The sequence below is a fragment of the Streptomyces huiliensis genome, assembly GCF_020037025.1.
Lineage (GTDB): Bacteria > Actinomycetota > Actinomycetes > Streptomycetales > Streptomycetaceae > Streptomyces > Streptomyces huiliensis.
The window spans coordinates 1-57,671 of sequence record NZ_JAIQLH010000051.1; the positions used below are offsets into that span (position 1 = coordinate 1).

A 57,671-nucleotide genomic window follows, 5' to 3' on the forward strand; every position below is an offset into this window, starting at 1 on the left:
CCGCCTGCCGTCGCCCGAACCGCCGCCCGCCGCCATGCCGCCCGCGCCGCGGCTGCCTTCGGTACTGCCCCCGGTACCGGCCTCGGCGCCAGGCCCGGTACCGGCCGCGTCGCCGACCTCAGCGCCGGCCGCGTTCCCGACCTCAGCACCGACCACGCCACAGACCTCGCTGCCGGCCCCGGCACCCGCCGCGTCACCGGAGGCACCGCCGACCGCCGCCCCACCGCCGTACCCCGGCCCGGCACCCGTCGGCGCCGACGACCCGCGGACCGCGGCCGCCGCCCGACACCGCTCCCGCGTCGGCGCGGCGCACCAGGCGCATCTCGCGGCCTGCTCGGCGGCGCACCTGCGCTTCCTGGAGAGCCGGTACCGCGTCAACTCCCTCCTGACCGCACACGCGTCGGGACCCGCCGCCACGGCCGCCGCGCCACCCCCGCCCCTCCCGCTCCCGGCCCCGCCCCCCACCGGCCCCGGCAGCACGCCACCGCCCGCCGGCCGTCCCGGTCCCGTCCTGGACCGCCGGCAGCTCGAACGGCTGGCGCTCGGCACGGTCTCCGAGGTCTTCGGCCCCCGCTTCCGCGCCCTCGACGGCCACACACGCCGCAACCGGCTCCCCGCCCCGCCCCTGCTCCTGATCGACCGGGTGCTCGGCATCGACGCCCCGCCCGCGGCGCTCGGCCCGGGCGCCATCCGGAGCGAGACGGACCTGCGGCCCGGCGCCTGGTACCTCGACGCCGGCGGCCGGCTGCCCGCCGCGCTGCTCGCCGAGTCATGCCAGGCCAACCAGGTCCTCCTCACCTGGCTCGGTGTCGACTTCCTCCACCGCGGCGACCACGTCTACCGGGCGCTCGGCCAAGAGATCACCTTCCACGGCAGCCCGCCCGCGGCGGGACGGACGCTGCGTCAGGAGGTCCGCGTCCTCCGGCACGCCGACCACGACGGCGTCCACCTCGCCTTCTTCGAGGCGGACTGCTTCGCGGGCGACACGCTCCTGATGAGCCTCCGGGAGGGGCGGGCGGGGCTCTTCACCGGGGAGCGGCTCGCCGCCGCGGACGGCCTCCGTTGGGACCCCGCTCCCACCCCGTCCCCCGATCTCCCGTACGACCCGCCGCCCGCGGACGGGCCGGCCCCGCGCGGCTTCACGCCCGAGGCCGTCCGCGCGTTCGCCGACGGCCGCCCGTACGACTGCTTCGGCCCCGGCTGGGAGCCCGCCCGCGCCCACGCCCGTACGCCGCGCGTCGACGGCGGGCGGCTGCTGCTGCTCGACCGGGTCACGGAGTGCGACCCGGCGGGCGGCGCCTGGGGGCGCGGCCTGCTGCGGGCGGAGACGGACATCCGGCCCGACGCCTGGTACTTCGCCGCCCACTTCCCGAACGACCCGTGCGTGCCCGGCAGCCTCATGGCGCACGCGGCCTTCCAGGCGATGGCCTTCCACCTGGCGGCCCTGGGGCTGACGCTCGGGCACGACGGCGCCCGCTTCGAGCCCGTGCCCGGCCGCACGATGACGCTCCTCTGCCGCCGCCAGGCCACCCCCGCCGACCGGCGGATCGCCTACGAGGTCCACGTCGGCGGCCTGCGGCGCGGCCCGGAGCCGGCCCTCTACGCCGACGTCCTGATCTCCGTGGACGACGTCCCCGCCGTCCTCTGCCGGAACATGTCCCTGCGCCTGGTCGCCGACGCCCCGCCCGCCGCCGGTGCCCCGCCCGCCGCCGACGCGCGGGCGGACGCGCCGGTACGGCGGCTGTGCCGGGAGACCGTCGACCCGGCCGCCGACGCCTGGGTGCACGACCACTGCCCGACGCTGACCCTCCCCACCCTCCCCATGATGTCCGTCGCCGACCGGCTCGCGGCGGCCGCCCACGAGGCCACCGGCACCCCGGCCGGCCGGCTGTCCCTGCGGCGCGTCCACATCCGCCGCTGGCTCACCGTCGACCGGCCGCTGCACCTGGCCGCCGAGGTGCGCCCCACCGCCGACGGAGGCGCGGAACTCACCCTGCTGCGCCACGAGGCCGACGCCGACGGCCCCGCCTGGGAGACCGCCGCCACCGGCACCCTCCTCCCGCCCGCCGCCCGGCCCGCGCGCCCCCGTCCGTTCCCGCCGCTCGCCGACGCCGTGCCCGAGCCGCTGCCGTACGAGACGGGCGCCATGTTCCACGGCCCGGCCTTCCACTTCGTCACCTCCCTGCGCGTCGGCGGCGGCGGTTCCACGGCCGTCCTCGACGCGGGCCACCCCGGTGTCCCGCGCGGCCTGCTGCACCAGGGGCTGCTCGACGGGGCCTGCCACACCGTCCCGTTCGGCCAGCTGTGGCGCTGGTCGCCCGACGTCCCCCGGGACTGCCTCGCCTACCCGTGGCGGCTGGAGGCGCTCGACGTGTACGAGCCGCTGCCCGACGCGGGCCCGGTCCGCTGCGAGGCCCGGTTCCGCGGATTCCACACGGACGGCCCGGGCTTCCCCGTCGTCGACTTCCAGCTCGGCGCGGGCGGCCGGGTGGCGGTCGCCTGCACCCTCGTCTCCGTCCTGCTGCCCGCCGGGGGCTGGGCGGACGTGCCGTTCGCGCTGCGCCACGCCTTCCACCGCGACCGCCGCTACGTCCCGGGCGCCGGCGTCTCCCGCACCGAGGGCGGCGTCACCACCCTCACCCTGGCCGCCGCCCGGGCACACGACTGGCTGCCCGGAACCGTCCTCTCCCTCTACGGCCTGCCCCCGCGCGACGCCCTCGCCGACCACCTGGCCGTCCTCGCCGTCAAGGACCACGTCGCCCGCCTCGCCCACGTCCACCCCTGCGCGGTGACCGTGGCACCGGACCTGCGCGGCGCCCACGCGGAGGGGGATCCGGGAACGCGGTACGGGGTCGAGGTCACGCGGACCGACGGCGGCGTCCGCGTCACCTCGACCGCCCCGGCCGCCTCCACCACCGGCTGACGGCCTCCGCGGACGCCGCCTCCGCGTGGCTCCGGGCCTTGCCGGGCCCGCCCGGCCCGGAGCCACGCCGGCCCGCCCGCCGGCACGCCCCGCAGCGGTGTCACCACTGGCACCAAGCGGCCGAACGGCCACCCCGCCCGTACTGGCAGGGCGCCAGGGGTGCGGGCCACCGGCCCACCCTCCGGAAGGGACCGGTCCCATCCCCTCAGAGATCCGCTCGGCGCCCGCCGACCGCACCGCCCCGGCCGGCCCGCGGCCACCCCGGCGTCCACCAGTTCGCCCGCCCCGCGAGCCGCATCACCGCCGGCACCAGCAGCCCCCGTACCGCCGTCGCGTCCAGGAGGGCGGCCAGTGCCAGGCCGACGCCCACCGCCTTGAGGAAGACCAGGCCCGAGGCGGCGAGCGCGGCCATCACCACCGCCAGGATGGCCGCCGACCAGGTGAAGAGGCTCGCCGTCCGGTCCACGCCGCGGGCCACCGCGAGTGTGGTGCCGGCGCCCCGGCGGCGTTCCTCCACGATGCGGGCGAGCAGGATGCACTCGTAGTCCATGGAGAGGCCGAAGGCGATGCAGAAGACGACGATGGGGAGCACCACGTCCGTCGTGCCGGTGACCGTGAAGTCGCCTACCAGCCACCGCAGATGGCCTTCCTGGAAGACGAAGACCAGCGCGCCGAAGGTCGCGCACAGGCTCAGCGTGTTGAGGACCAGCGCCTTGGCGGCCAGGACCGGGCGCCGGGTCAGTGCCAGGACCAGGACGAACATCGCCGAGGCGGTCAGCACCAGGGCAACCGGCAGGCGGTCGGCGATCGGCCGCCGGGCGTCGAGGGACTTCGCGCCCATGCCGCCGACGAGCGCCGGGGCGGGCGCCGACAGGGCCCGGATCCGGCGGGTCCGTTCCGCGTTCCTCGGTCCGCCCGGTTCGCCCCGGGCGACGGCCCGCAGGAACACCCCGTGCGGGGACCGGAAGAGGGCGGACGCCGCCGTCGGCCCCGCGATCCGCCGCCCGTCGCGGTACCGGCCGGTGGCCGTCTCCACCAGCATCGTCCCCCGCTCCAGGGAGATCCGGCGGGCGTAGGCGTCCAGTTCCCCGCTCCTGCCGCGCGCGTCGAAGCGCGGCAGGACGACGGTGGTCGCCCCGAGCCCGCTGTACGGGAAGTCCTCGCGCAGCGCCGCGCCGACCCGTCCGGCGGCCGAACCGGCCGGCAGCACCCGGTCGTCGAACAGGCCGAACCGCACCTGGGTGAAGGGCGCCGCCAGCAGCACCAGCAGGCAGACCACGGGCAGGCCGCAGAGCAACGGCTGCCGGGTCACCGCCTTCGCGATCCTCCCCCACCGCCCCAGCCCGCCCGCCGCCGCGTCCGGCCGCACGCGCCGCCGGCGGGCGAAGACGTCGAACCGGTCGAGCCGGTCGCCGAGCAGCGCCAGCACCGCCGGCAGCACCACCAGGCTGCCGATCGCCGCCATCACGGTCACCGCCATGCCGGCGCAGGCGATGGACCGCAGGACGGGGTGCGGGAAGACCAGCAGCGCCGCCATCCCGCAGGCCACCGTCCCGGCGGAGAACGCCACCGCCCGGCCGGCCGTCCGCAGCGCGGTGCGCAGCGCCGGCGCGGTCGCCGCGCCCGCCCGCCGCTCCTCCCGGTAGCGGCTCACCAGGAACAGGCAGTAGTCGATGGCCAGGCCGAACGCCAGGGCCGTGCTGATGTTCAGCGCGTACGCCGACACCTCGCCGAAGGCGGCGAGCACCCGCAGCACCGCCGTCGTGCCCAGCGCGGCGAACACCCCGACGGCCACCGGCAGCAGGGCGGCCACCAGCGACCCGAAGACGAGCAGCAGCAGGGTGAAGGCCACCGGCAGGGCGATCAGCTCGCTCAGCCCCGCGTCCCGCGACGCCTGCCGCGCCACCTCCGCCCGTACCGCCGCGTCCCCGCCCGCCGCCACGTCCAGCGGCCCGGTCCGCCCGGTGACGCGGGGGACGACGCGGGCCGCCGCCCGGCCCGTCTCGTGGTCGTCGCCGCGCAGCCAGCCGAGGATGAGGGCGTCGTGCCGGCCGGCGGAGCGCAGTTCCGGCGTGCGCGCGTCCCAGTAGGACCGGACTCTGGTCACCGCCGGGTCGGCGCGCAGGCGTGTGGCCACGCTACGGGCGGCGGTGCGGGCCGCCGCGGAGTCCACCGTCGTGCGCGCGCCCGTCACGTGGGCCAGCAGGACGACGTCCGGGGCGTCGGCCCCGAAGTCGCGGCCCAGGATCTCGTCGGCCCGTACGGACTCGGCCCCCGGCGGGACCATGCCGCCGGACGAGACGCGCTGGGCGACGTCGTGCCCGGCGAGCCCCGCCAGCACCGCCACGACGACGGCCGTGAGCACCACCGCGTACCGGTGCCGCACGGCGAACGGCGTCCGCCCCGGCGGGGCTCCCGGGGGGCCGGGGGCGGGGGTGACCGGGGGTTTCTCCGTCGTCTCGGCGGACATGTGGTCCCGGTCCTCCCGGCGTCGGCGTGCGGTGGGCGCGTGCGGTGGGGCCCGCGCGGTGGGCGTCCCTCCTCCGTCTTCGGCCCGGACGCAGCCCCGCCTGAGCCCGCGAACGAGTGGAAACCGCCCCCGGGCCGGGTGTCAGGGAAGGTCGCGCGCGGGCAGTTCGACGACGCCGGTGCCGGTGAGGACCGGCCCGCCGCCCGCGCCGGCCACACTGATCCCGCAGCCGAACGCGGACCGCCCGGCGGGGAGCCCGGCCCCCGCTCCCGCCGCCTCGGCCAGCCGGACCGTGGCGGTGACCGCGTCCCCCGCGTGGACCGGGGCGAGGAAGGCGAGGGCGAGCTCCCGCACGTGCGCGCCGGGGTCGGCGAGGAGGGGGACGGCGGTGAGGGTGAGGACGCCCTGTGTCATCCGGCGGTCCCCGGTCATGTGGTGCGCGCCTAGGTCGCCGGTGAGGCGGGCGCAGGTGTCGATGTCCTCGGTGGTGAAGACGGCCGTGGCGGTGCGGGTGAGGAGCGCGGCGGCGCCTTCCTCCTCGGCGCTCGCCGACGGCGGTACGACCGGCGCCGGTCTGCCCACGGAAAGTGCGCCCACGGAAGGTGCGCCCGCGGACGGTCCGCCCAGCGCCGTCCGGTCGACGACGAGGCCCGTGCTGCCGCCGCTGATCACCGGCTCGTCCTCGTCCCCGCACCGGACCCGGGCGTCGAAGGCGATCCGGGTCAGGGGCGCACCCGCGCCGGCCGGTTCCAGCCGGGTGACGCGCAGTTCGGCGGTGAGCGTCTCGTCCCGCCCGATCGGGCGCCGGGACGTCCAGGCCATCCGCCGGGACAGGTAGTCGAGGTCGCCGCCGAGCTTGGTCAGCGGGGCGACGGCCATGAGGTACGGCAGGTGGGCGGGCGGCGGGGCGTCCTGAGCGGCGCCGCTCAGGGCGCGGAACGCGCGGACTTCCTCGTCGGTGTACCGCTTGGTCCACGTCAGCACGGTGCCGACGGAGATCTCGCCATGGGCGGCGTTCCTGATGGTGGACGACGACAACTTCCCCTCCGGCGCTGACGGAACGGCGTGCTGAGAGGCGGCCGGCCCGGCGCGGGGGCGGCCGCCCGGGCGTCATCATGCCGGTACGGCGGGGTGGAGCGGAGGGGCGGTCGGCGATGTGGCCCGCGCCACCCGGCGGACCCGCCCGACGGTCCGTCAGGGACTCGTCGTCGAGACCACGAACACCCGCGGGTACCGCGGGTCGTCGAGGTTCGCCGTGACCTCGATGTTGGGCTTGGGCTTGTCCTCCTCGCGGACCGTGCCCGTCCAGTGGTGCTTGCCCTCGAACTTCCAGCCGACGGTGGCGGCCTCCTCCTCGTCGATGGTGACGTCGCCGTCCTCCAGGTCGGAGGGCTTCATGCCGTGCTCGTTCAGCCACTGGTCGAACTTCGCGCCGGTGGTGGTGAACTGGAGGAAGAGGGAGCTGGACTTCCAGGAGTTGGTCTCGAAGTGGGCGACGTTCTCCGCGTCCGCCGGCACGGTCACCTCGTAGATCCGCCGCTGGAGCCGGGAGGGCCAGCCCTCCTCCAGGCCGGTGATGGTGTGCTCCTCCTGCTTGTCGCCGTTGCCGTCGCGGCTCTGGAGCGCGGAGATGTAGAGGTAGCCGGCCGGGATGGCGACGAGCAGGAAGACGGCCAGGGCCTTGAGCCAGCGGCGCGGGCGCGGGGTGCCGGGAGCGCCGCCGGGCGTCTCCGCGGTGTCCTCGCGGTCCGTGTGCTCCATGGTGATCACCCGCGGCCCGCCCGCGCGTACCGCTCGTACCGTTCGACGCGGCGCCGGTTGGCGCGCCGGAAGCGGCGGGCCACCAGCCGGGCGAGGTCGGCGGCGCCGACCATGCCGGCCTCGGGGCCGAGCTGGGCGCGGACGATGCGGGCCTCGGGGCGGTAGCCGCGGCCGGTCAGGTGGCGGCGGAAGGCGTCCCGGGCGGGGCCGATCAGCAGGTCGTCGGCGGCGCTGACGCCGCCGCCGATGACGAAGCAGGACGGGTCGAGGGCGGCGGCGAGGTTGGCGATGCCGACGCCCAGCCACTGGCCGATGTCCTGGAGCAGCTCGACGCACATGGCGTCGCCGTTGCGGGCGAGCTCGGTGATGAGCGGGCCGGTGATCTCGGGGATGTTCCCGCCGACCCGGTCGATGATCCCGTACGCCACCGGGGACTCGGCGGCGGCCAGCTCGCGGGCCTCGCGGACCAGCGCGTTGCCGGAGCTGTACTGCTCCCAGCAGCCGCGGTTGCCGCACGGGCAGCGGTGGCCGCCGGGCACGACCTGCATGTGCCCGAACTCGCCGGCGACGCCGTACTTGCCGCGCTTGACCTGCCCGTCCTCCAGGATCGCGCCGCCGATGCCGGTACCCAGCGTGATCATGACGAGGTGGTCCTCGCCCCGGCCGGCGCCGAAGCGCCACTCGGCCCAGGCGGCGGTGTTGGCGTCGTTGTCGACCATGACGGGGACGGCCAGCCGGCCGGCCAGCCGGTCGCGCAGCGGCTCGTTGCGCCAGGACAGGTGGGGGGCGAACAGGACCCGGTTGCGGTCGGCGTCCACCCAGCCCGCCGCGCCGATGCCGACGGCGTGCACGTCGTGCCGGTCGGAGAGGTCGAGGACCAGCTCGACGATGGTGTCCTCGACGACCTTGGGGCTCTTGGACTTGTCCGGCGTCTCGGTGCGCAGCTTCTCCAGGATCGTGCCGTCGGCGTCCACGACGCCCGCCATGACCTTGGTGCCGCCGATGTCGATGCCGACCGTGGGCACCCGGGGCGCGGTGAGGTGCGAGCGGCGCTCGCGCGATCCGGTGGTACGCAGGACGGTGGCTCGTGCGGAGCCCCGGTAGACCCGCTCGCGGTAGATGCTCATCGCGGCACCTCCGTGGCGCGGGGGGCTCCGGCGGCTGATCGGGGGCGTGCTCGCACGAGGTCGTCGTCCCTGCGGTGGTCTCGGGAGGCGGTGCGCCTCGCGGATACGGTCGGTGCGGGTGCTGCCCGCGTCGCCGATTCTGCCTCACCGGCGGCGTCCGTCGCACAACGGGCGGACGACGGGCGGCGGGGCCCGTACCGCTTCCGGTCCGGGCCCCGCGTCGTGGTCAGGCGTCCTTTTCGGAGCCGTCGTCCGGCTTCCCCGGCTTGTCGTCCGGCCCTCCCCGCGGCTCGCGCGCGGCGAGGTCGGGGGCGGGGGCGCGCTCCAGCTCGTGGCTGAGCTGCTCCAGTTCGCTGCCGCCCGCCATCTGGCGGGTGAGCTCGTCCAGGCCGATGTCGGCCTTGGCGTGGCTGCCGGCCATCGCACCCCGCTTGAGCAGCACGAACCGGTCGCCGACGAGGTACGCGTGGTGCGGGTTGTGGGTGATCAGCACCACACCGAGACCCGCGTCGCGCGCGGCGGCCACGTACTTCAGGACGACGCCCGACTGCTTGACGCCGAGCGCGGCCGTCGGCTCGTCCAGGACCAGGATCTTCGCCCCGAAGTGGACGGCGCGGGCGATGGCCACGCACTGCCGCTGGCCGCCGGAGAGGGTGCCGATGGGCTGGTCGACGTCGTGCAGCTCGATGCCCATGCGGGCCAGCTCGGTGCGGGTGGTCTCGCGCATGGCGGCCACGTCGAGGCGCCGGAACGGGCCGCGGCCCTTGGTCGGCTCCGAGCCGAGGAAGAAGTTCCGCCACACCGGCATCAGGGGGACCACGGCGAGGTCCTGGTAGACCGTGGCGATGCCGCGGTCCAGGGCCTCGCGGGGCGAGCCGAGCCGGGCCTCCTCGCCCTCGATCTCGAAGGTGCCGGCGTCATGCCGGTGCAGCCCCGCGATGATCTTGATGAGGGTGGACTTGCCGGCGCCGTTGTCACCCAGCACACAGGTGATCTCGCCCGGGTGGACCTCCAGCGAGACGTCCTCCAGGGCGCGGATGTTCCCGTAGTCCTTGGAGACGCCGTCCAGCCTGATCAGAGCCGTCATTTGCTGGCCTCCGCGCGCTTCCGGACCCAGGCGTTCAGCAGGGTCGCCAGCAGCAGCATCGCGCCGAGGAAGAACTTGAACCAGTCCGGGTTCCACTGCGCGTACACGATGCCCTTGCTCGTCATGCCGAAGATGAAGGCGCCCACCGCCGAGCCGATGGCCGAGCCGTAGCCGCCGGTCATCAGGCAGCCGCCGATGACGGCCGCGATGATGTAGAGCAGCTCGTTGCCCACGCCCTCGCCGGACTGCACGACGTCGTACGACATCAGCAGGTGCTGGCCGGAGATCCAGGCGCTGAACGCGACCGCCATGTACAGGCCGATCTTGGTGCGCCGGACCGGGACGCCGACCGCGCGGGCCGCGTCCACGCCGCCGCCGACCGCGAAGACCCAGTTGCCGGCGCGGGTGCGCAGCAGCACCCAGGTGGCGACGGCGACCAGGCCGAGCCACCACAGGACGGTGACCTGGAGGTCCACGTCACCGAGGGTGAAGTGGGACGCGAAGAGGGCGCGGGCGGACTCGAAGCCCTCCATGTCCCCGATGGTCTTGGTGGAGACGGTGCCGCTGATGAGCTTGGTGAAGCCGAGGTTGAGGCCCGTGAGCATCAGGAACGTACCGAGCGTGATGATGAAGCTCGGCAGCCTGGTCCGGGTGAGCACGAAGCCGTTGAAGAAGCCGATGGCCAGGGTGACCAGCAGCGAGACGCCGACGCCGACCCAGACGTTGGCCGTCATCTGGTAGCTGAACATCGAGGAGACCAGCGCCGAGCTGGTCACCATCACACCGGCCGACAGGTCGAACTCGCCGCCGATCATCAGCAGCGCCACCGGCACGGCCATGATGCCGATCGTCGACGACGCGTACAGGACGGTGGAGAGGCCGCCCGCCGTCAGGAAGGAGTCGGCGACGATCGCGAAGAAGAGGAAGACCGCGGCGGCGCCGACGACCGAGCCCAGCTCGGGGCGGCCGAGCAGGCGGCGCGGCAGGGTCCGGCCCCGCGGGGCGGCCTCGGGGGCGGTGGCGGTGGAGGCACTCATCGCGTCCCCCGCTTGGTGTACTCGGCCAGGACCTTGGCGTCGTCCTTGGTGACGATCTGCGGGCCGGTGAGGACCGGGCGGCCGCCGCCGAGCATGTCGCGGTTGTAGCGGTAGAGCCAGAGCAGGTCGACGGCCTCGTAGCCCTGGAGGTACGGGTCCTGGTCGACGGCGAAGCCGAGGGAGCCGTCCTTGAGGGCGTCGGCGACCTTGGCGTTGAGGTCGAAGGTGTCGACCTCGGCCTTGCTGCCGGCCTGCTCGGCCGCCTTCACGGCGGTCGGCGCGAAGGGGGCGCCGAGCGTGACGACGGCGTCCACGTCCTTGTCGGACTGGAGCTTGGCCTCGATGGACGACTGGACGTTGGGCATGTTGGTGCCCTCGACGTAGAGGTTCACCACCTCGCCCTTGAACGCCTTCTTCACGCCCTCGCAGCGCTGCTCGTGGCCGACGTTGCCCTGCTCGTGCAGAACGCAGACGGCCTTCTTCTTCCCGCGCTCGTTGAGCTGCTCGCCGACGGCCTCGCCCGCGATCACCTCGTCCTGGCCGATGTGGGTGAGGGCACCGAACTCCTTGGACTTGTCCGAGCCCGAGTTCACCGTGATCACCGGGATGCCGGCCTTCCGCGCCTTGGCCACGACGTCCTTCATGGCGTCCGGCTTGGCAAGGGAGACGATCAGTCCGTCGACCTTCTGGTCGATCATCGCCTGGACGCTCTGGGCCTGCTTGTTCCCCTCCACGTCATGCGCGTAGAGGAACTTGATGTTGTCCTTCGCCGCGGCCTGCTTGGCACCGCTCTGCACGATGTCCCAGAAGGTGTCGCCATCGCCCGAGTGGGTGACCATCGCGAAGGTCCACCGGGGCGTGTCGACCGCGGCGCGCCCCTGGGCGGCCTTGGCGGCCCGCTCCTCGGCGCGCTTGCCGCCCGTACTGCTGCACCCCGCCAGTGTGGCGCCGAGCACCGCTGCCAGCACGGCGCTCACCGCACGTACGCCTGTCCGAACCCTTGCCACGAGGACTTGCCCTTCCACTGTCTGTCACGGTGCGGCCGGGCCCCGGTCCCGCGGGCCCGACCGCCCAAGTATCCGTCACGATCCGTCACGGCCGACCGCGGGGGCTTTCACCCGGCGCGCTGTTCAGGTGTTCTAGTGGCGCACGCCACACCGCGTCAATACTTTGTCAGAACATTCTGACGTCGCGTGGGTCCGGCCTACGGGCGGGCCAGCAACTGGAAATCGAAGGAGTACCGGGAGGCCCGGTAGAGATGCGAGCCGAACTCCACGGCCCGTCCCGTGTCGTCGAACGTCGTCCGCTCCATGGTCAGCAGCGGCGCACCGGCGGCCGGCTCCGCGAGCCGCTCCGCCTCCTCGGCCGTGGCGGCGCGCGCCCCGATGGTCTGCCGCGCGCTGTGCAGCGTGATGCCGGCGGAACGCATCAGCCGGTACAGCCCGGTCTCGGCCAGGACGTCGCCTTCGAGATCGAGCAGCCCGACGGGGAGGTGGTTGCGGAGGTGCGCCACCGGCTCCCCGTGGGCCAGCCGCAGCCGCTCGACCCGGACGACGTCCGCTCCCTCGGTCACCCCGAGCGCGGCGGCGACGCGGGCCGTGGCGGGCTCGGTCGCGCGGCCCAGCAGCAGGGTGGCCGGCTGCTGCCCGGCCGCCTCCAGGTCGTCGTACAGACTGCTGAGCTCCAGCGGCCGCTTCACCTGACTGTGCACGACCTGCGTCCCCACCCCGCGCCGCCGCACCAGCAGCCCCTTGTCGACCAGCGACTGGATCGCCTGCCGCACGGTCGGCCGCGACAGCCCCAGCCGCGCGGCCAGCTCGATCTCGTTCCCCAGCAGACTGCCCGGGGCGAGCCCGCCCCGCTCGATGGCGGCTTCGAGCTGCTGGGCCAGCTGGTAGTAGAGCGGGACGGGGCTGGTGCGGTCCAGGGTGAACTGGAGGGGTCGGTGCTTTGCCACTCCGTGGAGGGTAGCGGGGGGACCTGATGACGGGAAGTCCGGAGGTCCGGTTGTCCGGACATGGGGGGTGCCCCGGTCCCGCCCCTTCGCCGATTCCCGGGGCTGCGCCCCGGACCCCGCTGATCGCGGCTTCGCCGCTCGTCCTCAAACGCCGGACGGGCTGATAGGGCCCGGCCGGGGGTGCGGGGGCGCAGCCCCTGCAAGAAACGGGAAGGGGCGGGACCGGGGCTCACCCCCCGCCCCGCGGACCCACCTCCGCCAGCCGACCGACCAGCTCCTCCACCCGCTTGGCCACAGTGTCCCGATCCCCCTCGGCAAGCGCCCCGCCGATACCGCAGGCAACCGCCCCCGCAGCGATCCACTCAGGAGCCGACTCGACATCCACGCCCCCGGCGACCAAAGCCGCCTGCGGCAACTCGGAGCGCAGCTCACGGACGCACTCAGGACGACGGCCGGCGGCAGGGAAAAGCTTCAGGGCGTCAGCCCCGAGCTCCAGGGCCCGGACGATCTCGGCAGGCGTCGAGACGCCGACGAAGACGGGAACCCCGTACCGGTGGCCCGTCCGCAGCACCTCGGGGTCAAGGGCGGGCGAGGCCAGAAACCGCGCCCCGGCCTCGACGGCCATCCGGGCCGAGGGAGCGTCCAGAACCGCGCCGGCCCCGACGACCGCCTCGTCGCCGACCTCCCGGACCAGCGTGGCGACGGCGTCGAGGGCGAACGGCGTGGCGAGGGATATCTCCAGGCTGGTGAGCCCGGCCGACAGCAACGTGCCCGACGTCAGCGTCGCCTCGTCGTAGCTGTCACCGCGCACCATGGCGAGCACGCGTTGCCCCAGCGCTGCCCGGGTGATCTCCCAGCGATACACGGCAGTTCGCCGCCCTTCTCGTCGCGTCTCGTCGCGTCTCGTCACGCGCGGATCGTTCGCGGAAGAAGAACGGTAACGGCAGGGACTGACATCCGACCCCGTCTCGCGCCTCCCCGGACGCGCGAGACGGCACCCGGGAGCGCGCGGCGACCCGGCCGGGCGCGACCGCACCTGGCCTGTTGCGCGGCCGACTTGACGCTCCATCAGGTCCACCCGGTCCCGGCGGGTGCCGGAACCGGGCGGGGGAAGGGGTGGGTCAGCAGGAGAAGTCGACCCGGGCGAAGGACCGGTAGTGGTCCCCGGTGTAGTAGTCCTCGTGGTCCGCCTGGCCGGCGACGATCCGGCGCGCGCCGCGGTCGGGCGAGCCCGGCGTGATCACGGTGTACTCGTGGTAGTAGCCGCCGCCCTGCTTCGGCAGCACGCCCTCGCGGTTGGAGAAGACCGTGCCGTCCTTCGGGTACGGGAAGGGGCCGCCCTTCTCGATCAGGTCCAGCGTGTCGTGCGCCTGCGCCGGCAGCGCGGACTCGCAGACGTGACCGACGCCCTTGGCCGCGACCGAGACGGTCGAGACGGTCGTGGTGGAAGTGACCGTGGAGGTGGAGGAGGTGGGAGATGCCACGGCGGCAGCGGAGGCGCCGAGGAGGAGAACAGAGGCCAGCGCGGCCGGCGCACCGAAGCGCGCGAAACGGTGGGGGATGTTCATAAGCACAGGATGACGCGCGTAGCGCATGACATGTCAACGACAAACACGCGATGTTCCCTCATCGTTCACCGGCTCCCCGCAGACGGCGCCTTTTCGCCACTTTGCCTCAGAGGCAAGAACTTTTGCCTTTGAGGTACGGCGGGGCTATACCGGGACCATGAGCCCACACACCGGCACGGACGACCCCGCGACCGAGGATCTGCCCGCCGTGGCCCCGCAGTTGCGCGCGCTGCGCACCCGCAGCGCGCTGACGCTGGAGGTGGCGGCGGCCCGGGCCGGCCTGTCCCCCGCCCACCTGTCTCGGCTGGAGACCGGACGCCGTACGCCGTCCCTCCCCATGCTGCTGGCGCTCGCGCGCACCTATGGAACGACGGTATCCGACCTCCTGGGCGAAGTACCCCAGACGGCGGATCCGATCGTGCGCGCGGACCGGATGGAGGCCCAGCGGGCGGGCGGCTGGACCTACTGGCGCGCGGGCGGCTCCGGCCGCGCCATGCAGGCCCTGCGGCTGCACGTGCCGCACGGCCACGACGCGGCAGGCCAGGAGGAGCTCGTACGGGTGCACCCGGGCGAGGAGTGGCTGTACGTCACCGGGGGCCGGCTCCGGCTGTCCCTCGGCGGGACGACGCACCTGCTCGGCCCCGGCGACGCGGCCCACTTCGACTCCCTCACCCCGCACCGCATCGCGTCCGCCACGCCCGGCGGGGTGGACCTGCTGTTCATGCACACGCTGATGCAGAGCGGCGCGGCCGGGCTGTGCCTCGGCGACGCCGGACCCAACCGGAGGGGACACCATGAGTGACACCGCGCCGAAGGCCACCGCCCCGGCTCCCGCGCCCACCAAGCAGGAGGCCCAGGTCGAGGACCGCGCCCCCATGGGCATGGCGGTACGGGTCTTCATCTACCTGGTCGCCGTCCACTTCATCTCCGCCTTCTTCTTCCTCCTCTTCTACCTGGGCAAGTGACCGTTCTCGCCATGTCCCGGCGGCTATCCTCCCCACCAGGACAGGACACCCCAGGAAGGCGGTCGCCGATGGCCCGCACGGCCCAGGACGTCCTGGCGGACGCGGTACGGGAGCCGGCTCCGCACCCGGGCGCCAACCGGCTCGTGCCCCTGATCGCCGACGGTTCGGCACCGCGCTCGGTGATCGCCGCGTTCGCCCTGGAGCAGCACCACGTCATCGCCTCCGACCGGACCGCCTACCACCACCTGGCGGAACGGTCGGCGGGCCGCCCCGCCGTCGAGGCGTTCTTCGCGCCGCTCGCCCGCGACGAGACCACCGCCCTGGAACTGCTGGGCCCGCTGGCCGCGGCCTGCGGGCTGGACGAGCGGGCGGTACGGGCGTACGAGCCGACGCCGGGCTGCCAGGCGTACCCCGCCTACACGTCCTGGCTGGCGCTGCAGGCGGAGCCGGTGGACGTGGTCGTGGCCCTGACCGTCAACTTCGCGACGTGGAGCGGCTACTGCGCCACCCTGGGCCGGGCGCTGCGCGCGCACTACGGGTTCGACGACACGGCGTGCGGCTTCTTCGACCACTTCGCCCGCCCCGCGCCGGACGCCGCCGAGCGGGCGCTGGCCGCCGTGGCGGCCGGGCTGGCCGACGGGCTCCTCACGGAACGGCTGGCGCACCGGTACGGACGGCTGCTCCAGAGCTACGAGACGCTGTTCTGGAACGCACTCGCGGAACCGTGACGGCGGAACCGAGAGGGCGAAACCGAGAAGGCCGGGGCGGCACCGAGGCTCACGCCCCTCCCCCGTCCCACCGCTTCTCCAGCGCCCGCACCCCCTCCTCCGTCAGCGTGCCGTGCACCCGCAGCCGGGCGATCCCGCCGTCGGGGTGGATGTCGAGCCGCAGGTGGGTGGCGACCGGGTGGGCGGGCAGCGGGAAGCGGTGGACGGAGTCGGGCCGGAGGCGGGTGAGGGGGAGGAGCTCCGTCCACTCGCCGCCCGCCGCCGCGTCGCGCGCGGAGAGCGCCGCCCAACCCGCCGCGTTCCCCTTGAGGCAGCCGGTGTCGATCTCGACGGCGCGCAGCAGCGACTGCCCGGCCAGCCGGTAACGCACCCAGTCGTGGCCCCGGTCGCGCCGGCGGCGGGTCTCCCACCCGTCGTCCATGCGGCGGGAGCGGCCCGGCAGGACGGTGCCGAGCGGTGACGAGTAGAAGCGGTCGGAGGCGTCCTCGACCAGGCCGCCGTTCTCCAGCGCGGCCACGTCCACCGTCCCCAGCGCGGTGAGCCAGGCGGGGTCGGGGACGGGTTCGCCGTGGACGCGGAAGCGGGCGATGCCGCCGTCGGGGTACTGCTTGAGGCGCAGGTGCGTGCAGTGGTGGGGGTGGTCGACGGCGAAGGCGTTGGCCGCGTGGCCGCCGACGGGGGTGCGCGGGACGAGGACGGTCCACCGGACGCCGTCCGCCGACAGTTCCTCGGGGGACGGCGTGCCGGGCAGCGCGGCCGCCTCGACGCTCACGGCCTGCGGGTGGTTGCCGCGGAAGTGGGCGGTGTCGACGACGAGACCGCGGACGACGCCGGGCACGCCGAGCCGGACGAGGGCCCAGTCGTGGTCGTCGTCGGCGGGGTACGGGTGGGCGGCGGACGGGCCGCGGCGGCGGCGGGTCTCCCAGCCGTCCATGACCTTGCCCTTGTGGCCGAAGCGCTCCGGGTCGAAGCAGGCGGGCCCGGGGACGAGGAGGTTCTCGCGCTCGGCGAAGAACTCGTCGTTGGCGGCGGTGACGGCACCGCCGAGCCGGCGGTCGGCGAGGTCGGGGAGGTGGCCGAACGGGAGCTCGGCGGCGGCCCGGTAGTCGGCGTACGGGTCGCCGCCCTGGTAGGGCCGCGCGGGGCCGGCGAACGAGGTGAGGGCGGCGGATATCCCGCCGGCGGTGCCGCTGGTGGTCATACGCGCTCCAGGAGTCGGCCGGTGGGTGCGGCGAGGGTGCCGTGGTGGTGGATCCGGCGGCCGCGCAGCCAGGTGGAGCGGACGACGCCGCTCAGGGTGCGGCCCGCGTAGGCGGTCACCGGGTTGCGGTGGTGCAGGGCGGCCGGGTCGACGGTGAACGTCTCGTCCGGGGCGAGGACGGCGAAGTCGGCGTCGCGGCCGGCTTCGATGGCGCCCTTGGCGGTGAGCCCGGCGAGGGCGGCGGGCGCGGCGGCCATCCAGCGGGCCACGTCGTCCAGGGTGTGGCCGCGCCGGCGCGCCTCGGTCCAGACGGCGGGCAGGCCGAGCTGGAGGGAGGCGATGCCGCCCCAGGCGCGGCCGAAGTCGGGGACCTTGAGGTCGGCGGTGCACGGGGAGTGGTCGGAGACGACGCACTGGACGGTGCCGGCGGCCAGCCCGGCCCACAGCGCGTCCCGGTTGGCGGCCTCGCGGATGGGCGGGCAGCACTTGAACTCGGTGGCGCCGTCCGGGACTTCCTCGGCCGTGAGGGTCAGGAAGTGCGGGCAGGTCTCGGCGCTGATCCGGACGCCGGCCGCGCGGGCGGCGGCGAGCGTGCCGAGCGCGTCGGCGGAGGACAGGTGCAGGACGTGGACGCGGGTGCCGTGCCGGCGGGCGACGGCGACGAGCCGTTCGACCGCCGCGTTCTCGGCGTCGCGCGGCCGGGAGGCGAGGAAACCGGCGTAGCGGGGGCCGTCGGGACCGGGCGCGCCGTCCAGCCGCTCCGGGTCCTCGGCGTGCACGATCAGCAGCCCGTCGAAGGCGGCGAGCGCGGCGGCGACCGCGTCGAGGGCGGCCGCGTCCAGCGGCGGGAACTCGTCCACACCGGACGGCGAGAGGAACGCCTTGAAGCCGAGCACGCCGGCGTCGTGCAGCGGGCGCAGGTCGGCCCGGTTGTCCGGCACGGCCCCGCCCCAGAAGCCGACGTCGACGTGGACGGCGGGGCGGGCCGTGTCCCGTTTGATCCGGAGGTGTTCGACGGTGGTGGTGGGCGGGACGCTGTTGAGCGGCATGTCGACGAGGGTGGTGATGCCACCGGCCGCGGCGGCGCGGGTGGCGGTGCCGAAGCCTTCCCACTCCGTGCGCCCCGGATCATTGACGTGCACATGAGTATCGACAAGCCCGGGAAGGAGCACGTCGTCCCCGAGATCCTCGACCGGGACGCCACGCACGGGGGTCACGGCATGATCGACGACGGCGGCGATCCGGCCGTCCTCGACGACGACGGAGGCGGGGCGGGTGCCGCCGGGTGTCACCACGCGCCGGGATCGCAGGACCAGCTGCCGGTCGGACACGGCGCCCTCCGAGGGTCAACAGGCGGATTTCAACGTTCTGTTGAACAGCACTGGCCCGCAGTTTTCATCTCTGACGGGGCCTCGTCAACCCCTCCATCCCCACCAGCGGGTTTCCGCACACCGGTAGGGCGCTTCCACGCCCCAGAACCGAGGGTGAGCCACCGGCCACGGCCCGGTAGGCTGCTGCCACCCCACCCCGGAAGGACCGCGACCAGTGCCCTCGTCCGAGCCCAGAACCCCGTCAGCCACCGGGGGCGTGCAGTCCCTCGAGCGCGCCTTCGTCCTGCTGGAGCGCATGGCCGACGCCGGCGGTGAGGTCGGGCTGAGCGAACTGGCCACGGCCAGCGGCCTGCCGCTGCCCACCATCCACCGGCTGATGCGCACCCTCGTCGCCACCGGCTACGTCCGCCAGCAGCCCAACCGCCGCTACGCCCTCGGCCCGCGCCTCATCCGCCTCGGCGAGTCCTCCGCCCGCCTCCTGGGCACCTGGGCCCGGCCGCACCTGACCCGCCTGGTGGACGAGACGGGCGAGACGGCCAACATGGCCCTGCTCGACGGCGACGAGGTCGTCTACGTCGCCCAGGTGCCCTCGCGCCACTCGGTGCGGATGTTCACCGAGGTCGGCCGGCGCGTCCTGCCGCACACCACCGGCGTCGGCAAGGCCCTCCTGGCCCAGTCCCCGGACGACGAGGTCCGCGCCATCCTCGGCCGCACCGGCATGCCCGCCGCCACCGAGAAGACCATCACCTCCCCGGACGTCTTCGTCGACGCCCTCTCCCGGGTCCGCGACGCGGGCTACGCGGTCGACGACAACGAACAGGAGATCGGCGTCCGCTGCCTGGCCGTCCCGGTCCCCGACTCCCCCACCGCCGCGGCCATCTCCATCTCGGGCCCGGCCGGCCGCGTCACGGAGGAGGCCACGGAACGCATCGTCCCGCTGCTGAAGCAGGCCGCCGCCGAACTCGCGGCGACGCTGGCGAACACGACACCGCCTGACGGACGGGCGCAACCGATCAGCCCGTCCGGCGTTTGAGGACAGCACCCGCAGGGTGCTTCGGGGGCGCGGGGGCTCGCCCCCGTAAGAAACGGTGAAAGGGCGGGGCTGGGGCACCCCTACGGCGCGAAGCGCTCGACCGCCTCGCGGACCTCGCCGAGGGCCGGGGCCAGGGCACTGACCGAGCCGACGGCGCCCGCGACGAGGAGGAGAGAGCTGCGCAAGCGGGAAAGCTCCGGATCACCCGTGCGCGCCATCGCGTCGAGCGCGGCGAGTTCGTCGTCGGCGGTGTCCCGGTCGGGTAACCGGGCGGGGTGCGCGGCCAGCGCCCGGCGGAGCCGGGCGACCGCGGCGCCCAGTGCGTCCGCTTTCGGGTCCCGCTCGTCGGGACGGCCCGTCGGCCCCTGTTCCACCACCACGGCGCCTTCCGCCACGAAACTCCCCCTGCCCACGCCACGCGCGATCAGTTAACGCCACTTCGCGAGGGCCGCGCCACACGGAAAGCGAAATTCAGGCTGCGTCTTCCCGAGCGAGTGACGAACTCCCGTACGCCGCACAGGCGGCCGCGGATGCGCTATGCAGGGGGTCATGACGCTGACATGGGAAGACGGGATCCCGCCCGTGGCCGGGCTGCTGCTCGCGGCGGGCGGCGGGCGGCGGCTCGGCGGGCGGCCCAAGGCGCTCCTGGAGCACCGGGGCCGCACTCTGGCCGAGCGCGCGGTCGCGGAGCTCGCGGCGGGCGGCTGCGGACCGGTGCACGTGGTCGTGGGGGCCGCGGCTGCGGACGTGCGGCGGCGGCTCGCGCGGGCCGCGCGCACGACGGTCACGGTGGTCGAGAACCCGGACTGGGCGGACGGCATGGGTTCCTCGCTCTGCGCCGGCCTCGCCTCGCTCGCCGGCACCCCGGTGTCCGCGGTCCTGGTGATGCTGGTGGACCAGCCGGGCGTCGGCGCGACGGCCGTGGCCCGGGTGCTGGCGGCCCACCGCGCGGGGGCCGGCCTGGTCACCGCGTCGTACGCGGGCCGGCGCGGCCACCCGGTGCTCTTCGCCCGCCCGCACTGGCCGGGCGTCGCCGCGTCGGCCACGGGCGACCGGGGCGCCCGCGCCTACCTGCGCGCGCACGCGGCCGCCGTGACCACCGTCGCCTGCGAGGACGTCGCCGACCCGGACGACATCGACGTCCCGGCGGATCTCGTCCGGCTCCTCGGGTGAGCCGAGGGCTCGGTCGCCACCGGCGAGGGCTCGGCCGCCGCCGGCGAGGGCTCGGCCGCCGCCGGCGAGGGCTCGGCCGCCGCCGGCGAGGGCTCGGCCGCCGCCGGCGAGGGCTCGGCCGCCGCCGGCGAGGGCTCGGCCGCCGCCGAGCAGGCCGAACGCGCCCGGCACGGCGACGCACAGCGGCTTCCGGCCGAGGAACGCCCCGCCGCCGTACAGCACGGCTCCCGCGACCGGCGCGCCCGTCGCGCGCGAGAGCACGCCGGCCACGACGGCGACCGGCGACGACGGCAACCGGCCACGACGGCAACCGGCGACGACGGCGACCGGCGACGAGGCCAGGAACGCGGAGAGCAGCAGGCGTTGAGTCGCACCACCCGACCCGGGACCCGCCCCCTCGCCGGGCGGCACTCCGGGCCGCCTCCCGCCCCAAGGCCGCTCGGCCGCGGACGGCGCGGGCGGCCGGAAAGGTACCCCGCCCGCCACGCCACATTGTGTTTCCGTCATACGGAATCTAATCTCCAAAGAGATCGTCATCGTGCGGCACTCAGTGCCGCGCCGACCCGCACCTCCCGAGTCCGAGCGAGGAGTGACCGCCCATGCCCGCAGCAGCGCCGACCCCGTCCGTCGCCGCCGGGACAGCGACCGTGACGCGTCAGGAAGAGGTACTGACCGGCCCCGCGCTGGAGTTCGTGGCCGCACTGCACGAGCGGTTCACGTCGCGCCGCGACGAGTTGCTGGCGCGCCGCGCCGAGCGGCGGGCGGAGATCGCCCGGACCGGCACCCTGGACTTCCTGCCGGAGACCGCGCGGGGCCGCGAGGACCCGACGTGGCGGGTGGCCCCCGCCCCGGCCGCGCTCGACGACCGGCGGGTCGAGATCACCGGCCCGACCGACCGCAAGATGACCGTCAACGCCCTCAACTCCGGCGCCCGCGTGTGGCTCGCGGACTTCGAGGACGCCTCCGCCCCCACCTGGCGGAACGTCGTCCAGGGCCAGCTCAACCTGATCGACGCGTTCGAGCGCCGCATCGACTTCACCACCCCCGAGGGGAAGACGTACGCCCTCCGGCCGGACGAGGAGCTCGCGACCGTCGTCGTCCGGCCGCGCGGCTGGCACCTCGACGAGCGCCACCTCACCGTCGCCGGCCGGCCCGTCCCCGGCGCGCTGGTCGACTTCGGCCTCTTCTTCTTCCACAACGCGCGCCGCCTCGCGGAGCGCGGCAAGGGGCCGTTCTTCTACCTGCCCAAGCTGGAGTCGCACCGCGAGGCGCGGCTGTGGAACGACGTGTTCGTGTTCGCGCAGGAGCACCTGGGGGTGCCGCACGGCACGGTCCGGGCCACCGTCCTGATCGAGACGATCACCGCGGCCTACGAGATGGAGGAGATCCTCTACGAGCTGCGCGACCATGCCTCCGGTCTCAACGCGGGCCGCTGGGACTACCTCTTCTCCCTCATCAAGAACTTCCGTGACGCCGGGCCGGAGTTCGTCCTGCCCGACCGCAACGCCGTCACCATGACCGTGCCGTTCATGCGCGCGTACACCGAACTCCTCGTCCGCACCTGCCACAAGCGCGGCGCGCACGCCATCGGCGGCATGGCCGCCTTCATCCCGTCCCGCCGCGACCCGGAGGTCAACGAGGCGGCGCTGGCGAAGGTCCGCGCCGACAAGGAACGGGAGGCGGGCGACGGCTTCGACGGCTCCTGGGTCGCCCATCCGGACCTCGTCCCGGTCGCCCGCGCCGCCTTCGACGCCGTCCTCGGCGACCGCCCGCACCAGAAGCACCGGCTGCGCGAGGACGTCCACGTCACCGCGGACCAGCTCGTCGCGCTCGGCACGACGGAGGCGAAGCCGACCTTCGAGGGCCTGCGGAACGCCGTCCAGGTCGGCATCCGCTACATCGAGGCGTGGCTGCGCGGGCAGGGCGCGGTGGCCATCTTCAACCTCATGGAGGACGCGGCCACGGCGGAGATCTCCCGCTCGCAGATCTGGCAGTGGGTGCACACCGGCGTCGTCCTGGCGGGCGGCGAGAAGGCGACGCCCGCGCTCGTACGGGACGTGGCGGCGGCCGAACTCGACGCGATCCAGGCCGAGTCGGGCGACACGGCCTTCGCGGCGGGCCGCTGGCGCGAGGCTCACGACCTGCTGCTGCGGGTGGCCCTGGACGACGACTACGCGGAGTTCCTCACCCTTCCGGCGTACGAGCTGCTCGACTGAGGGCGGGGCAGGGAGCGGCCCGGCCCGCACGCGGGAGGGGGCCGGGCAGGCGGGCGGTGCTCGTGGCCCTCGGCTGACGCCTGGACGCCGGTTGGGCCGTGACCACCCCCGTGCAGACCAGGGAGGCTGCCGTACTCCCGTGCTGGCGGCCCCGGAACCGGCCCCCTCGGGGGAAGCCTAGGCGACGGCTCCGACACACCGGCCGGCGAGCCGGACGCCGACGCGCGATCGTCGGGACACCGACGCGCGATCACCGCTTTACCTCGACAATGGTCGAGGTCCTACGGTTCCTCTCATGAGTATGGAGACCACCGCCTGGACACAGCTGCACGGCCTGATCAACGCGCAGCACAACCAGCGCCCCTTCGCCCGGGCCACCCTGCGCCGCATCGGCGCCTTCGCCCGGCCGCACCGCCGGCACATCGTCCGGTTCGTCCTGCTGAGCGTCGTGGGCGCGCTGCTCGCCGTGGCGACGCCGGTGCTCGCCGGGCGGGTCGTGGACGCGATCGTGCGCGGCGACGACTCGGAAACGGTCGTCCGACTGGCGCTGCTGATCGCCGCCATCGCGCTGGGCGAGGCCGCGCTCGGGCTGCTCAACCGCTGGCTGTCGGCGACGCTCGGCGAGGGGCTGATCCTGGACCTGCGGACGGCGGTCTTCGACCACGTCCAGCGGATGCCGGTGGCGTTCTTCACCCGGACCCGCACCGGCGCCCTGGTCAGCCGGCTGAACAACGACGTGATCGGCGCGCAGCGGGCGTTCAGCAACTCGCTGTCGGGGGTCGTCGGCAACCTGGTGACGTTGCTGCTCACGCTCGCCGTGATGCTGACCCTGTCCTGGCGGATCACCCTGCTGGCGCTGGTGCTGCTGCCGGTGTTCGTGATCCCCGCGCGCCGGGTGGGCGCCCGGATGGCCCGGCTCCAGCGGGAGGCCGCGGACCTCAACGCGGCGATGGGGACGCGGATGACCGAGCGGTTCTCGGCGCCGGGCGCCACGCTGGTGAAGCTGTTCGGACGGCCGGACGACGAGTCGGCGGAGTTCGCGGCCCGGGCGCGCCGGGTGCGGGACATCGGGGTGCGGACGGCGATGGCGCAGTCGGCGTTCATCACCGCCCTCACGCTCGTCTCGGCCCTGGCGCTGGCGCTGGTGTACGGCCTGGGCGGCTGGTTCGCGCTGCGCGGCTCGCTCGAACCGGGGGCCGTCGTCGCCCTGGCCCTGCTGCTCACCCGGCTGTACGCGCCGCTGACGGCGCTGGCGGGCGCCCGCGTCGAGGTGATGAGCGCGCTCGTCTCCTTCGAGCGGGTTTTCGAGGTGCTGGACCTCAAGCCGCTGATCGAGGAGCGGCCGGGCGCCCGCCCGGTGCCGGAGGGTCCGGTCTCGGTCGAGTTCGAGGACGTCCGCTTCGGCTACCCGTCGGCCGACAAGGTCTCCCTCGCCTCCCTGGAGGAGGTCGCGGCCCTCGACACGCGCGGCGGCACGGAGGTGCTGCACGGCGTCTCGTTCCGCGCCGAGCCCGGACAGACGATCGCGCTCGTCGGCTCGTCGGGCGCCGGCAAGTCCACCATCGCGCAGCTGCTGCCCCGGCTGTACGACGCGGACGCGGGCAGCGTGCGCGTCGGCGGCGTCGACGTCCGCGACCTGACGGCCGCGTCGCTGCGGGCCACGCTCGGCATGGTCACCCAGGACGGCCACCTCTTCCACGACACCGTCCGCGCCAACCTGCTGCTCGCCCGGCCCGGCGCGGCGGACGACGAACTGTGGGACGCGCTGCGCCGGGCCCGCCTCGACGACCTGGTGCGCGCGCTGCCGGACGGGCTCGACACGGTCGTCGGCGAGCGCGGCTACCGGCTCTCCGGGGGCGAGCGGCAGCGGATGACGATCGCCCGGCTGCTGCTGGCCCGGCAGCGGGTCGTCATCCTGGACGAGGCCACCGCCCACCTGGACAACACCTCCGAGGCCGCCGTGCAGGAGGCCCTGGCGGAGGCGCTGGAGGGCCGGACGGCGGTGGTGATCGCCCACCGGCTGTCGACGGTCCGGGCGGCGGACCAGATCCTCGTCGTGGAGGCCGGACGCGTCGTCGAGCGCGGCACGCACGACGAACTCCTCGCGCTGGGCGGGCGGTACGCGGAGCTGTACCGGACGCAGTTCGCGGGGGCGGAAGGCGAGTGCGTGTTCTCCGCGCCGGAGGTGCCGGAGGCCGCGGCGTCGTCGTGACGGGGCCTGGCGGCTTCCTGATGCACGCACCGGAGGCACCGCGGGGTGCGCGGTGCCTCCGGCCTGCGCGATCAGGAGCGGGGTCGGTCAGGCGCGCACGAGGTACCACGCACCCTGGCCGTTGCAGCCGTTGCTGTTGTGGTTGGTGGTGCGGTAGCCGGGCGGTATGGTCACGCCCGAGCAGACCCACAAGCCTTCGCGGGCCAGCTGGTGGTACCACGCACCCTGACCGTTGCAGCCGATGCGATTGAGGTCGGTGTAGACGTACCCGGGCGCAAGGGTCGAACCCGAGCAGGCCCAAATGCCGTCACGAACCCGCTGGTGGTACCACGCACCTTGACCGTTGCAGCCGTTGCGGTTGAGGTCGGTGTAGACATACCCCGGCGCGACGGTCGAACCCGAGCAGGCCCAAATGCCGTCACGAACCCGCTGGTGGTACCACGCACCTTGACCGTTGCAGCCGTTGCGGTTGAGGTCGGTGTAGACATACCCCGGCGCGACGGTCGAACCCGAGCAGGCCCAAATGCCGTCACGGACGGGCTCCTGGTACCAGGAGCCCATGCCGTTGCAGCCGTTGCGGTTGTAGTCGGTGAGGACGTACCCGGGCGGGACGGGCGTCCCGGAGCAGGCCCACCCGGCCGCCGCGGCCCGCGATCCCCGCTCCGCGGCAGCGGCGGCCGTGCCCGCCGTGCCGGCGAGCATCGCGGAGGCGATCAGCGCGATCGCCCCGATCACCGCCGCGATTCGGCCTCCGGCAGCCGCCATCCCCGTACGTCTTGGCAGGCCGCGCCGCCTCGCCCGCCGTTCCCCGATGCTCATGCGTACCCTCCCCGTAAGGACGGCGGCTCGTGCCGCTGTCACGACGGGCAGAACGTAGCAACGGATTCGCACACATGACCGGCAGCGGCTGATTCGCCGGGAACAATGGCTCAAGGCCACCTCTTGACAGCGTTCGCACGCATCATGGCGCCCTGTCAGGTGGCGACCGCGCCGAACGCCACGAACCCGCAGATCAGCACCGCCAGGACGGCCAGCAGCGGCCAGACGAAGCGCAGGTAGCGGTCGTAACCCACCTTCGCCAGCGAGACCCCGCCGACCACCACGGCCGTCGTCGGCACCCACAGGTTCATCCAGCCGCTGGCCGCCTGCCAGGCCGTCACCACCACCGCCCGTGAGACGCCCGCGAAGTCGGCGAGCGGCGCGAGGATGGGCATGGCGAGGGTGGCGTGGCCGGAGGTGGAGGGGATGAGGAAGGCGAGGGGGAGGTTGACGACGAAGACCATGACGCCGAAGAGGGAGGCGGCGGTGCCGGTGACGGCGCTCTCGATCGAGTGCAGCACGGTGTCCGTGATGCGGGCGTTGTTCATGATGACGGTGACGCCGCGGGCGAGGACGATCGTCAGGGCGGGCGCGAGGAAGTCGGCCGCGCCCTGCACGAGCACCGCGCTCAGCCGCCGCTCCCCCAGCCGGGCGACGATCCCCACCAGCACCGCGGCCGTCAGGAAGAGGGCGGCCAACTGGGCGAAGGACCAGCCGAGTTCCCAGCCGTAGGGCTCGGCGTCGGCGCGTCCGGTGAGGGCGCTCGACCAGGGGATCACCGAGAAGATCATGAAGACGAAGACGGCGGTGACGAGGGCGAGCACGGTCCGGTGCAGCCCGGTGAGGGCGGGCGGCTCGGCGGAGGCGGCGGCCAGTTCGCGGTCGCCGGGCAGGAAGCCGACGAGGGAGCGCTCGGGGCGGGTGCGCACCCGGTGCGCGTACCAGAGGACGTAGGCGATGGTGACGCCGGTGAGGACGAACCACATCGCGAACCGCAGCGTGATCCCGTCGCCGAGCGACACGTCCGCGGCGGACGAGGCCACGCCCGTCGCGAAGGGGTTGACGGTGGAGGCGAGCACACCGACGCCCGCGCCCAGGATGATCGTGCCGGTGGCGACCATCCGGTCGTAACCGAGGGCGAGCATCAGCGGCACGATCAGGCCGTAGAAGCCGAGCGTCTCCTCGGCGAAGCCCTCCACCGTGCCGAGCAGCGAGAAGACGGTCATCACGCCGGCGATCAGCAGGGCGCCGCGGGCGCGCAGCCGGTGGGCGAGGCGTTCGATGCCGCGGTCGAGGGCGCCGGTGGCGAAGACGACGGTGATGAACGCGCCGATGGCGAGGACGAACAGGAAGACGCCGGCGCTGCCGTAGAGGGTGCCGACGGCGTCGGGGGCGACCTGGCCGGAGCGCGGGTCGCGGACGCCGTAGAGGCCGTTGACGGGGGCGAGGAACAGCTCGCCCAGCCGGTGGACGAAGTCGCCGGGCGCCGCGTCGCGGTGGTACGTGCCCTGGACCGGGTCGCCGTCCGGATTCCGCCGGTAGCTGCCGGGCGGGACGACGAAGGCGAGCGCCCAGACGACGATCGTGACGGCGACGAGCACGGTGAGCGCGCTGGGGAAGACGAACCGGCGGCCGCTCGGCTCGCTGTCGGCGTCGTCACCTTGCGGTGGCCGGTCGTCCATGGGGCCCCTCTCCGTACCACTCCGTACCACGAATGCAGTCGGTGTGCCCCGATTATCACTAGATCACCGGTTTCTCCCCTTCCGCCACGCGGGGCTGTCCGGCATCCCGCCGGACGCGCCCCACCCCCTGGAAGGCCAGATTGAGCAGCACGGCCGTCAGGCAGCCGGCACTGACGCCCGAGCCGAGGATCGTGCGTACCGCTTCCGGGACGGCGTCGCCGGCGTAGAAGGTCTTGGAGACGACAGGGATCATGCCCATGCCAAGCGAGACGGCGGCGACGAGCACGTTGTCGCCGCGGTCGAGCCCGGCCTTGACCAGGACGCCGATGCCGCTCGCCGCGACCGTCCCGAACAGCACGAGCCCGGCCCCGCCCAGCACCGGCCGCGGCACCAGCGCGACCAGCGAGGCGAACGCCGGGCTGAGCCCGAGGACGACGAAGACCAGCCCGCACACGGCGACGGTGAAGCGGCTGCGGACGCCGGTGATGGCGACGAGTCCGATGTTCTGCGCGAACGCGCTGTTGGTGAAGCCGTTGAAGACCGGGGCGACGGCGCTGCCGAGGGTGTCCGCCCGCAGCCCGGCCGCGATCGTCCGCTCGTCCGCCGGCCGGCCGACGATCTCACCGAGCGCGAGCATGTCCGCGGTGCTCTCGGTCATGCACACCAGCATCAGGATGGACATGCTCACCACGGCCGACAGCTGGAAGTGCGGGCTCCCGAAGTGGAACGGCTCGGGGAAGCCGACGAGCGCGGCGTGCCGGGTGGCGGACGCGTCCACCGCGCCCAGCGGTACGGCCAGCAGGGTGCCCGCGACGAGGCCGAGCAGGACGGCGATCTGCCGCAGGAACCCCTGGAGCAGCCGGCGCAGCACCAGCACGATGAGCAGCGTGGCCCCGGCCAGGCCGAGGCCGGTCCCGGTCGCGGGCCGCTCGGGATGGCCGTCCTGGATCCAGCCGAAGGCGACGGGGAGCAGGGTGAGGCCGATGAGCGTGATGACCGTGCCGCTGACGACGGGCGGGAAGAAGCGGACGAGCCGGCAGAAGTAGGGGGCCAGGAAGAAGCCCAGCACCCCGGCGACCATGACGGCCCCGAACACCACCGGCAGGACGTCCCGCCGGTCCGCCTGCCCGTCGGCGAGGGCGAGGACGGGCGCGACGCCCGCGAACGAGACGCCGTTGACGAACGGCAGCCGGGCGCCGACGCCGCGGAAGCCGATGGTCTGGAGGAGCGTGGCCAGCCCGGCGGTGAACAGGGCGGCGCCGACAAGGAAGGTGATCTGCCGCGGCGACAGCCCCACGGCGGCCCCGATCACCAGCGGTGGCGCCACCACCCCGGCGTAGCTGGCGGCGACGTGCTGCAGCCCGGTGGCCAGCAGGCGTCCGGGGCGCGGGAGTTCGTCGACGGGGTGGACGGGCGGGGGTGTGCCCTCGGGGGCTCGCTCGGGGGCTCCCTCGGATAAGGCGCCCTCCGGATCGGGGGTCGGCCCCGCCTCCGGCGGTTCGGCGGCGGCGGACGGGCTGGGCACGGTCACGGGGCGTTCCTCCTGTCGTTGTGCGCACCGCCGATGGGGCAGCACGGTTTCCGGAGGCGTTGCGAGGTACCGAAGAGGGCCTTACTCCCCCGGGGGCCTTACTCCCCCGCCGCGATCCGGGCCAGGCGCCGGGACTCCGCGCGGGCGGCGCGGGCGATCCCGTCCTCGTCGGCGGTGGCGAGCCGGCCGTCCTCGACGACCGGCCGCCCGTGCACGAGGGAGAGGGTGACGGGCGCGGGCGGGCCGAGGACGAGGGCGGCCACCGGGTCGGCGACGGTCGAGTGGCCGAGCCCGTCGAGGCGCCAGAGGACGAGGTCGGCGAGCTTGCCCGGTTCGAGCGAGCCCAGTTCGTCGGCCCGGCCGAGCACTCGCGCGCCGCCGTGCGTCGCCATCCGCAGCATCTGACGTACCGTCAGCGCGTCGGCGCCGCCGGCGAGTCGGTGGACGAGGAGGGAGTTGCGGAGCTCGGTGTGGAGTTCGCCGGACTCGTTGGAGGCGGTGCCGTCCACGCCGAGCCCGACCGGGACGCCGGCCGCGAGCATCGCGGGGACGGGGGCGGTGCCGGCGGCGAGCCGGGCGTTGGAGGACGGGCAGTGGGCGACGCCGGTGCCGGTGCGGGCGAAGGCGGCTATGTCGGCGTCGTTCATGTGCACGCAGTGGGCCATCCACACGTCGTCGCCGAGCCAGCCGGTGGAGTCCAGGTAGTCGGTCGGGCCCATCCCGAACCGCTCCTTGCAGAACCGCTCCTCCTCCACCGTCTCCGAGCCGTGGGTGTGCAGCCGGACGCCCTTGCGGCGGGCGAGCGCGGCGGCCTCGCGCAGCAGGTCGGTGGTGACGGAGAAGGGCGAGCAGGGCGCGACGCCGACGCGCAGCATCGAGCCGGGCGAGGGGTCGTGGTGGGTGTCGATCGCCTCCTCGGTGGCGGCGAGGGCGGTGTCGAGGGTCTCGACGGCGAAGTCCGGCGGCAGCCCGCCGTCCGACTCACCGAGGTCCATCGAGCCGCGGGTGGGGTGGAACCGCACGCCCAGTTCGCGGGCGGCGCGGATCTCGGCGCCGAGCAGGTCGCCGCCGCCGCGCGGGAAGACGTAGTGGTGGTCGGCGGCGGTGGTCACGCCGCCGCGGACCATCATGGCGAGGGAGGCGCGGGCGGCCTCGTACACCATGGGCTCGTCGATGCGCGCCCATATCGGGTAGAGGGCCTTGAGCCAGTCGAAGAGGACGGCGTCCTGGGCGAGTCCGCGGGTGAGCCACTGGTAGAAGTGGTGGTGGGTGTTGACCAGCCCGGGGGTGGCCAGGTGGCCGGTGGCGTCCACCCGGCGGACGACGCCGGTGAGCCCCTCGGGGGCGGCCCCGGGGCCGACGGACTCGATCCGCTCGTCGGCGACGACGAGGTGGCCGGTGGCGTGTTCGGTGCCGTGCGCGTCCACGGTGGCGAGGGCGCAGTTCTCGATGACGGTACGGCGCTTCGGCCGAGCTGCTGTCACAGTGGCTGTTCCTCCGGAAGTGCGGTGGTGCCGTGGGGGGCTAGAGGCGGGTGAGGTCCACGGGGATGCCGGGTTCCGCGCCCGCGCGCAGGACGGTGGCCTCGATCAGGCCGTACGGGCGGTCGGCGGCGTAGTAGACCTCGTGGTCGTTCTTGAGCCCGAAGGGTGCCAGGTCCACGAGGAAGTGGTGCTTGTTGGGGAGGGAGAGGCGTATCTCCTCGACCTCCGGGCGGTGTTCGACGACGCGGGCGCCCATCGCGTGCAGCGTCTGCTGGAGGGAGTACGAGTACGTGTCCGCGAAGGCGTGCAGCAGGTGGCCGCGGACGGCGTCCCACGACTCGTCCCACCGGGGCGCGGGCCGCGCGTCGTCCGTCCACCCGTACCGCCAGCGGGAGTTGACCTCGGTGGCGAGGACGCGGTCGTCGGTCTCGGGCAGCGTGGTGTAGCGGTCCTTGACGAAGCCGCGGAACTCGGAGCCGGTGGAGTTGAGGACGACGAGGTCCTTGAGGCCGGAGATCACCTCCCACGCCGTCCCGTCGTAGGTGATCTGCGCGGTACGGGTCTCGCGCCCGGCTCTGACGAAGGAGTGCCGGGCGTCCCCGCCGCCGGGGGCGTCGATCCGGTCCCAGGCGTGCTCCTCGATCCGGATGCGCGCCCGGTGGATGGCCTCCTGGCTCGTGACGAAGTGCCGGGCGAGGTGGACGCCGAACTCCTCGGCGGAGGCGATGCCGCGCTCCTTGGCGAAGGCGAAGACGGTGTTCTTGGTGGTGTCGGTGGTGAGGACGTTGGCGTTGGAGCCGGAGCGGTGCACGTCCTCCATCGCGCCGGAGAGGGCGACGGAGACGACGAGGTCCTTGATGTGGTGCGTCGCGCCGTCGCGGGTGACGCGGACGACGTGGCACTCGGCCTTGCCGTACTGGTTCTGGCCGAGCACGGCGCGGGCGGGGGCCTCAGCGGTGGGAACCTCCGCGGCGGGCGCCTCGGCCGGGTACATCGGGGCTTCGGTCATGGCGTGCTAGCTCCCTCGGTAGACGGAGTAGCCGAAGGGGCTGAGCAGCAGCGGTACGTGGTGGTGCTCCCCCGGCGTCACGGCGAAGACGGCCGTGACCTCGGGGAAGAACGCTGCGCCCCCGGCTCGTTCACGGGACAGGTGGGGTCCGACGTCGAACAGCAGCCGCGCGTGGGTGGCGTCGCCGGGCAGTGCGGGAAGGTTTCCGCACCGGCCGTCCCCGTCGGTCTCGGCGGCGCCGAGCGCCGACCAGGCGCCCTCGGTGCGGACGGTGAGGGCCACGGACACCCCGACGGCGGGGCGGCCGGCGGCGGTGTCGAGGACGTGGGTGGAGACGGTGGCGGGCTTGGCGTCCGGCCCGGCCCCCCGCTCGTCCTCGACGAGCCGGGCCAGCCGCAGTCTGTTGATACGCCCCAACTCGGCTCTCGCGACGTCGCGTTCGCGCTGGGGCGGGTTGCCGAGCCGGCGCCGGAGGGCGTCGCGCAGTTCCTCTGCGGACAGGCCGGTGGCGCAGACGAGGAAGACGTGGCCGAACCGCTCCTGGTAGGCGAGGTTCAGCTCGCGCACCTCGGCGGCCAGGCCGGGCGGGGCACCGGCCATGCCGCGCTGCTCACCGGCCGAGACGGCGTCCCCCGGGGTGGGCCGCCCGATCGGCGGGTGCCCGGCGAGCGCCGCGTCGAGCCCGGCCTCGTCCAGCCGCGCCACCGCCGCGTCGGAGGCAGCGAGCAGCGCTCCGACGTCGGCGTACGGCCGGCCGGCCAGCACCTCCGCCGCCCACGCCGTACTCGCGCAGACCTCCGCCAGCGCGGCCCGGGCCGCACCGTCCTCCGCCGCGTTGAACCGGGTGAGCCCCGGCACCGGCACCGAACTCGAAGACACGGGAACCTCCGTGGCGCTTCTCGCCGCACTCGGACGCGCTGCGCACAGCTAACGCCCTGGACACCTCGGCGTCAACACTTTGTTGAAATACCACGCCTGGCGGGATACCCGGGCAACACGGCGGTCATGCGGCCCGGTTGCCGCGGATTCACGACCGCCCGGACCGTCGGCCGTCCTGGCGCGCGGCGCCGTCGCGCTGCCGGCCGTCCTGGCGCCCCTCGCCGTCGCGCCGCCGGAGCACCTCGGTGGCGATGTCCAGGAAGGCCGGCACCGGGCCGGCGCCGTCGGCCTCCGGGGCGGCCAGGCAGGTCTCGACGGGCAGGGCGTCGGTGACGGGCAGGTAGACGACGTCGGGGCGGGGGTACCAGCCGGCGACGCTGAGGGGGACGAGCGCGAGGCCCTGCCCGGACGCGATGAGCTCGAACTTCTCCTCCAGCGAGGACATCCGCAGCCTCCTGACGTCGAGGACCGGCTCGCCGTCGAGATCGGCCGTCGTGAGCGCGGGGCGGCCGGCCAGCGGGTGCGTCACCGGCAGGCAGGCGACCTTGCGCTCGCGGCCGATCGGGACGGTGCGCAGCCCCGCGTCGTCGAACGGCCGCCGGAGGAAGCCGACGTGCGCGCGGCCGTCGCGCAGCGGCGCGTCCTGCTCCCACCAGCGCAGCGGGAAGACGTCGATGGCGACGTCCGGGTGGCGCGCGGTGAACGCCCGGATGGCGTCCGAGACGTGCAGGCCGGGCGAGAAGGCGACGACGAGCCGCTGCTCGCCCCGGTCGGCCTCCTGCACCCGCCGCAGCGCCGCCGCCACGACCGGGGTGATGCGGCGCGCCTCGTCGTACAGCTGCCGCCCGGCGGCGGTGAGTTCGACGCTGCGCGTGGTGCGGGTGAGCAGCAGGCAGCCCAACTCCTGCTCGAAGGCGCGGATCTGCCGGCTGAGGACCGGCTGCGCGATGAACAGCGCCTGGGCCGCCCGGCCGAAGTGCCGGTGCTCGGCGACCGCGACGAAGTAGCGGAGCTTGCGCAGGTCCAGATCCATGCCCGAACGGTATCAATGGGGAGGGAAGGGTATTGGACGCCCACCCGGGCGCGCTCGGAGACTGAGGCCGTCCGTCGGATCCGTCCTCAGAACAGGAATCACATGACCGAGACCCGCAAGACCGCCCTCGTCGTCGGGGCCTCCCGGACCCTGGGCCTCGGGCTGGCCACCGAACTCCTCCGGCGCGGCTGGGACGTCATCGGCACCGTCCGCGGCACCGGACGCACCGGCCTGCACGACCTCGCCGACGCCTCCGGAGGCCGGGTGACCGTCGAGACGCTGGAGATGACCGATCCCGAGCAGATCGCGGCACTGCGCGACCGGCTGGCGTCGCGCACGCTCGACCTGCTCTTCGTCAACGCCGCGATAACGCGCGGCGACCTGCCGATCGGCGAGGTCCCGACGGACATGTTCACCGAGGTCATGGTCACCAACGCGCTGAGCCCGATGCGTGTCGTGGAGACCCTCCGCCCGCTGGTCCCCCCGACCGGGACCATCGGCGTCATGTCCTCCGACCAGGGCAGCGTCTCCCTCAACACCGAGGGCGGCCAGGACCTCTACCGCGCCAGCAAGTCCGCCCTCAACCAGCTGATGCGCTGCCACGCCGCCCGCCATGCCGAGGACACCCGCACGCTGCTGCTCCTGGACCCGGGCTGGGTCCGCACCGACCTCGGCGGCCCGGAGGCGGAGCTCAGCGTGGAGGAGAGCGTTCCGGGGGTGGCGGAGGCGATCGAGCGCCACAGCGGCGTGCCGGGCCTGCACTTCGTCGACTACGAGGGGAAGGAGGTGCCCTGGTAGCTCACTTCGGCCCTGGCAGGACGAGGGTGAAGGTGGTGCCGGGACGCGGGTGGTCGGAGCGGGCGGTGAGGGTGCCGTGGTGGCGCTCGGCGATGTCCCGCGCGATGGCCAGCCCGAGCCCGCTGCCTCCCGCGTCGCGGGTACGGGCCTCGTCGAGCCGCGTGAACCGCTCGAAGACGCGTTCGTACGCGTCCGGGGCCAGCGGCGTGCCGTCGTTGTGGACGGCGACGGTGACGGTGTGCGTCCGGCCGTCGGGGGTGACCTTCAGGACGACGGCGGTGCGTGCGTGCCGCACGGCGTTGTCGAGGAGGTTGCGCAGCAGGCGGTGCAGTTGGAGGCCGTCGCCGCGGACGGGAGCCTGGTCCGGGCCGCCACGCAGGGAGACGGGGTGACCGCGCTGCTCGTACTCGTGGACGAGTTCCGCGGCGATCCCGGCCAGGTCGGTGAGGGAGTGGGCGGCGGGCCGGTCGGGGCGGGCCAGCAGCAGCAGGTCCTCGGTGAGGGTGTGGACGCGCCGGGTGGCGGTGAGGGCGTTCCGGAGCGTCTCGTGCGCGTCGACGGTGTCGGGGTGGGCGAGGGCGGTCTCCAGCTCGTAGCGCAACGCGGCGATGGGCGACCGCAGTTCGTGCGAGGCGTCCGCGACGAAGCGGCGCTGGCGGTCGACGGCGGTCTCCAGCCGGTCCAGCGTGGTGTTGGTGGTCAGCGCCAGGCGACGGACGGGGTCCCGGGCCTCGGGGACGGGGACCCGGCGGTCGAGGCTGGTGTCGGTGATCTCGGCGACCTCCCGCCGGATGGCCTCGACCGGGCGCAGCGAGCGGCGCGCGGCGGCCCAGGCGAGGGCGGCGACCAGCAGCCCGGCCAGCGGGACCCCGGCGGTGAGCGGCGTGCGGAGCGGGGCGGCGACCGCCTCGGCGTCGTCGGGCGGCACGAGGACGTAGAGGGTGGCGCGGCACGACCCGTCGGGCTCGGTGGGCAGGCGGCAGGCGTGCGCGGGGACGTGCACGGCGGTGGCGAAGACGGTCATGGTGCGGTGGGCGAGCACGTGGGCCTGCCGGTGGGCGATGAGGGCCCGCTGCTCGGCGGTGGTGTTGCTGACGGGCGGCGGCTTCAGCGTCCCGTCGGGGCGGTGGAAGCGGTCGCGGTCGCTCTCGTCGACCGCCCCGACGTGGACCGTCCCCCGCTGCGAGCCGGAGGTCGCCCGGTGGGGAGGCTGGTCGGGGGGCGGGGGGAGCAGCGCCGCCAGGTCGGTGAGGTGCTGGGTGCCGCCGGCCGCGGCGACGGTACGTCCGGTCCGGTCGATCTCGATGAGGGGCCAGCCGCGCAGGGGGTCGCCGAGGATCTCCTTGCCGGCGGCGGCCTGGGCGGCGAGTTGCGTGGACAGCTCGTACGCCCGGTTGTCCGTCGCCCGGGCGGCGTCCTCGCGGGCGTGCCGGAACAGCCACCACGCCCCGGCGCCGAACAGCACGAGGGCGGTGAGGCCGGCCACGAGGGCGATGCGCGCCTGTCCGGGCAGGCGGGCGAGCAGGGCTCGGGTGCGGGTGCGGGTGCGGGTGCGGGTGCGGGTGCGGGTGCGGGTGCGGGCCATCAGGGCTGCTCCCGGGGCGTGAGGCGGTACCCGTGCCCGCGGACGGTCTCGATGCTGTGGGTGGCGAAGGGGGCGTCGACCTTCTTGCGCAGCGCGGAGATGTAGACCTCCACGATGGCGGTGCCACCGGTGTAGGCCGGGTCCCACACCTCGTCGAGGATCTCCTCCTTCGACACCGGGCGGTCCGGTGCGTGCAGCAGGCAGGTGAGGATCGCGAACTCCTTCGGCGTCAGGGCGAACTCGACGTCGCCGCGGCCCGCGCGGCGGGAGGTCACGTCCGCCCACAGGTCGCCGACGCGCAGCACGGACCGGCCGTTCGCGGCGGTGCCGCCCCGGCGCAGCAGGGCCCGCAGCCGGGCGAGCAGGACCACCGAGGAGAACGGCTTGACCAGGTAGTCGTCGGCGCCGGTGTCCAGGCCCTCCGCCTCGTCGTACTCGCCGTCCTTCGCGGTGAGCATCAGCACGGGCGTGGTGAGACCTGCGGCGCGGAGGGCGGCGCAGATGCGGTAGCCGTTGGGACCGGGCAGCATGATGTCCAGGACGATGAGGGCGTGGCCGCCGGTCAGGGCGCGCTGCAGCCCGGTGGTGCCGTCGCGGACGAGTTCGACGCGGTAGCCCTCCGCGGTGAGGCCGCGGTGGAGCGCGGGCCCGAGCTGCGGATCGTCCTCGACGACCAGGATGCTTGTCACAGGGCGAAGCCTGTCATGTCGCGCGTTTCTTTCCTGAAGATGACCTTTGGGTTCTTTAGATCACCTTTGGCTTGGTTCCCGCATGCTGGGGCTCCGCCCGACCAGCCGCCACCCGGAGGTGTGCCAGCCCATGCGTATCTCCTTCCTCCTGCACAACGCCTACACCGTCGGCGGCACGATCAGATCGACGTTCAACCTCGCCACGGCACTGGCCGCCCACCACGAGGTGGAGATCGTCTCGGCCCTCCGCTACCGCGAGACGCCCGCCATGGGCGCCCCGCCGGGCGTGCGGCTGACCCACCTGGTGGACCTGTGGCGCGGCTCCCCGCGCTACGACGGCGACGACCCGCGCCACGCCGAGCCGGCCAGGATCTTCCCGCGCGCGGACGGCCGCCACCGGCAGTACAGCCGCCTCACGGACGAGCGCATCGGCCGCTACCTGTCCGAGCTGGAGACGGACGTGATCGTCGGCACCAGGCCGGGCCTGAACGTCCACATCGCCCGCCAGGCCCACCCCGCGGCCATCCGGGTGGGCCAGGAACACCTCACCCTCTCCGGCCACGGCCTGCGCATGCGCCACGAGATACGCCACCGCTACCCGCTGCTGGACGCGCTCACCACGGTGACGGAGACGGACGCGCACGCCTACCGGCGGCTGGGCCTGCCCGACCTGCGCATACGGGCGATCGCGAACAGCGTCCCCACCGTGGCCGCGGGCACGGGATCCGCCGCCGCCGGCAAGACCGTCGTGGCGGCGGGACGCCTCATCCCGGTGAAGCGCTACGACCTCCTCATCCGGGCCTTCGCGACCGTCGCCGCCGCCCACCCGGACTGGCGGCTCCGCGTCTTCGGCCGGGGCGACACGACGGGTGACGAGAAGCGCGCCCTGACCGCCCTCATCGACGACCTCGGCCTGACCGCCCACGTCTCCCTCCACGACCACGTGGACACCCTGACGCCGGAGCTCGCGAAGGCGTCGATCGCCGTCTCCGCCTCCGACCGGGAGTCGTTCGGCATGACCATTGTCGAGGCCATGCGCTGCGGCCTCCCGGTCGTGGCGACCGACTGCCCGCACGGCCCGCGCGAGATCATCACCGACGGCGTCGACGGCCGTCTGGTCCCCGTCGGCGACGCCGAGTCCCTCGCCGCCGCGCTGTGCGACCTCATCCGCGACGAACCGCTGCGCCGGCGCATGGGCCGGGCGGCCCGGGAGAACTCGGCCCGCTTCACCCCGTCCCACATCGCCGACCAGCACCTCGCCCTCTACGAGGACCTGCTGCGCCGCGGCCCCGGCAGGCGCTCCCTCGGCCCGCTCCGGGAGTCCGCCCACCGGGCACGTACGGCAGTCATCGACACGGCACACGCACTCCGGGCGACCGCGCGACGGTCGGTGAAGCGGCGGGCCTTCGGCTGATCCGCCGGCGGCTCACGCGGTACCGGGCGCCGGCTTGACGTTGGTGAGCGACACCGCGCGGCGCAGCGCCCGGGCGAGGGTGACGGCGTCGCCGACCGCCCAGAGGTGGAGGAAGAAGAGGCGCGGCTCGTCCGTCAGGCCGTGGTTGTGCAGTTCGACCAGGTCGATCGAGCCGCGGCGCAGGGTGGCGAGGACGCCCTGCACCTCCTGGCCGGTCATGGAGAAGTCCCCGTTGAGCGCGGCCCGGCCGCCGCCCAGCGGCTGGAAGGTGAAGGCCGTGGTGGCGCCGAGGCCGGGCGGGAGGGCGCGGTCCCCGTCCACGATGGTCTCGCGGCGGATGAACGTGCAGACGTGGACCCCGTTGGCGGTGGTCCCCGGGACGCCGAGCGCGGCGTCGATCCCCGCCGTGTCCAGGTCGATCCGGCGCGGCGGCGCGGGCGGACGGGGCGGCGGGGCGCCGGTCGTCTCCACCACGGCGCGTACGTCCCGGGCCAGCCGGACGGGGTCGTGACCGTGCGCGTGGATGTGCATCCACCAGAGCGGCGGGGAATGGGCCAGCAGGTGCTTGTGGATCGCGGTCTGGACGAACCCGTGCCGCTGCAGGACATCGGTGAGCCGCTGCGAGCGGTCCTCCGGGACGATCACGTCGCCCATGGCCAGGGTGCTGCCGTCGCCGTAGCGGACGAACGACACGTGGGACCCGAGCGCGAGGCCGGGGGTGACGGTGACGCCGTGCGAGACGACGCGGAGGTCCCAGCGGAGGAAGGGCGTGTGGTAGTAGAGCCCGCGGACCATGTTGCCGCCGCGGCCGAGCGCCTTCGCGACCTCGGCCCAGGTCGCGAGGTCGGACGGGACGGGCGTGAGCGGGTGTCCGGCCCGGTGCGCGGGCACCGCGCCGGCAGGGGTGACGAGGCCGCCTGATCCCAGCCCGGCGGCCGCAGCGGGCGTCAACGCGGCCACGCCCAGGAACTCGCGGCGGCGCACGCCGCCTCCCCGGATTCCTCGCGCCGACTCCGTGCGCGGCAGGTGAGCGCTCATCCTTGGGTACCTCGCATCGTGCGAAGGAGATCCGTCTCGCTTTCGGGGACCCGGACACGGTCGGCCAAAGCGAACACACGCGGGAACTCACGTTCATCCGGGAGGCTTTGGCTCCCGTGTGCCAGGGCCGGTCTAGGCGGGCGGCTGATGTGCGGACAGAGCTCGGCGGAGCCTGCTCGTCCCGCAGTGTTCCCACAAGGGGATTCCGTGAACTGCGCCCCGCCGGCGCACGGCCGTCCGGGAGCACCCCGCGTGAGGCGGTGCCCCACCACCGGCGCGCGGCACTGCGATCTCTGCACTATCGGGATAAATTCACCAACACCTCCCGATTCTAGGGCAAAGCGACGGCTTGCGCCGCTCAGGGGGATGCTCGCCGCATGGGCGCTGCCCGGCGTCGCCACCGCTCCCGGCCTGCCACTCGACTCGGAAGCGCCGCAGCCTTCGCTGCCGCCGCCGACGTCGCCGGCAGGGCCTTTCCGGTGAAGGGCGTCCCGGCGGCTTTCCGAACGCAGCGCTTCCACGCCACCGTTCGGCGGCGCGCGTTCCCGTCACACGCGCGTTTCAGGAAGCCCCGCAGCCGTCGCGCGACCCGTGCCGACGCGCCCCGGCACACGCGGCACAGCACCGGCCCGGGAAATCGCCGCATCCCGAACCGGTGCCATGAGCCCTCCGTCAGGAAGGGTTCCTGCCTACTACGGCACTCCGACCGAGTTGTGCGCACTGGCCGGAGCGTACTGGTGGTTGCCGTCGAAGGTGGCGTCATACCCGTGGAGGACGAGCTGCGTCAGCGGGAGCGGCGCCGGCAGAGGGGAGTTCTTGCACTCGGCGTACCCGTTGGTGTCCGTGGTCGCCTCGCACAGGAAGAACCTGTCCCAGGAAACGGTGAACTTCACCGGCAGCCCGGCGACGGCGGTGCCGTCGACCTTGGTGAACTTGGCCTTCAGGTTGTTCGTTTGCCGTCCGACGATGTCGAGGGTGCCGTAGTAGGCGGTGGCGTTCAGCCGCTCGGGGTGATGGTGACGGTCCACGGCGGCAGCGTTGCCGGCAGCAAGACCGACGGTGGCCGTGACGGCCAGAGCGAGCGCTGTGAACGACGGTCCGAAGGAGACGAGCTTCATCGAGCCCTTCCACTGGGATGTGGGGGCTGCCACCGGGCAGGCGTGATGCCTCGGTGCACGGCCCTACCGTAAGAGACGTATCCACCAACGAAGCCGCCGGACACCAGATACGACAACCGGACCGCCGTACTCCGAATGAGTGACGCTCCCCCTGTGGGAATTCGCTGCCGCGCTCCGCACGGCTGTGTTCGCGCCGATCGGCCGACAGGCACCACGGTCGGACCCGAAGCCGGCTGATCCTTCGTCATCCGTGACGTCGCACTCGCGGCCTCCACTGGGCTCCGCGAGGCGGGGGGCGGGTACGTTCAAGGGTGACCGACGGTGGAACGGAGTGAGCGGCCATGCGGTGGAGCGACTACAGCAACGGCGAGCGCATCAAGATCCTGCGCGGTAAGGGCTCTTGGCCGACGCCTACCGGCTGGCGGCGTACGTCGCCAACCTGATGGGGTCGCGCGACCTGGCCTACGCGGCGATCGGCCACGCCCAGGCGGCGGCGGAGCGGTCGGACGACGCGCTGCGTCTGGCCGAGAAGGCGGCCGTGGACATCGAGCCGCGGTTCTCGCGGGCGACCGCCGACCAGTTGACCGTCTACGGGTCGCACATCAATTTCGCGGCGGTCGTGGCGAGCCGCATGCAGAACAAGGACCTGGTCAAGAGCTTCCTGTCCCTGGCGACCGCGACGGGCGCCCGGCTGGGCGCGGAACACCGCGCCTACGGAACCCTGTTCGGCCCGGTCACGGCGGACACCCAGGCGGTCGGCATCGCCGTGGCGCTCGGGCAGGCCGGCAAGGCCCTGGAGCTGATCCGGGGTATCCCGGAGACCAGCCTGAGCGCCCTCACCGAGGCCGCGCGCAACCGCTTCGCGATGGACAAGGCCATGGCCGAGGCCGACGCCCGGCTGTGGGACGCCTCCCTCGACACGCTGGAGAAGGCTCTGGTGCACGCCCCCGTGTGGGCCCGCCACCAAGCGCTGCCAGCGTGATCATGCAGAAGGTCGGACGGGCCTCGACCGCCCGCGTCCGGCGGGTGTCGGCACTGATCGGCGTGCGCCCGGGCACCGAACCGGGCTTTGCCCCGGCAACGGCCACGGCCACGGCCACGCTGTAGCTGCTACTCCGCCCCTGCCACTCGACACCGGGGCCGAGTGCCGCGCCGCCTACCATCGGGGTGGAAGTCACCGAACCCTCCGACCTCTTGGGGTGTCCATGGCCAGTTGGGCGGACCTGACGACCGGCAAGCGCATCAAGGCCCTGCGCGGCTCCGACATGACGCAGCAGGGCCTCGCCGAGGCGGCCGGCGTGTCCCTTGCCCTGGTGCAGAAGGCGGAGCAGGACAAGGGGGATCTCTCGGTGGGCTCCCTGCTGAAGTTCGCCGCCGCGCTGCGCACGGACGTGTCCGTGCTGCTCGGCCAGCAGGCGCCGCGGCACGGCATGAACCGCGAGGACCGCACGGCGCTGCGGCGCCTCTCCGACGCCGTCCACGACAGTGCGTTGGGAGACTGGGACGCGATCGAGGACCCGAGCGGCGTCGGGGAACTCGCCCGCGCCCGGGACGAGGCATGGGCCGCCTACTGGGCCGGTGACAACACCCAGGTCAGCACGCTCGCTTCCAAGGTGCTGATGGAGGGGCACGCCCGGTACGCGACCGCGACGGACGCCGAACGGGAGCGGCTCGGGGCGATCCTGGCGAGCACCTACCGGGTGGCCGCGTCCTGCGCCAACGGGCTCGGGCAGCGGGATCTCGCCCTCGGGGCCCTGGTCTCGGCGAAGCGGTGGGCCACCACGGCCGACGACCCGGTGCTCCTCGCGCTCCTGGAGTCCACCCTGTCGTGGGTGTACCTCCGCAGCGCCAAGCTCCCTCGGGCCATGGCCGTCGCCGAGCGGGCCGCCCTGACGGTGGAGCCGAGGTTCAGCCGCGCGACGCAGCCGGAACTGGTCGCCTACGGGCGGCTGATGATCTCCGCCGCGGTCGCCGCCTCCCGTCACGAGGACGAGGACGCGGCCCAGAACTACCTGTCACAGGCGACGGCGGCAGCCGCCCGCCTCGGCCGGGACGTTGACCTCTACGGCACGAGCTTCGGACCGACCGCGGCCAAGGCGGAAGCCGTTGGCGTGCAGGTGGCGCTGAAGAACTTCGGGCGCGCATTGAAGCTTGCCGCCGAACCCGGGATGCAGTGCCTGCCTCGCACCATGTCCATGGTCGCGAGGAACCGGTACAGGCTCGACGTGGCTCTCGCCCAATGCGCTGCCGGGCTCTACGACAAGGCCGGCGACACGCTCATCGAGGTGGGGCTCGAAGCCCCAGAGTGGGTGCGGCACCAGGCCCTGCCCGGGGTGATCGGCCGACGGCTGGCGAAGGTCTCCTCGGCAAAGGTCCGCAGCATCGGCGAGCTCATCGGCGTGCCCTTGATCGCGTGACCCATACGGAGCGTACGAGTCACCCTCGGTGACCTCAAGAGGTCGTACGCTTCGTCGGTTCTCCCGCCACGCCTGTCGCAGCAAGATGCGGGCATGCCGGGAAAACAGTGGGGCGACCCCCAACCCTCCCCTGAGTCACGCCGTTCGGCGAGCGACCGCGAACGCCGTCGCCGCCTCCTGGACACCGCGTCCGGCTTCGTGTCGTCCGTCGAGCCGTTCCCTTGTGTGATCTACGTCCACGCGCCGACTGCGGCCGAACTCGCGCCGGCCCGACAGGAGTGCCAGGACTGCGCCTACGCGCTCGGCTGGCACGTCATCGACGTGATCGCTTGGGCCGGCAAGCGGTGCGGGTCCGCAGAGCGCAGGCACCTCGACCGAGCCCTCGGGCACTTCTCAGGACGCGGGGCCGCGGCTCTCCTGACGCTCCACCGCGCCATGTTGCCCCGCTCGGAGGAGCGGTACCGCGCCATCGTCGCCGCCATAGCGGCCCACGGCGGCTTCGTGCACTTCAGGAAGCCCGCAACGGGGGCTACGGCAGCCGAGAGGGGCAAGGGGTAATGGTGCGATACGGCAACTGGGCCACCGACACCCGTGACGGCCGGGTCGGCCAGGTCGTGCGCCAGACGTTCACGCACATCGTGCTGAGCGCGCCGGACGGCGGGAGCGAATGGGACTGCCCGTACGACGAACACCGCATCGCCACGGTGCGGGAGCTGAAGGACGCCGGCCTCTGGGAGAAGCGATGAACGCCGTTCCGAAGGCGCCGCGTTCACGCCTGACGCTCCGCGTCTCCCGGGACGGCGGCCGGACGTACGAGACCACGGTCACCCACCTCCCCCACACCGACCGCCCGCCGGACTCACCCCTCCGCTTCCCGCCCTGCACCTGCCCCACCTGCCACCCGAGGAACCGATGACCACCCTCCACCCGATCCCCTTGCCCCACAGCGGCGGCCCCCGGAGGCTCCCGGCACCATCGCCGTGCCCCGCGTGCGACGACGCCTTGGAAACCGCGATGCCGGGAGGCCGGCCGTGGGCCACCCGCTCGTCGGCGAAGGCTCGCTCCCGATGCCACCGCTCGGGTTGAGGGCGCCTGTCAGGCCAGGTCTTGCCGTCGCAGCCAGGCCGGCCGTATCGGTACGCCGTCCGCGTCCACGGCGGGCTCGTCCGGCGTGGACCCAGGTCGGGGCTTCGCTTCCGGCGCGGCCGGCTCTGCCGGGGCGGCGCTGTCCTCCAGTAGCTCCGCCACCGTGAAGCGGGTGGCATGGGACTGCCACGAACCGTCGACGACCAGCAGAAAGCCGTCAGCACTACGGAAGAGGCGACGGCGCTTGTGCTTGAGCGGGTGTGCCGGCCGGTAGTCCCGGGCAGCCTTCTCCAGCCGCGCCAGCGCGTCCGCCCGTTCCCCTCTCACTTGCCCCAGCACACGAGCCTCGACGTGCTTGCGGTCCCCCATTCCCACAGTCGATTCGACGATCAGCCCCCATGTCGCCATGCCCCACCCCATCTCTCCTCGCCGACAGCGACTTTAGCCTCACCCCTCGTCGGCGTGGTTGCTCAGGGCGTCGCGTAGGGCGGCGCGGGAAGTGATGCCGAGTTTGGGGAAGACGCGGTAGAGGTGGGAGCTGACGGTTCGTGGGGACAGGCGGGTGCGCTCGGCGATTTCCTTGTTCGTCAGGCCGGTCGCGGCGAGCTCGGCGATTCGGCGTTCCTGCCAGGTGAGGGGCGGGGCGGGCGGGCCCGGCCGGGTCAGGGACCGGTCCGCGAGGCGCAGTTCGGTGCGGGCGCGGTCCGCCCAGGCCGTGCAGCCGAGGCGGTCGAACGTCTCGGCGGCCGGCACCAGGGCCTGCCGGGCCGCGCGGGGTTCCTTCAGCCGCCGCAGGGTGAAGCCGTAGGCCAGGCGGATGCGCGCCAGCTCGAAGGGGAAGTCGCCGGCCGCCGGGTACGCCTCGACGCGCGCGTACAGCGTCGTCGCCTCCGCCGGGTCGTCCGCGGTCATCGCGAGGGCGCCGTAGGCGGAGAGGGCCAGCCGCGGGGACGCCTCCGGCAGGCCCGCCGCGCACGCCGCCAGGGCGTGCCGCCGCGCCTGCTCGCGGCGGCCGCTGTAGAGCGCGGCCTCCACCAGTTCGAGCAGGGCACGCGGGGCGATCTGGTGGGCGTGCCGGTCGAAGCTGCCCGGCGGCGTCATCCCGATGGCGTAGAGGTACGCCGCCTCGAAGTCCCCTTCGGTGAGCGCCACTCCGGTGGCGATCGCCTCCGTGATCTGGGTGAGGAGGCCGACCCCGCGCGGACGGGCCCAGGCGTCCACGGCGGACTGCAGCTCCCGCGCGGCACCGAGCCGCCCCTGCCGGGCCGCCAACTGCCCGAGTACGGCACGGGTGTGGTAGGCGAGGAGGACGTGGCCGTGCGCGGTGCACAGGTCCAGCGCCTGATGCCCGGTCCGCTCGGCCTCATCCCATTCGCCGGAGTACATCTGGTCCAGCATCAGCATCCTCAGCATGATCATCACGCTGGACACGGCGCCGGCCTCCTGCTCCCGTTCGACGGCGCGCCGCAGTTGGGGGCGGTAGTGGCTCAGCACGTCGACGTGGGAGGCGCAGATGCCCAGCCGGGCCAGGTCCCACGGCGCGAGGTGCGCCTCGGCGGCGAACGCCTGCTCCAGGCGCCCGCGCAGCCCGGCGCCGTCGCGCGCCACGGCGCTCGCGTCCCGGTACAGCGCCGTCAGCGGGTGGACCCGGTCGCCGAGCGAGTCGAGGATCCGCTCGGCGCGCTGCCACAGGGCGGGGTCGCCCGCGTAGTGGGCCATGGTGACCAGCGCGTCGGCCGCCCGGGCCAGGGTTCCGTCGTCGGCCCGCGCCATCCCGTCCGGCCACCGTTCGACCGCCGTCGCCAGCCGCTGGAAGGCGGGCGTGACGGCTCCGGCCTGGACGAAGTCCGCATGGGCCGAGGTGAGGACGGCGGCCAGGGAACCGGCCGTGCCGGGCTCCGGGTCCGAGTGGTGGAGCAACCGTTGCGCCTCGTCCAGCAGCGCGGCCTGGCCGGCGAGGTAGGCCGCGTCGCCGAGCCGCCGGGAGCGGTCCGCGGGCCGTTCGCTCAGCTCCGCGGCGCGGGTCAGCCAGGCGACGGCGGCCGCCGCGCCGCCGCGTCGCGTCGCGGAGTCGGCCGCCGCTTCCAGCGCCGCGGCCACCGCCTCGTCCGGGTCGGCGACCGAGGCTGCCAGGTGGCCCGCGTGCCGTTCGGCGTCGGCCCGGTGCACCCGGGACAGTTCGACGTGGGCGGCCCGACGCTGGTCTGGCGTCGCCAGTTGGATGACGGCGGAGCGGACCAGCGGGTGCCGGAAGACGAAGTCGCCCGTGGCCGGGTCGACGTCGAGCAGGCCCGACGCGACGGCCGGTTCGACCTCGCGCATCCGGTACCGCGTGGCGTGCACGCGCCCCCGGAGCCGGCCGGCGGCGGCGCCGTCCAGGGCGCCGCGCAGCAGCTCCGCCCGGACGGCGGGGGCCAGGCGCTCGATCCGCGTGCCGTAGAGCTGTTGGAGGCGTCGGGGCAGCGGCACGCCGGGGGCGGCGAACAGGTCACCGGCCGGGTGCGGCGCGGCCAGGTAGGGCGGCAGTTCCTGGAGGGCGAGCGGGTTGCCCCGGGCGTGGTCCAGGACGGCCCGCCGGACGCGCTCGTCGAGACGGGGGTGGCGCTGCGCCAGGAGGCGTCCGGCGTCCTCCTCCGACAGGGCCGCGACCGGCAGTTCGGGGAGCCGGGCGTGGTCGAAGGCGGAACGCGCCTCGGCCCGCAGGGCGATCAGCATCTTCACGGGAACGGCCGTCAGCCGGCGTGCCACGAAACCGCACACCTCCGCGCTGGCGTCGTCCAGCCACTGGCCGTCGTCGACCAGCAGGGTCAGCGGTCGTTCGGCGGCGGCCGACGACAGCAGGTCCAGTACGGCGATGCCGAGGGACATCACGGACGGCGGCTCGCCCTCGCCGCCGCCGAACACCACGTCCAGCACGTCGTGCCGCTTGTCCGGTCGGGCGGTGCGGCCGAGCAGGGGGTAAAGGCACTGGTGCAGCCCGGCGAACGGCAGCTCCGACTCGGCCTCCACCCCGGTGGCCCGGATGAGTACGTGGTCCGCCCGGGCCGCCCACCGCGCCGCCTGGTCGACCAGCGCGCTCTTGCCCACCCCCGCCTCGCCGCGCAGCACCAGGGCCTGCCCCCCGGGCGCGGCCACGAACGCCGACAGCAGGGCCAGCTCGCGCCCTCGGCCGACCAGGGGCGTTTCCGCCGGTTCCATGCTTCCCCCACGTCCACGCGCGACCGCCCGGTCCGTCCCGGGCGGTCGCGCGGTGATCATCATGTACACGACGTAGCATGCCAGCCCGGTGGCGCGGCCCGCGCTTGTCGGCGAGCGTTCGGCGGTGGGGTGAGCCAAGGTCGTCGTCTCGCGGGATGCCCGGAGGAGGCGAAGGGGCGCCGCCGGCCGGTGGGAGGTGTGGCCTATGCGGAGGCTGGTGGTGGATGCGGCGCGGGATGGAACAGGTGGAACGGGACGTCGCGGTTGAGGCGGAAGCGATGCTGTCGCCGCGGCGCGGACCAGGCAACGCGAACGGCCGGTCGGTGCTGTGACCGACCGGCCGTTCCGGTGTCGTGCTGCTGCTCTCTCGGCGCCGCTTGGCGCCCAGGTCGCGTCGTTGCCGCTCAGCCCATCGTGCAGGCGAGCTGCGCCTTCACCGCGTTGCGGAGGTCCTCCTGGGCGCGGCAGTCGGCGTTGTAGACGTCTTCCCACTTGGGGCTGACGACGTGGACGTTCACGATCTCGGTGATGATGTTGACGTTCCCCTGGGCCACGATGGTGTTGCGGGCGACCGCCACCTGGGAGGTCGGAGCGGTCGTGGCTCCGATGACGCCGCCTTCACCGTAGATCAAGTTGGTGATCTTGGTGTAGATGGTGACTTCCTTGCCCTGGATGTTGTTGCCGACGATGGCGACCGTCCAGTCCTTGTAATTGCGCTGCCAGGCGTTGCGGGTCCGCTGGTTCAGTGCGGTCACGGCGCCGTACCCGAGCTTGGCGATCCAGTAGTGCTTGATCAACGGACGGCCGCCCGGGTGGTCGCGGGGCTGGGCCGGGTCTCCGAGCTGCACGTCACTGAACCGAGCCTGGTTTCCGACGCTCAGGCGATCGGACGCCGCGCCCTGTCCGGGCGCGGCACCGGCCGGCGTGACGACGCCGCCGGTGACGGCAAGGGCCGCGGCCGCGGCGGCCACGGCCGTCTTCCACTTCACCGCGGGACGCTGACTGGTTGCCATCCTGGTACTCCTCGTATCCGCATGTCCGACAAGCACGCGGGCAAGTTCCCCGCGTCCACCACCGGGAACGCCCGGCACCCCCTGACTCTCGTCGATCCGCGCCCGGGCGCACATCAGTCATTTGACGGTCGGCCGCGGGCGCCCGTCGCCGCGCGGCGTGCCGGGCCTGCGGCCCCGAGAGCGCCTCTCGGGCGCGAGGCGGCCGGCCGGCGTGTGCGCCCCGCACGCCCGAACGCCCGGCTACTCCGCCCGGTTCAGGTAGTTGTAGATGGTGAACCGGCTGACGCCGAGGGCCGCGGCGGCCTTTTCGACGCCGTGGCGGAGGGTGAAGGCGCCGCGGGATTCCAGGGTGCGGACGATGGACTGCTTGGTCTTGCGGTCGAGTTCGGCGAGCGGGGCGCCGTGGCGGCGTTCGAGGTCGGCGAGGATGCGGTCGAGGGAGTCGGAGAGGTGGGGGAGGCGGACGGCTACGGTCTCGCGGCCCTCCCAGCTGAGGACCACGTCGTCCGGCAGGGCTTCGGCGGGGTCGAGGAGGGTGCCGCCGATCGCCTCGACCAGAGGGGTCACGGCGGCGCGGAAGCGATCGGCATCGGCCTCGGTCCCGGCCTCGGTCCCGGCATCGGCCCCGGCATCGGTTCCGGCATCGGCGGAGGGGGGCGTCACGGGCCGGTCCTCGGGGTGCCGCCGGGTGCGTCCAGGACGTTCACCTGGAGGGAGATGCGGGTGGCGCCCGCGCCTATCGAGCGGCGCAACAGGGCGTCCACCGCGGTCAGGACCGCCTCGGCGCCGCCCTCGGCGGTGTTGCCGAAGGGGCCGACGTCCACGTGGTCCAAGCCCGCGTCCTGGACCGCGTCCCGGGCGGCGACGGCGTGTGGGGGCGGCCGGTCGAGGTCGAACGGTTCGGTGGTGAATTCCACTCTCAGTCGCACCATGCGGTCACGGTAACCGGCCCGGCGTCTCACTTGGCGGCCGTCCAAATTTGTACGTTCGAAAGAGGGTTCACTCTGCGTCAGGGGCGCCCGGGCGCGGCCGCCACGCTCGGTGACGCCTTCCGGGCGGCAAAGGGCCGGCGTCGGATGCGGGGTCCGCCGGTTCCCCGGCGCATTTCGCGATGTGCCAGGAAGGCGTGCGGGAGGCGTGCCACCAAGTGAGACATGAAAAACATTTGGTGACGTGGATCACATTGCTGCTTCTGTGATGGTACATCCATCATTGTGTTGGCCGACGATTTAAGGGCGCTCTTTCGGGATCTCGGGGCACACGTCCCGAATGCCCCGCAGGCAAAAGGCGGTTGCCGAGAGACGCCGGCCCGGCCCCCACCGCCGCGGCACCCGGCCGACGAACGACGCGCACCCCCCGTTTCCCCTACCGCGTGGACACGCGATTACGGAGAAAACGAAGTGAGCTCACCCGCGTTATCCACCCGTTCCGCCCGTCCGGCCCGCCCGTCGGCGCCGGACTTCCGGAACCCCCTCGCGCTCTCCCTGCCCGCGCCCGCACCGACCGTCCTCACCGGACGCCTCGTCCCGGACGACCTCTGGCATCTGGCCAAGGAGGCGATACCGCCGACGCCGAAACGGCCGCAGGGCGGCGGGCAGCGCCGGGTCGACGACCGCGAGGTGCTGGCCGCCATCGTGTTCGTGGCGGGATCCGGTTGCAGCTGGCGCCGGCTGCCCCCGGTGTTCGGCGCCTCCTGGCAGACCGTGCACCGCCGGTTCACCGAATGGAGCGCCGCCGGCCTCTGGGACCTGCTCTGCGCCGCCGCCGAGCACCGCGCCGCCGAGCACCGCGCCGTCGAACACCGCGCCGCCGGGGCCCGTAACGACCGGGCGTCCGCCGACCGGGCCCGCAACGACTGGACGCTGACCGTCTGCCGCCGCATCCGCGCCCGCGCCGCGTCCTCCGGCTCCTCCGTCCCCTCCGGTCCGTCCGGCGCCTGGGTACCGCCGGCCGCCCCGGCCCCAGCCCCGGCCCCGGCCCGTCCCGACGACGGCTCCCCGCCGGACGTCCTCCGGCGCGCTCCCCTCGCCGCCGCCCGCTGAGCCCTGCCCGTTGAGCCCCGCCCATTGAGCCTCGCTTACTGAGCCCCGCTTACTGAGCCCAGCCGCGGGCCGGCTCATTCTCCGGAAGCGGAGCCGGAGCCCGGCGGAAACACCTGTGCCGTTTCCGTCAGGGCCTCTCCCCTCCCCTTCCCTCCCTTCCCGCCCCACCGCATGGCCGTTCCACCCACCCTGTTTTCCCTGCCGAGACGAACGGAATGACGCGCATGCAGCAGCACGAAAGGCAGCAGCACGAATCGGTCGCGCTCATCGGAATCGGCTGCCGGTTCCCCGGCGGCATCGACTCCCCGGAATCGTTCTGGAATTTCCTGTCCGGCGGCAAGGTGTCCGCCGAGCCCACTCCCGAGGACCGCTGGCGTCCCTACACGAAGATCAGCCCGGAGTTCTCCGAGGCGCTCCGCCGCGCCGACCGGCCGGGCAACTTCATCGGTGACGTCGACGGTTTCGACGCCGAGTTCTTCGGGATCACGCCGCGCGAGGCGGAGTTCATGGACCCGCAGCAGCGGCTCGTCCTCGAAGTGGCGTGGGAGGCGCTGGAGCACGCCGGCATGGCACCGCGCTCGGTGGCGGGCTCCGACGCCGGCGTGTACATCGGCACCTGCTCCGACGACTACGGGCGGCGGCTGCTGGAGGACCTGCCCCGGATCGAGCCGTGGACGGGCATCGGCGCCCAGCTCACCGGCATCGCCAACCGGGTCTCGCACGTCCTCGACCTGCACGGCCCCAGCTTCGTCCTGGACTCCGCCTGCTCGGCGTCGCTGGTGGCGGTGCACCTGGCCTGCCAGTCGCTGCTGACCGGCGAGACGTCCCTCGCCCTGGCCGGCGGCGTCAACATCATCCTCTCGCCCGCGTACACCCTCACCCTGGAGGCGGCCGGCGCCCTCTCCCCCGACGGCCGCAGCAAGCCGTTCGACGCGGAGGGCGACGGGTACGGGCGTGCCGAGGGCTGTGGCGTCCTGGTGCTCAAGCGGCTGGCGGACGCCGAGCGGGACGGCGACCGGATCCTCGCCGTCATCAAGGGGACCGCCGTCGCCCAGGACGGCGCGACCAACGGCATCATGGCCCCCAACCCCGACGCCCAGCGCGACCTGCTCCGCCTCGCCTGGCAGCGGGCGGGCCTCGACCCGGCCACCGCGGGCTACATCGAGGCGCACGGCACGGGCACCCGGCTCGGCGACCCGGTCGAGGCGTCCGGCCTGCACGCCGTGTTCGGCACCGGGCGGCCGGACGGCAAGCCGTGCTGGATCGGCTCGGTGAAGTCCAACATCGGCCACGCCGAACCCGCTTCGGGCGTCGCCGGGATCATCAAGGCCACGCTGATGCTGCGCGAGGCGGAGCTGGCGGCGACGGTCCTGACCAGCGAGCCGAGCCCCGACATCCCCTGGGACGACTGGGGGTTGCGGCTCGTCACCGAGCACCAGGCGTGGCCCAAGGGCGACACCCCGCGCCGGGCCGGCGTCTCCGGGTACGGGTACGGCGGCACCATCGGCCACGTCGTCCTGGAGGAGGCGCCCGTCACGGACGAGTCGGAGGAACCGGTCGCCGAGCCGGCGGGCGGTGCCGTCCGCGCGTACCCCCTCTCGTACCGCTCCCCCGCCGGGATCACCGCCTACGCGGGCCGGCTCGCCGACTGGCTGGAGCAGCACCCCGGCACTCCGCTGTCCGCCGTCGGCCACACCCTCGCCACCCGCCGCAGCCACCTGGAGCACCGCGCGACCGTGATCGCCGACGGCCGCGCCGAACTCGTGGCGCGGCTGCGCGAACTGGCCGCCGACAAGAGCGGAGAGCGGCACGAGAGCGGGGAGCGGCAGCTGGACGGCGTCGTCACCGGTGCCGTACGGCCGGGCGGAACGCAGGGCGACCCGGGGACGGTGTGGGTGTTCTCCGGCCACGGCTCCCACTGGTCGGGCATGGGCGCCGAACTGCTCGCCTCGCGACCCGAGTTCGCCGCCGTGATCGACGCGCTGGAGCCGGTGTTCCAGGAGGAGCTGGGCTTCTCGGCCCGGCAGGCCCTGCTGGACGGCGACTTCGACTCCGTCGACCGCGCCCAGTCCATGATCTTCGCGGTGCAGGTGGGTCTCGCCGAGGTGTGGCGGGCGCACGGCCACCGGCCGTCCGCCGTCATCGGGCACTCGGTCGGTGAGATCGCCGCGGCCGTGGCGGCCGGGGCGCTGAGCCTGGAGGACGGCGCCCGGCTCAGCGGCCGGCGGTCCGCGCTGCTGCGCCGGGTGGCCGGCAAGGGCGCGATGGCCATGGTCGGGCTGCCCTTCGACGAGGTGGCGGCGCGGCTGGAAGGCAACGAGCGGATCTCCGCCGCCATCGCGTCATCGCCGCTGTCCTCGGTGGTCTCCGGCGACGCCGGGGCCGTGGCGGACCTGGTCCGCGACTGGCAGGCCGAGGGCCTGCCGGTACGGAACGTCAACTCCGACGTCGCCTTCCACAGCCGGCACATGCTGGAGCTCACGGACGGCCTGCGCGACGCCCTCCGAGAACTGGCCCCGCAGGCCCCGGAGGTGCCGCTGTACACCACGGCCCTCGCCGATCCCCGCTCCGACGCCCCGCACGACGCCGCGTACTGGGTGGCCAACCTGCGCGAACCGGTCCGGCTCGCGCAGGCGGTGACCGCGGCCGTCGAGGACGGGTACCGCCGCTTCCTGGAGGTCGCGCCGCACCCCGTCGTCTCCCACTCGATCAACGAGACGCTGGCGCACCTGGACGTCACCGGCGCCCACGTCGGCCACAGCCTCCGCCGCGACAAGCCCGAACTGCGCACGCTGCTGGCGGGACTGGGCGGGCTGCACGCGCACGGCGCGGAGATCGACTGGTCCCTCCACCACCCGGCCACCCACCCGGCCGAACTGCCGCCGGTGGTCTGGCAGCACCGCCGACACTGGCTCGACGCCGTGCTGCCGGCCGCCGCGGTCGTCTCCCACCAGCACGACATCAGTGGCCATACCCTGCTCGGCGCCCCCGTGGACCTCGCCACCACCAGCGGCACCGCGCTACGGGTGTGGAACACCGTCCTGGACGAGGCCAGTCGGCCCTTCCCCGGCGGCCACTCCCTGCACGGCGCCTCGATCGTCCCCGCCTCCTCGATCATCCACACCTTCCTGGAGGCCGCCCCGGGCACCGGCGGCAGCAAGGCGCTGTTCGACCTCTCGCTGCGCTTCCCCATCGCCCTCGCCTCGGCACGTGAGGTGCAGGTGGTGCGGGAGGGCCTGGAGCTGCGGCTCAGCACCCGGGCCGTGGGGGCGAAGGGCGGCCCCGGCAACTGGCTGACGCACACCTCCGGTTCGACCATGGCCGACAGCGCCGCTCCGTTCCCGGACGCCTTCCTGACCGTCCGGGCCCCGGAGGACCTGGAGACCGCCGACCCGTCGGTGGTGATCGGCCGGCTCGACGCGATCGGCGTCGAGGGCATCGCCTGGCCGTGGGAGGTGCGCGAGCTCCTCAAGGGCGAGAACGTCCTGCGGGCCGTGATCCACGCCCCCGCCGTGCCCGGCGACCAGGTCACCTGGGCGCCGCTGCTGGACGCGGCCCTCGGCGTCGTCCCCGTCATCTACGGCGGGCCGCCCACCGTCCGGATGCCCGCGCACATACGCGAGGTGCGCGTCGTGGGCGAGGCGCCCGAGACCGGTGTGGTGGACATCCGGCTCGTGGACCCGGAGACGGACACCGTCGACATCGTCATCAGCGACGAGAGCGGGCGACTGTGCGCCTGGCTGCCGGGGACGCGGTTCGGCGCCCTGCGCGCGGAGGTGCCGGCCGGGCGCGCGGCGGAGCCCGAGCCCGCCGCCGGGGCGGACGAACCGGCCACCGTCGACTGGGCCTCCCTGCCGGCCGACGTCCTGGCCGCCCGGATCGACGAGGAGGTCTGCGGGCGCCTGGCCCGCGAGATGAAGATCCCGGCGGCCGAGCTGGACCGCGACCGGCCGCTGACCGACCTGGGCCTGGACTCCGTGATGTCGATGGTCGTCTGCGGCCAGCTGGAGAAGCTGCTCGGGGTCCGGCTGCCGGTCACGGTGCTGTGGAACCACCCGACGGCGGGGGGCCTCGCGGCGTACGTGGCCGCGCAGTTGGGCGCGGATGAGGAGGTGGCGGCGGCTTAAGCCCTTCGTCTCCCGGCGACCTTCGCCCTCCCGCGAGCCTTCGCCCTCCCGGCGAGTCTTCGACCTCCCGGTGACACGGCCGGCCCGTGTGCGACTCGACGTCGCACGCGGGCCGGTCCGCGTCGCGGGGTCCCTTGACAGGCCGGGCCCGGTCGGGCACCTTCATTTCCGTTGCGCGGATTTCACATTCCACAATACGGAAGTAGGTGTCCTGTGGTGGCTCCCGACGATCAACGCCTGGCCGCCAACCTTTCCCTCCTCCACGCCGACCTCCCCCTCCTGGAGCGCCCAGCCGCGGCGGCCGCCGCCGGGTTCTCCGCCGTCGAGCTGTGGTGGCCGTGGCCGGACGAACCGTGCCCACCGGCCGCCGAACTCGACGCGCTACACGCCGCGTTGACGTCCGCCGGCACCCGGCTCGTGGGGCTGAACTTCTACGCGGGCCGGCTGCCCGGGCCCGACCGGGGCGCCCTGTCCCTGCCGGGACGGGAGTCGGAGCGCTTCCGCGCCAACCTCGACGTCGCCGCCGACTTCGCCGGGTCGCTCGGCTGTACGGGCCTCAACGCCCTCTACGGCAACCGGCTGCCGGACGTGGATCCGGCTCTCCAGGACGCGCTCGCCCTCGACAACCTCGTCCTCGCGGCACGGGCGGCGCACCGGGTGGGTGCGGATCTGCTCGTCGAGGCGCTCAACTCGGCCGAGTCGCCGGGCTATCCCCTCGTCACGGCGGAGGCCGCCGTCGCCGTCGTGGAGCGGGTCAATACGGTGACCGGGTTGGGGAACGCGAAGTTCCTGATGGATCTGTACCACCTGGCGATGGGCGGTGCGGACTTGGACGCCGTCATCGACCGGTACGGGGCTTCGGCCGGGCACGTGCAGTTCGCGGACTGGCCGGGGCGGGGGGCGCCCGGGACCGGGCGGCTCGATTTCGGGGCGCTGGTCGCGCGGCTCCGCAAGGCGGGGTACGGCGGGTGGGTCGCGCTGGAGCATCGGCCGTAGGGGTGGTGCCCCGGTCCCGCCCCTTCGCCGCTTCCTGGGGCTGCGCCCCAGACCCCCTTGTCGCGGCTCCGCCGCTCGTCCGCGCCACTCAGCCCGTCCGGCGTTTGAGGACAACCGCGCGGAGCGCGGTTTCGGGGGTGCGGGGGCGCAGCCCCCGCAAGAAACGGTGAAAGGGCGGGACCGGGGCACCACCCCAACCGCCCCACACCCGCTTCCCGAGAGGAACGACCATGCACATCGCCTGGATAGGTCTAGGAATCATGGGCTCCCCCATGGCCCACAACCTCCTCAAGGCCAACTACCCCCTCACCGCCCACACCCTCGAACAACACAAACTCGACCACCTCGCCGCCCACGGCGGTATCCCCGCCCCCTCCATAGCGGAAGCCGTCCGCGACGCCGACGTCATCATCACCATGCTCCCGGCGGACACCGAGGTGACGAAGGTCGCGCTCGGCAGGGACGGCATCCTCGAACACGCCCGCCCAGACGCCCTGTTCATCGACATGTCGACGGTGACACCGAGCACAGCCGTCACCCTGGCCAGGGAAGGCGCCGAACGCGCCCTCCGCGTCCTGGACGCCCCCGTCTCGGGCGGCGAGGCGGGCGCCGTCGAAGGCACGCTGTCGATCATGGTGGGCGGGGAGCGGGCGGACTTCGAGGCGGCCCGGCCGCTGTTCGAGGTCCTCGGGTCGACGGCCGCGCTGTGCGGGCCGCACGGCGCCGGCCAGACCGTCAAGGCGGCGAACCAGCTGATCGTCGCGGCGACCTTACAAGCGTGCGCCGAGGCCGTCGTGTTCCTGGAGCGCTCCGGCGTGGAGCCGGCCACCGCGCTGGACGTGCTGAACGGCGGGCTCGCCGGCTCGGCCGTGCTCGACCGGAAGAAGCACGCCTTCCTCACCCGCGACTTCACTCCGGGCTTCCGGATCGACCTGCACCACAAGGACATGGGCATCGTCACGGCCGCCGCCCGCGAGGCCGGCGTCGCCCTCCCGCTCTGCGGGCTGGTGGCGCAACTGGTCGCGGCGGTCCGGGCGCAGGGCGACGGCGGGCTCGACCACGCGGCCCTGCTGCGCGGCGTGGAGAGGATGTCGGCCGCATGAGCGGGATGAGCGGAATCAGCGTGCCCCGGATCCCCGCCATGCGCGCGGTGGTCCACATCCTCAAGGACGAGGGCGTCGACACCGTCTTCGGCTGCCCCGGCGCCGCCATCCTCCCCCTCTACCAGGCGCTTGAGGCGGACGGCCGCATCGAGCACCTCATAGTCCGGCACGAGGAGGCCGCGGCGCACATGGCCGACGGCTGGGCCCGGACCAACGGACGGGTGGGTGTGGCCCTGGCGACCTCGGGCCCGGGCGCCACCAACCTGGTCACCGGCCTCTACACGGCGTACGCGGACTCGGTCCCGATGGTCTGCGTCACCGGCCAGGCGGTCTCCGGCAAGCTGCACCAGGAGGCGTTCCAGGCGGTGGACATCGTGGGCGTGGCCCGGCCGGTCACCAAGTGGGCCGTGCAGGTCAAGGAGGCGGCACAGCTGCCGTGGGTGTTCCGCGAGGCGTTCCGCACGGCCCGGGAGGGCCGGCCGGGTCCGGTGCTGGTGGACATCCCGCTGGACGTGGCCAGGCACGAGATCGCGTACGCGCCCGGAACCGACGCCCCGCTGCCCGTCCGGCCGTGCCTGCCGCACGGGCCGTCCGTCGAGGCCGCCCTCGACCTGCTGCTCGCCGCGGAACGGCCGCTCGTGCTGGCCGGCGGCGGGGTCGTCACGGCCGGGGCGGCGGCGGAACTCCGGGCGCTGGTCGAGGAGCTGCGGCTGCCGTTCCAGGTGACGCTGATGGGCAAGGGTGTCATCGAGGACGACCACGAGCTCAACATGGGCACCACCGGCATCCAGACGTCCCAGCGGTACGCCAACGCCTCGTTTCTGGAGGCCGACTTCGTGCTCGCGGTCGGCGCCCGCTTCGGCGACCGGCACACCGGCGCCGACCTCTCCGTCTACCGGGGGACGCGGACGTTCGTGCAGGTGGACGTCGAGCCCACCCAGCTGGGCCGGGTGGTCGCGCCGGAGCTGGGCATCGTCTCCGACGCCCGGGCCTTCCTCGCCGCTCTCCTCGCCGCCGCCAGGGCCCGCGCCGCCAGGAGCGGACCCGTCCGACCGCGGATCGGCCCCTGGCGGGACCGGTGCGCCGAACTGAAGCGGACCCTCGTCCGCCGCGAGGACTTCGACTCCGTCCCCGTCAAGGCGCCCCGGGTCTACAAGGAGATCAACGAGGTCTTCGGCGCGGACACGTACTTCGTCACCGCCATCGGCCTGTACCAGATCTGGGGCGGGCAGCATCAGAAGGCCCACCGGCCCCGCCACTACCAGGTGTGCGGCCAGGCCGGGCCGCTGGGATGGGAGGTGCCGGCCGCGATCGGTGTGAAGAAGGCGCTGGAGGGCATGGGCCGGGGCGCGACGGAAGTGGTGGGCGTCGTGGGGGACTACGGGTTCCAGTACACGGTCGAGGAACTGGCGGTGGCCGCGCAGTATGCCGTTCCCTTCGTACTCATCATGCTCAACAACGAGTACCTGGGCCTCATCCGACAGGCGTCCCTCCCCTACGCCATGAACTACCAGGTCGATATCCATTACGACGAGACGGGCACCGACAACGTCAAGATCATGGAGGCGTACGGCTGTTCAGGACGGCGGGTCGTCCGGCCCGGCGACATCCGCCCGGCGATCGAGTGGGCGCGGGAGAAAGCCGTCGCCACCTCGCGTCCCGTCCTGGTCGAGATCATGATCGAGCGGGAGGCCAACACCCCGCACGGCACCGACATCGACGCCGTCCGCGAGTACGAGCCACTGCCCGCCCCCTAAACCCCCGGGCGGTGGCGTCCCATCCGTCGGGTCGCGCCGCGGCGCCGCCGTCCGGGTCCCTGCT

At 73.9% G+C, this 57,671-nt stretch carries 47 protein-coding genes and 1 pseudogene; 19 read left to right on the top strand and 29 right to left on the bottom strand.

The annotated features are described in order from the left end of the window. Window positions 1-2,923 (top strand): hotdog family protein (locus tag JNW98_RS10810; protein WP_504754643.1); only part of this gene is annotated, 2,923 nt, incomplete at its 5' end. A 205-nt stretch (window positions 2,924-3,128) separates the two neighbouring features. On the opposite strand, the gene JNW98_RS10815 is transcribed toward JNW98_RS10810, so the two are convergent. The 10 genes from JNW98_RS10815 to JNW98_RS10860 form a co-directional block, all read right to left on the bottom strand. Beyond that, window positions 3,129-5,393: an MMPL family transporter gene (locus JNW98_RS10815; RefSeq protein ID WP_223767925.1), complete on the bottom strand. Its 2,265-nt coding sequence runs from the start codon at window positions 5,391-5,393 to the stop codon at window positions 3,129-3,131. A gap of 141 nt (window positions 5,394-5,534) precedes the next feature. After that, window positions 5,535-6,431, bottom strand: a complete 897-nt coding sequence (locus tag JNW98_RS10820; protein WP_223767926.1) for a hotdog family protein — start codon at window positions 6,429-6,431, stop codon at window positions 5,535-5,537. 156 nt (window positions 6,432-6,587) lie between these two features. Further along, window positions 6,588-7,154, bottom strand: coding sequence for a hypothetical protein (locus tag JNW98_RS10825; protein WP_223767927.1), 567 nt, complete (start codon window positions 7,152-7,154; stop codon window positions 6,588-6,590). A gap of 5 nt (window positions 7,155-7,159) precedes the next feature. After that, a complete protein-coding gene (locus tag JNW98_RS10830; RefSeq protein WP_223767928.1) occupies window positions 7,160-8,281 on the bottom strand; it encodes an ROK family glucokinase in 1,122 nt (373 codons plus the stop codon). Window positions 8,282-8,507: 226 nt separating this feature from the next. Beyond that, window positions 8,508-9,368 (bottom strand): ATP-binding cassette domain-containing protein, encoded by an 861-nt coding sequence (locus tag JNW98_RS10835; protein WP_223767929.1) that lies wholly within the window; start codon window positions 9,366-9,368, stop codon window positions 8,508-8,510. Then, entirely contained in the window at window positions 9,365-10,405 is a 1,041-nt protein-coding gene (locus tag JNW98_RS10840; RefSeq protein WP_223767930.1) for an ABC transporter permease, read from the bottom strand. Before JNW98_RS10840 ends, JNW98_RS10835 begins: the two co-directional genes overlap by 4 nt. Continuing rightward, window positions 10,402-11,412 carry a sugar ABC transporter substrate-binding protein gene (locus JNW98_RS10845; protein WP_443732497.1) on the bottom strand — a complete coding sequence of 337 codons (1,011 nt, stop codon included), beginning with the start codon at window positions 11,410-11,412 and terminating at the stop codon, window positions 10,402-10,404. Before JNW98_RS10845 ends, JNW98_RS10840 begins: the two co-directional genes overlap by 4 nt. Before the next feature lie 197 nt (window positions 11,413-11,609). Then, a complete protein-coding gene (locus JNW98_RS10850; protein ID WP_263420631.1) occupies window positions 11,610-12,332 on the bottom strand; it encodes a GntR family transcriptional regulator in 723 nt (240 codons plus the stop codon). A gap of 259 nt (window positions 12,333-12,591) precedes the next feature. Continuing rightward, a complete protein-coding gene (locus tag JNW98_RS10855; RefSeq protein ID WP_223767989.1) occupies window positions 12,592-13,227 on the bottom strand; it encodes a bifunctional 4-hydroxy-2-oxoglutarate aldolase/2-dehydro-3-deoxy-phosphogluconate aldolase in 636 nt (211 codons plus the stop codon). Between the two features lie 256 nt (window positions 13,228-13,483). Next, window positions 13,484-13,930, bottom strand: coding sequence for a guanyl-specific ribonuclease (locus JNW98_RS10860; protein ID WP_223767933.1), 447 nt, complete (start codon window positions 13,928-13,930; stop codon window positions 13,484-13,486). A 157-nt stretch (window positions 13,931-14,087) separates the two neighbouring features. Here JNW98_RS10860 and JNW98_RS10865 point away from each other — a divergent pair, with 157 nt between their 5' ends. The 3 genes from JNW98_RS10865 (at window position 14,088) to JNW98_RS10875 (ending at window position 15,623) form a co-directional block, all read left to right on the top strand. Next, on the top strand, window positions 14,088-14,732 hold the full coding sequence (locus tag JNW98_RS10865; RefSeq protein WP_223767934.1) for a helix-turn-helix domain-containing protein: 645 nt from the start codon (window positions 14,088-14,090) through the stop codon (window positions 14,730-14,732). Further along, the gene (locus JNW98_RS10870) at window positions 14,725-14,895 is read left to right on the top strand and encodes a DUF6126 family protein (protein ID WP_223767935.1); all 171 of its coding nucleotides are present in this window, start codon (window positions 14,725-14,727) and stop codon (window positions 14,893-14,895) included. The genes JNW98_RS10865 and JNW98_RS10870 overlap by 8 nt, the downstream gene beginning before the upstream one ends. Before the next feature lie 68 nt (window positions 14,896-14,963). Then, entirely contained in the window at window positions 14,964-15,623 is a 660-nt protein-coding gene (locus JNW98_RS10875; protein ID WP_223767936.1) for a thiaminase II/PqqC family protein, read from the top strand. A gap of 49 nt (window positions 15,624-15,672) precedes the next feature. On the opposite strand, the gene alc is transcribed toward JNW98_RS10875, so the two are convergent. Together alc and allB are read right to left on the bottom strand one after the other, a co-directional pair. Then, window positions 15,673-16,824, bottom strand: a complete 1,152-nt coding sequence (gene alc / locus JNW98_RS10880; RefSeq protein ID WP_223767937.1) for an allantoicase — start codon at window positions 16,822-16,824, stop codon at window positions 15,673-15,675. Further along, on the bottom strand, window positions 16,821-18,155 hold the full coding sequence (gene allB / locus JNW98_RS10885; RefSeq protein WP_223767938.1) for an allantoinase AllB: 1,335 nt from the start codon (window positions 18,153-18,155) through the stop codon (window positions 16,821-16,823). The genes alc and allB overlap by 4 nt, the downstream gene beginning before the upstream one ends. Window positions 18,156-18,369: 214 nt before the next feature. Here allB and JNW98_RS10890 point away from each other — a divergent pair, with 214 nt between their 5' ends. Next, window positions 18,370-19,188 carry an IclR family transcriptional regulator gene (locus tag JNW98_RS10890; protein WP_223767939.1) on the top strand — a complete coding sequence of 273 codons (819 nt, stop codon included), beginning with the start codon at window positions 18,370-18,372 and terminating at the stop codon, window positions 19,186-19,188. A gap of 80 nt (window positions 19,189-19,268) precedes the next feature. Here JNW98_RS10890 and JNW98_RS10895 read toward each other — a convergent pair whose 3' ends face one another. Then, window positions 19,269-19,583, bottom strand: coding sequence for a DUF5955 family protein (locus tag JNW98_RS10895; RefSeq protein ID WP_223767940.1), 315 nt, complete (start codon window positions 19,581-19,583; stop codon window positions 19,269-19,271). A gap of 154 nt (window positions 19,584-19,737) precedes the next feature. Here JNW98_RS10895 and JNW98_RS10900 point away from each other — a divergent pair, with 154 nt between their 5' ends. From JNW98_RS10900 to JNW98_RS10910, 3 genes are all read left to right on the top strand, one after another. Next, the gene (locus tag JNW98_RS10900; RefSeq protein ID WP_223767941.1) at window positions 19,738-20,361 is read left to right on the top strand and encodes a nucleotidyltransferase family protein; all 624 of its coding nucleotides are present in this window, start codon (window positions 19,738-19,740) and stop codon (window positions 20,359-20,361) included. A 599-nt stretch (window positions 20,362-20,960) separates the two neighbouring features. Then, window positions 20,961-22,577 carry a malate synthase A gene (gene aceB, locus JNW98_RS10905; RefSeq protein ID WP_223767942.1) on the top strand — a complete coding sequence of 539 codons (1,617 nt, stop codon included), beginning with the start codon at window positions 20,961-20,963 and terminating at the stop codon, window positions 22,575-22,577. 301 nt (window positions 22,578-22,878) lie between these two features. Then, complete coding sequence (locus JNW98_RS10910) at window positions 22,879-24,789, top strand: ABC transporter ATP-binding protein (protein ID WP_223767990.1); 1,911 nt, start codon at window positions 22,879-22,881, stop codon at window positions 24,787-24,789. Window positions 24,790-24,876: 87 nt separating this feature from the next. On the opposite strand, the gene JNW98_RS10915 is transcribed toward JNW98_RS10910, so the two are convergent. The 7 genes from JNW98_RS10915 to JNW98_RS10945 all read right to left on the bottom strand — a co-directional run bounded on the left by JNW98_RS10915 (window position 24,877) and on the right by JNW98_RS10945 (window position 33,226). Beyond that, the gene (locus JNW98_RS10915; RefSeq protein WP_223767943.1) at window positions 24,877-25,524 is read right to left on the bottom strand and encodes a hypothetical protein; all 648 of its coding nucleotides are present in this window, start codon (window positions 25,522-25,524) and stop codon (window positions 24,877-24,879) included. 239 nt (window positions 25,525-25,763) lie between these two features. Then, window positions 25,764-27,290, bottom strand: coding sequence for a YfcC family protein (locus JNW98_RS10920; RefSeq protein ID WP_223767944.1), 1,527 nt, complete (start codon window positions 27,288-27,290; stop codon window positions 25,764-25,766). Window positions 27,291-27,348: 58 nt separating this feature from the next. Continuing rightward, a complete protein-coding gene (locus tag JNW98_RS10925) occupies window positions 27,349-28,821 on the bottom strand; it encodes a nucleobase:cation symporter-2 family protein (protein WP_372459210.1) in 1,473 nt (490 codons plus the stop codon). 98 nt (window positions 28,822-28,919) lie between these two features. Continuing rightward, window positions 28,920-30,305: an 8-oxoguanine deaminase gene (locus JNW98_RS10930; RefSeq protein ID WP_223767945.1), complete on the bottom strand. Its 1,386-nt coding sequence runs from the start codon at window positions 30,303-30,305 to the stop codon at window positions 28,920-28,922. Window positions 30,306-30,345: 40 nt separating this feature from the next. Next, on the bottom strand, window positions 30,346-31,299 hold the full coding sequence (pucL, locus tag JNW98_RS10935; protein WP_223767992.1) for a factor-independent urate hydroxylase: 954 nt from the start codon (window positions 31,297-31,299) through the stop codon (window positions 30,346-30,348). 21 nt (window positions 31,300-31,320) lie between these two features. Next, on the bottom strand, window positions 31,321-32,193 hold the full coding sequence (gene uraD / locus JNW98_RS10940) for a 2-oxo-4-hydroxy-4-carboxy-5-ureidoimidazoline decarboxylase (RefSeq protein WP_223767946.1): 873 nt from the start codon (window positions 32,191-32,193) through the stop codon (window positions 31,321-31,323). Between the two features lie 148 nt (window positions 32,194-32,341). Then, window positions 32,342-33,226 carry a LysR family transcriptional regulator gene (locus JNW98_RS10945; RefSeq protein WP_223767947.1) on the bottom strand — a complete coding sequence of 295 codons (885 nt, stop codon included), beginning with the start codon at window positions 33,224-33,226 and terminating at the stop codon, window positions 32,342-32,344. Window positions 33,227-33,328: 102 nt separating this feature from the next. Between JNW98_RS10945 and JNW98_RS10950 the strand changes: the two genes are divergently transcribed. Beyond that, the gene (locus JNW98_RS10950; RefSeq protein WP_223767948.1) at window positions 33,329-34,024 is read left to right on the top strand and encodes an SDR family NAD(P)-dependent oxidoreductase; all 696 of its coding nucleotides are present in this window, start codon (window positions 33,329-33,331) and stop codon (window positions 34,022-34,024) included. Between the two features lies 1 nt (window position 34,025). Here the strand turns inward: JNW98_RS10950 and JNW98_RS10955 are convergent, their stop codons facing one another. Together JNW98_RS10955 and JNW98_RS10960 are read right to left on the bottom strand one after the other, a co-directional pair. Continuing rightward, window positions 34,026-35,609 carry a sensor histidine kinase gene (locus JNW98_RS10955; protein WP_223767949.1) on the bottom strand — a complete coding sequence of 528 codons (1,584 nt, stop codon included), beginning with the start codon at window positions 35,607-35,609 and terminating at the stop codon, window positions 34,026-34,028. Beyond that, a complete protein-coding gene (locus tag JNW98_RS10960; protein WP_223767950.1) occupies window positions 35,609-36,298 on the bottom strand; it encodes a response regulator transcription factor in 690 nt (229 codons plus the stop codon). Before JNW98_RS10960 ends, JNW98_RS10955 begins: the two co-directional genes overlap by 1 nt. A 130-nt stretch (window positions 36,299-36,428) precedes the next feature. Here JNW98_RS10960 and JNW98_RS10965 point away from each other — a divergent pair, with 130 nt between their 5' ends. Next, complete coding sequence (locus JNW98_RS10965) at window positions 36,429-37,712, top strand: glycosyltransferase family 4 protein (RefSeq protein WP_223767951.1); 1,284 nt, start codon at window positions 36,429-36,431, stop codon at window positions 37,710-37,712. Window positions 37,713-37,724: 12 nt separating this feature from the next. Here JNW98_RS10965 and JNW98_RS10970 read toward each other — a convergent pair whose 3' ends face one another. Together JNW98_RS10970 and JNW98_RS10975 are read right to left on the bottom strand one after the other, a co-directional pair. Beyond that, entirely contained in the window at window positions 37,725-38,750 is a 1,026-nt protein-coding gene (locus JNW98_RS10970) for a DUF1259 domain-containing protein (protein ID WP_223767952.1), read from the bottom strand. 692 nt (window positions 38,751-39,442) lie between these two features. Continuing rightward, on the bottom strand, window positions 39,443-39,901 hold the full coding sequence (locus JNW98_RS10975; protein ID WP_223767953.1) for an Ig-like domain-containing protein: 459 nt from the start codon (window positions 39,899-39,901) through the stop codon (window positions 39,443-39,445). 367 nt (window positions 39,902-40,268) lie between these two features. Between JNW98_RS10975 and JNW98_RS10980 the strand changes: the two genes are divergently transcribed. The 4 genes from JNW98_RS10980 to JNW98_RS10995 all read left to right on the top strand — a co-directional run bounded on the left by JNW98_RS10980 (window position 40,269) and on the right by JNW98_RS10995 (window position 43,031). After that, window positions 40,269-40,850, top strand: a complete 582-nt coding sequence (locus JNW98_RS10980) for a hypothetical protein (protein WP_223767954.1) — start codon at window positions 40,269-40,271, stop codon at window positions 40,848-40,850. 223 nt (window positions 40,851-41,073) lie between these two features. Then, window positions 41,074-42,285, top strand: a complete 1,212-nt coding sequence (locus JNW98_RS10985; RefSeq protein ID WP_223767955.1) for a helix-turn-helix domain-containing protein — start codon at window positions 41,074-41,076, stop codon at window positions 42,283-42,285. Window positions 42,286-42,378: 93 nt separating this feature from the next. Further along, window positions 42,379-42,843 carry a hypothetical protein gene (locus tag JNW98_RS10990; RefSeq protein ID WP_223767956.1) on the top strand — a complete coding sequence of 155 codons (465 nt, stop codon included), beginning with the start codon at window positions 42,379-42,381 and terminating at the stop codon, window positions 42,841-42,843. Beyond that, window positions 42,843-43,031, top strand: a complete 189-nt coding sequence (locus JNW98_RS10995) for a hypothetical protein (protein WP_223767957.1) — start codon at window positions 42,843-42,845, stop codon at window positions 43,029-43,031. Before JNW98_RS10990 ends, JNW98_RS10995 begins: the two co-directional genes overlap by 1 nt. 349 nt (window positions 43,032-43,380) lie before the next feature. Here the strand turns inward: JNW98_RS10995 and JNW98_RS11000 are convergent, their stop codons facing one another. From JNW98_RS11000 to JNW98_RS11020, 5 genes are all read right to left on the bottom strand, one after another. After that, on the bottom strand, window positions 43,381-43,740 hold the full coding sequence (locus JNW98_RS11000; RefSeq protein ID WP_372459211.1) for a hypothetical protein: 360 nt from the start codon (window positions 43,738-43,740) through the stop codon (window positions 43,381-43,383). 78 nt (window positions 43,741-43,818) lie between these two features. After that, window positions 43,819-46,569, bottom strand: coding sequence for an AAA family ATPase (locus JNW98_RS11005; protein WP_223767959.1), 2,751 nt, complete (start codon window positions 46,567-46,569; stop codon window positions 43,819-43,821). A gap of 404 nt (window positions 46,570-46,973) precedes the next feature. Beyond that, complete coding sequence (locus JNW98_RS11010) at window positions 46,974-47,582, bottom strand: hypothetical protein (protein WP_223767960.1); 609 nt, start codon at window positions 47,580-47,582, stop codon at window positions 46,974-46,976. A gap of 240 nt (window positions 47,583-47,822) precedes the next feature. Further along, window positions 47,823-48,149, bottom strand: a complete 327-nt coding sequence (locus JNW98_RS11015) for a helix-turn-helix domain-containing protein (protein WP_223767993.1) — start codon at window positions 48,147-48,149, stop codon at window positions 47,823-47,825. Window positions 48,150-48,241: 92 nt separating this feature from the next. Continuing rightward, window positions 48,242-48,514: a YkoF family thiamine-binding protein gene (locus tag JNW98_RS11020; protein WP_223767961.1), complete on the bottom strand. Its 273-nt coding sequence runs from the start codon at window positions 48,512-48,514 to the stop codon at window positions 48,242-48,244. Window positions 48,515-49,066: 552 nt separating this feature from the next. Between JNW98_RS11020 and JNW98_RS11025 the strand changes: the two are divergent. From JNW98_RS11025 to gcl, 5 genes and pseudogenes are all read left to right on the top strand, one after another. Next, window positions 49,067-49,327, top strand: a pseudogene (locus tag JNW98_RS11025) (transposase); the annotation flags it as partial. Window positions 49,328-49,848: 521 nt separating this feature from the next. Beyond that, entirely contained in the window at window positions 49,849-53,751 is a 3,903-nt protein-coding gene (locus JNW98_RS11030) for a type I polyketide synthase (RefSeq protein ID WP_223767962.1), read from the top strand. A gap of 216 nt (window positions 53,752-53,967) precedes the next feature. Then, window positions 53,968-54,747 (top strand): TIM barrel protein, encoded by a 780-nt coding sequence (locus tag JNW98_RS11035; protein ID WP_223767963.1) that lies wholly within the window; start codon window positions 53,968-53,970, stop codon window positions 54,745-54,747. A 230-nt stretch (window positions 54,748-54,977) separates the two neighbouring features. Next, window positions 54,978-55,850 carry a 2-hydroxy-3-oxopropionate reductase gene (locus JNW98_RS11040; protein ID WP_223767964.1) on the top strand — a complete coding sequence of 291 codons (873 nt, stop codon included), beginning with the start codon at window positions 54,978-54,980 and terminating at the stop codon, window positions 55,848-55,850. Between the two features lie 5 nt (window positions 55,851-55,855). After that, window positions 55,856-57,607 (top strand): glyoxylate carboligase, encoded by a 1,752-nt coding sequence (gcl, locus tag JNW98_RS11045; protein WP_223767994.1) that lies wholly within the window; start codon window positions 55,856-55,858, stop codon window positions 57,605-57,607. Window positions 57,608-57,671 lie beyond the last annotated feature (64 nt).

Coding starts and splice junctions, on each gene's coding strand:
- JNW98_RS10840 (WP_223767930.1), bottom strand. CDS start 10,405: ATGAGTGCCTCCACCGCCACCGCCCCCGAGGCCGCCCCGCGGGGCCGG.
- JNW98_RS10860 (WP_223767933.1), bottom strand. CDS start 13,930: ATGAACATCCCCCACCGTTTCGCGCGCTTCGGTGCGCCGGCCGCGCTG.
- JNW98_RS10825 (WP_223767927.1), bottom strand. CDS start 7,154: ATGGAGCACACGGACCGCGAGGACACCGCGGAGACGCCCGGCGGCGCT.
- JNW98_RS10995 (WP_223767957.1), top strand. CDS start 42,843: ATGGTGCGATACGGCAACTGGGCCACCGACACCCGTGACGGCCGGGTC.
- JNW98_RS11020 (WP_223767961.1), bottom strand. CDS start 48,514: ATGGTGCGACTGAGAGTGGAATTCACCACCGAACCGTTCGACCTCGAC.
- alc (WP_223767937.1), bottom strand. CDS start 16,824: ATGACCACCAGCGGCACCGCCGGCGGGATATCCGCCGCCCTCACCTCG.
- pucL (WP_223767992.1), bottom strand. CDS start 31,299: ATGTACCCGGCCGAGGCGCCCGCCGCGGAGGTTCCCACCGCTGAGGCC.
- JNW98_RS10955 (WP_223767949.1), bottom strand. CDS start 35,609: ATGGCCCGCACCCGCACCCGCACCCGCACCCGCACCCGCACCCGCACC.
- JNW98_RS10945 (WP_223767947.1), bottom strand. CDS start 33,226: ATGGATCTGGACCTGCGCAAGCTCCGCTACTTCGTCGCGGTCGCCGAG.
- JNW98_RS10900 (WP_223767941.1), top strand. CDS start 19,738: ATGACGCTGACATGGGAAGACGGGATCCCGCCCGTGGCCGGGCTGCTG.
- JNW98_RS11005 (WP_223767959.1), bottom strand. CDS start 46,569: ATGGAACCGGCGGAAACGCCCCTGGTCGGCCGAGGGCGCGAGCTGGCC.
- aceB (WP_223767942.1), top strand. CDS start 20,961: ATGCCCGCAGCAGCGCCGACCCCGTCCGTCGCCGCCGGGACAGCGACC.
- JNW98_RS10870 (WP_223767935.1), top strand. CDS start 14,725: ATGAGTGACACCGCGCCGAAGGCCACCGCCCCGGCTCCCGCGCCCACC.
- JNW98_RS11040 (WP_223767964.1), top strand. CDS start 54,978: ATGCACATCGCCTGGATAGGTCTAGGAATCATGGGCTCCCCCATGGCC.
- JNW98_RS10815 (WP_223767925.1), bottom strand. CDS start 5,393: ATGTCCGCCGAGACGACGGAGAAACCCCCGGTCACCCCCGCCCCCGGC.
- JNW98_RS10865 (WP_223767934.1), top strand. CDS start 14,088: ATGAGCCCACACACCGGCACGGACGACCCCGCGACCGAGGATCTGCCC.
- JNW98_RS10970 (WP_223767952.1), bottom strand. CDS start 38,750: ATGAGCGCTCACCTGCCGCGCACGGAGTCGGCGCGAGGAATCCGGGGA.
- JNW98_RS10965 (WP_223767951.1), top strand. CDS start 36,429: ATGCGTATCTCCTTCCTCCTGCACAACGCCTACACCGTCGGCGGCACG.
- JNW98_RS10920 (WP_223767944.1), bottom strand. CDS start 27,290: ATGGACGACCGGCCACCGCAAGGTGACGACGCCGACAGCGAGCCGAGC.
- JNW98_RS11010 (WP_223767960.1), bottom strand. CDS start 47,582: ATGGCAACCAGTCAGCGTCCCGCGGTGAAGTGGAAGACGGCCGTGGCC.
- JNW98_RS10875 (WP_223767936.1), top strand. CDS start 14,964: ATGGCCCGCACGGCCCAGGACGTCCTGGCGGACGCGGTACGGGAGCCG.
- JNW98_RS10830 (WP_223767928.1), bottom strand. CDS start 8,281: ATGAGCATCTACCGCGAGCGGGTCTACCGGGGCTCCGCACGAGCCACC.
- gcl (WP_223767994.1), top strand. CDS start 55,856: ATGAGCGGAATCAGCGTGCCCCGGATCCCCGCCATGCGCGCGGTGGTC.
- JNW98_RS11030 (WP_223767962.1), top strand. CDS start 49,849: ATGCAGCAGCACGAAAGGCAGCAGCACGAATCGGTCGCGCTCATCGGA.
- JNW98_RS10985 (WP_223767955.1), top strand. CDS start 41,074: ATGGCCAGTTGGGCGGACCTGACGACCGGCAAGCGCATCAAGGCCCTG.
- JNW98_RS10835 (WP_223767929.1), bottom strand. CDS start 9,368: ATGACGGCTCTGATCAGGCTGGACGGCGTCTCCAAGGACTACGGGAAC.
- JNW98_RS10990 (WP_223767956.1), top strand. CDS start 42,379: ATGCCGGGAAAACAGTGGGGCGACCCCCAACCCTCCCCTGAGTCACGC.
- JNW98_RS10950 (WP_223767948.1), top strand. CDS start 33,329: ATGACCGAGACCCGCAAGACCGCCCTCGTCGTCGGGGCCTCCCGGACC.
- JNW98_RS11000 (WP_372459211.1), bottom strand. CDS start 43,740: ATGGGGGACCGCAAGCACGTCGAGGCTCGTGTGCTGGGGCAAGTGAGA.
- JNW98_RS10910 (WP_223767990.1), top strand. CDS start 22,879: ATGGAGACCACCGCCTGGACACAGCTGCACGGCCTGATCAACGCGCAG.